The 56,246-nt window shown below is 73.8% G+C and carries 50 protein-coding genes (1 of these 50 running past the window's edge); 27 read left to right on the top strand and 23 right to left on the bottom strand.

Annotation, left to right across the window (positions count from 1 at the left end; all coding sequences use genetic code 11):
• From ABT048_RS15920 to ABT048_RS15910, 3 genes are all read right to left on the bottom strand, one after another.
• Positions 1-1,564 carry the 5' portion of an MDR family MFS transporter gene (locus ABT048_RS15920; RefSeq protein ID WP_350521972.1) on the bottom strand. It extends 116 nt beyond the left edge of the window, so the window shows 1,564 of its 1,680 coding nt (coding positions 1-1,564); the start codon lies at positions 1,562-1,564; its stop codon lies off the left edge, out of view.
• Between the two features lie 193 nt (positions 1,565-1,757).
• Positions 1,758-2,351, bottom strand: a complete 594-nt coding sequence (locus tag ABT048_RS15915; protein ID WP_350521971.1) for a TetR/AcrR family transcriptional regulator — start codon at positions 2,349-2,351, stop codon at positions 1,758-1,760.
• A 113-nt stretch (positions 2,352-2,464) separates the two neighbouring features.
• The gene (locus ABT048_RS15910; protein ID WP_350521970.1) at positions 2,465-3,067 is read right to left on the bottom strand and encodes a flavin reductase family protein; all 603 of its coding nucleotides are present in this window, start codon (positions 3,065-3,067) and stop codon (positions 2,465-2,467) included.
• 259 nt (positions 3,068-3,326) lie between these two features.
• Here ABT048_RS15910 and ABT048_RS15905 point away from each other — a divergent pair, with 259 nt between their 5' ends.
• Positions 3,327-4,091, top strand: coding sequence for an SDR family NAD(P)-dependent oxidoreductase (locus ABT048_RS15905; protein WP_350521969.1), 765 nt, complete (start codon positions 3,327-3,329; stop codon positions 4,089-4,091).
• Positions 4,092-4,181: 90 nt separating this feature from the next.
• On the opposite strand, the gene ABT048_RS15900 is transcribed toward ABT048_RS15905, so the two are convergent.
• On the bottom strand, positions 4,182-4,916 hold the full coding sequence (locus ABT048_RS15900) for an SDR family oxidoreductase (protein WP_350521968.1): 735 nt from the start codon (positions 4,914-4,916) through the stop codon (positions 4,182-4,184).
• Between the two features lie 60 nt (positions 4,917-4,976).
• Entirely contained in the window at positions 4,977-5,180 is a 204-nt protein-coding gene (locus ABT048_RS15895) for a hypothetical protein (RefSeq protein ID WP_350521967.1), read from the bottom strand.
• Between the two features lie 45 nt (positions 5,181-5,225).
• Here ABT048_RS15895 and ABT048_RS15890 point away from each other — a divergent pair, with 45 nt between their 5' ends.
• On the top strand, positions 5,226-6,851 hold the full coding sequence (locus ABT048_RS15890; RefSeq protein ID WP_350521966.1) for an FAD-dependent monooxygenase: 1,626 nt from the start codon (positions 5,226-5,228) through the stop codon (positions 6,849-6,851).
• Positions 6,852-6,923: 72 nt separating this feature from the next.
• Here the strand turns inward: ABT048_RS15890 and ABT048_RS15885 are convergent, their stop codons facing one another.
• The gene (locus ABT048_RS15885; RefSeq protein WP_350521965.1) at positions 6,924-7,955 is read right to left on the bottom strand and encodes a ketoacyl-ACP synthase III family protein; all 1,032 of its coding nucleotides are present in this window, start codon (positions 7,953-7,955) and stop codon (positions 6,924-6,926) included.
• A 395-nt stretch (positions 7,956-8,350) separates the two neighbouring features.
• Between ABT048_RS15885 and ABT048_RS15880 the strand changes: the two genes are divergently transcribed.
• A complete protein-coding gene (locus ABT048_RS15880) occupies positions 8,351-9,457 on the top strand; it encodes an acyltransferase domain-containing protein (protein ID WP_350521964.1) in 1,107 nt (368 codons plus the stop codon).
• Between the two features lie 142 nt (positions 9,458-9,599).
• Here ABT048_RS15880 and ABT048_RS15875 read toward each other — a convergent pair whose 3' ends face one another.
• On the bottom strand, positions 9,600-10,811 hold the full coding sequence (locus tag ABT048_RS15875) for a nucleotide disphospho-sugar-binding domain-containing protein (protein WP_350521963.1): 1,212 nt from the start codon (positions 10,809-10,811) through the stop codon (positions 9,600-9,602).
• A 179-nt stretch (positions 10,812-10,990) separates the two neighbouring features.
• Here ABT048_RS15875 and ABT048_RS15870 point away from each other — a divergent pair, with 179 nt between their 5' ends.
• Positions 10,991-12,652 (top strand): class I adenylate-forming enzyme family protein, encoded by a 1,662-nt coding sequence (locus ABT048_RS15870; RefSeq protein ID WP_350521962.1) that lies wholly within the window; start codon positions 10,991-10,993, stop codon positions 12,650-12,652.
• Positions 12,653-12,771: 119 nt separating this feature from the next.
• Here the strand turns inward: ABT048_RS15870 and ABT048_RS15865 are convergent, their stop codons facing one another.
• The gene (locus ABT048_RS15865) at positions 12,772-13,452 is read right to left on the bottom strand and encodes a response regulator (RefSeq protein WP_350521961.1); all 681 of its coding nucleotides are present in this window, start codon (positions 13,450-13,452) and stop codon (positions 12,772-12,774) included.
• 304 nt (positions 13,453-13,756) lie between these two features.
• A complete protein-coding gene (locus ABT048_RS15860) occupies positions 13,757-14,197 on the bottom strand; it encodes a nuclear transport factor 2 family protein (protein ID WP_350521960.1) in 441 nt (146 codons plus the stop codon).
• 238 nt (positions 14,198-14,435) lie between these two features.
• Here ABT048_RS15860 and ABT048_RS15855 point away from each other — a divergent pair, with 238 nt between their 5' ends.
• The 5 genes from ABT048_RS15855 to ABT048_RS15835 all read left to right on the top strand — a co-directional run bounded on the left by ABT048_RS15855 (position 14,436) and on the right by ABT048_RS15835 (position 19,291).
• Positions 14,436-15,221 carry an SDR family NAD(P)-dependent oxidoreductase gene (locus tag ABT048_RS15855; protein ID WP_350521959.1) on the top strand — a complete coding sequence of 262 codons (786 nt, stop codon included), beginning with the start codon at positions 14,436-14,438 and terminating at the stop codon, positions 15,219-15,221.
• A 100-nt stretch (positions 15,222-15,321) separates the two neighbouring features.
• Positions 15,322-16,281: an aromatase/cyclase gene (locus ABT048_RS15850; protein ID WP_350521958.1), complete on the top strand. Its 960-nt coding sequence runs from the start codon at positions 15,322-15,324 to the stop codon at positions 16,279-16,281.
• Positions 16,278-17,516, top strand: a complete 1,239-nt coding sequence (locus ABT048_RS15845) for an FAD-dependent monooxygenase (RefSeq protein WP_350521957.1) — start codon at positions 16,278-16,280, stop codon at positions 17,514-17,516. Before ABT048_RS15850 ends, ABT048_RS15845 begins: the two co-directional genes overlap by 4 nt.
• The gene (locus ABT048_RS15840; protein WP_350521956.1) at positions 17,516-18,295 is read left to right on the top strand and encodes a cyclase family protein; all 780 of its coding nucleotides are present in this window, start codon (positions 17,516-17,518) and stop codon (positions 18,293-18,295) included. Before ABT048_RS15845 ends, ABT048_RS15840 begins: the two co-directional genes overlap by 1 nt.
• A 3-nt stretch (positions 18,296-18,298) precedes the next feature.
• Complete coding sequence (locus ABT048_RS15835; protein WP_350521955.1) at positions 18,299-19,291, top strand: aldo/keto reductase; 993 nt, start codon at positions 18,299-18,301, stop codon at positions 19,289-19,291.
• 64 nt (positions 19,292-19,355) lie between these two features.
• On the opposite strand, the gene ABT048_RS15830 is transcribed toward ABT048_RS15835, so the two are convergent.
• The 4 genes from ABT048_RS15830 to ABT048_RS15815 all read right to left on the bottom strand — a co-directional run bounded on the left by ABT048_RS15830 (position 19,356) and on the right by ABT048_RS15815 (position 24,294).
• Complete coding sequence (locus tag ABT048_RS15830; RefSeq protein WP_350521954.1) at positions 19,356-20,387, bottom strand: methyltransferase; 1,032 nt, start codon at positions 20,385-20,387, stop codon at positions 19,356-19,358.
• Between the two features lie 112 nt (positions 20,388-20,499).
• On the bottom strand, positions 20,500-20,796 hold the full coding sequence (locus tag ABT048_RS15825; protein WP_350521953.1) for an antibiotic biosynthesis monooxygenase family protein: 297 nt from the start codon (positions 20,794-20,796) through the stop codon (positions 20,500-20,502).
• 107 nt (positions 20,797-20,903) lie between these two features.
• Positions 20,904-22,550 carry an NAD(P)/FAD-dependent oxidoreductase gene (locus ABT048_RS15820; RefSeq protein ID WP_350521952.1) on the bottom strand — a complete coding sequence of 549 codons (1,647 nt, stop codon included), beginning with the start codon at positions 22,548-22,550 and terminating at the stop codon, positions 20,904-20,906.
• A gap of 103 nt (positions 22,551-22,653) precedes the next feature.
• Positions 22,654-24,294, bottom strand: coding sequence for an FAD-dependent oxidoreductase (locus ABT048_RS15815; RefSeq protein ID WP_350521951.1), 1,641 nt, complete (start codon positions 24,292-24,294; stop codon positions 22,654-22,656).
• A gap of 213 nt (positions 24,295-24,507) precedes the next feature.
• Between ABT048_RS15815 and ABT048_RS15810 the strand changes: the two genes are divergently transcribed.
• From ABT048_RS15810 to ABT048_RS15795, 4 genes are all read left to right on the top strand, one after another.
• Positions 24,508-25,791 carry a beta-ketoacyl-[acyl-carrier-protein] synthase family protein gene (locus ABT048_RS15810; protein ID WP_350521950.1) on the top strand — a complete coding sequence of 428 codons (1,284 nt, stop codon included), beginning with the start codon at positions 24,508-24,510 and terminating at the stop codon, positions 25,789-25,791.
• Positions 25,788-27,071: a ketosynthase chain-length factor gene (locus tag ABT048_RS15805; RefSeq protein WP_350521949.1), complete on the top strand. Its 1,284-nt coding sequence runs from the start codon at positions 25,788-25,790 to the stop codon at positions 27,069-27,071. Before ABT048_RS15810 ends, ABT048_RS15805 begins: the two co-directional genes overlap by 4 nt.
• Before the next feature lie 91 nt (positions 27,072-27,162).
• On the top strand, positions 27,163-27,384 hold the full coding sequence (locus tag ABT048_RS15800; RefSeq protein WP_396552715.1) for an acyl carrier protein: 222 nt from the start codon (positions 27,163-27,165) through the stop codon (positions 27,382-27,384).
• A gap of 122 nt (positions 27,385-27,506) precedes the next feature.
• The gene (locus tag ABT048_RS15795; protein WP_350521947.1) at positions 27,507-28,820 is read left to right on the top strand and encodes a cation:proton antiporter; all 1,314 of its coding nucleotides are present in this window, start codon (positions 27,507-27,509) and stop codon (positions 28,818-28,820) included.
• Between the two features lie 71 nt (positions 28,821-28,891).
• Here the strand turns inward: ABT048_RS15795 and ABT048_RS15790 are convergent, their stop codons facing one another.
• Genes ABT048_RS15790 through ABT048_RS15780 form a run of 3 tightly spaced genes read right to left on the bottom strand, consistent with a single transcriptional unit; the run spans position 28,892 to position 31,774 of the window.
• Positions 28,892-29,296, bottom strand: a complete 405-nt coding sequence (locus tag ABT048_RS15790; protein ID WP_350521946.1) for a PPOX class F420-dependent oxidoreductase — start codon at positions 29,294-29,296, stop codon at positions 28,892-28,894.
• A gap of 40 nt (positions 29,297-29,336) precedes the next feature.
• Positions 29,337-30,728, bottom strand: coding sequence for an NDP-hexose 2,3-dehydratase family protein (locus ABT048_RS15785; protein WP_350521945.1), 1,392 nt, complete (start codon positions 30,726-30,728; stop codon positions 29,337-29,339).
• Positions 30,725-31,774, bottom strand: coding sequence for a glucose-1-phosphate thymidylyltransferase (locus tag ABT048_RS15780; RefSeq protein WP_350521944.1), 1,050 nt, complete (start codon positions 31,772-31,774; stop codon positions 30,725-30,727). The genes ABT048_RS15785 and ABT048_RS15780 overlap by 4 nt, the downstream gene beginning before the upstream one ends.
• 315 nt (positions 31,775-32,089) lie before the next feature.
• Between ABT048_RS15780 and ABT048_RS15775 the strand changes: the two genes are divergently transcribed.
• From ABT048_RS15775 to ABT048_RS15765, 3 genes are all read left to right on the top strand, one after another.
• Positions 32,090-33,088 (top strand): Gfo/Idh/MocA family protein, encoded by a 999-nt coding sequence (locus tag ABT048_RS15775; protein ID WP_350521943.1) that lies wholly within the window; start codon positions 32,090-32,092, stop codon positions 33,086-33,088.
• A gap of 99 nt (positions 33,089-33,187) precedes the next feature.
• The gene (rfbH, locus tag ABT048_RS15770; protein ID WP_350521942.1) at positions 33,188-34,537 is read left to right on the top strand and encodes a lipopolysaccharide biosynthesis protein RfbH; all 1,350 of its coding nucleotides are present in this window, start codon (positions 33,188-33,190) and stop codon (positions 34,535-34,537) included.
• A gap of 63 nt (positions 34,538-34,600) precedes the next feature.
• Complete coding sequence (locus ABT048_RS15765; protein ID WP_350521941.1) at positions 34,601-35,791, top strand: nucleotide disphospho-sugar-binding domain-containing protein; 1,191 nt, start codon at positions 34,601-34,603, stop codon at positions 35,789-35,791.
• An 81-nt stretch (positions 35,792-35,872) separates the two neighbouring features.
• Here the strand turns inward: ABT048_RS15765 and ABT048_RS15760 are convergent, their stop codons facing one another.
• The 4 genes from ABT048_RS15760 to ABT048_RS15745 all read right to left on the bottom strand — a co-directional run bounded on the left by ABT048_RS15760 (position 35,873) and on the right by ABT048_RS15745 (position 40,812).
• Positions 35,873-36,910, bottom strand: a complete 1,038-nt coding sequence (locus ABT048_RS15760; RefSeq protein ID WP_350521940.1) for a ketoacyl-ACP synthase III family protein — start codon at positions 36,908-36,910, stop codon at positions 35,873-35,875.
• 257 nt (positions 36,911-37,167) lie between these two features.
• Positions 37,168-38,877, bottom strand: coding sequence for an urease subunit alpha (locus ABT048_RS15755; protein ID WP_350521939.1), 1,710 nt, complete (start codon positions 38,875-38,877; stop codon positions 37,168-37,170).
• Positions 38,874-39,581, bottom strand: coding sequence for an urease subunit gamma (gene ureA / locus ABT048_RS15750; protein WP_350521938.1), 708 nt, complete (start codon positions 39,579-39,581; stop codon positions 38,874-38,876). Before ureA ends, ABT048_RS15755 begins: the two co-directional genes overlap by 4 nt.
• Before the next feature lie 31 nt (positions 39,582-39,612).
• On the bottom strand, positions 39,613-40,812 hold the full coding sequence (locus tag ABT048_RS15745) for an agmatine deiminase family protein (RefSeq protein ID WP_350521937.1): 1,200 nt from the start codon (positions 40,810-40,812) through the stop codon (positions 39,613-39,615).
• Positions 40,813-41,073: 261 nt separating this feature from the next.
• Here ABT048_RS15745 and tatA point away from each other — a divergent pair, with 261 nt between their 5' ends.
• Positions 41,074-41,382, top strand: a complete 309-nt coding sequence (gene tatA, locus ABT048_RS15740; protein WP_350521936.1) for a Sec-independent protein translocase subunit TatA — start codon at positions 41,074-41,076, stop codon at positions 41,380-41,382.
• A gap of 78 nt (positions 41,383-41,460) precedes the next feature.
• Here the strand turns inward: tatA and ABT048_RS15735 are convergent, their stop codons facing one another.
• Positions 41,461-43,245 (bottom strand): serine/threonine-protein kinase, encoded by a 1,785-nt coding sequence (locus ABT048_RS15735; RefSeq protein WP_350521935.1) that lies wholly within the window; start codon positions 43,243-43,245, stop codon positions 41,461-41,463.
• A 108-nt stretch (positions 43,246-43,353) separates the two neighbouring features.
• Positions 43,354-43,968 carry a TetR/AcrR family transcriptional regulator gene (locus tag ABT048_RS15730; RefSeq protein ID WP_350521934.1) on the bottom strand — a complete coding sequence of 205 codons (615 nt, stop codon included), beginning with the start codon at positions 43,966-43,968 and terminating at the stop codon, positions 43,354-43,356.
• A 157-nt stretch (positions 43,969-44,125) separates the two neighbouring features.
• Between ABT048_RS15730 and ABT048_RS15725 the strand changes: the two genes are divergently transcribed.
• The 9 genes from ABT048_RS15725 (at position 44,126) to ABT048_RS15685 (ending at position 54,097) form a co-directional block, all read left to right on the top strand.
• Positions 44,126-45,313, top strand: a complete 1,188-nt coding sequence (locus ABT048_RS15725; RefSeq protein WP_350521933.1) for an agmatine deiminase family protein — start codon at positions 44,126-44,128, stop codon at positions 45,311-45,313.
• A 131-nt stretch (positions 45,314-45,444) separates the two neighbouring features.
• Positions 45,445-46,470 carry an agmatine deiminase family protein gene (locus ABT048_RS15720; RefSeq protein ID WP_350521932.1) on the top strand — a complete coding sequence of 342 codons (1,026 nt, stop codon included), beginning with the start codon at positions 45,445-45,447 and terminating at the stop codon, positions 46,468-46,470.
• Between the two features lie 29 nt (positions 46,471-46,499).
• Positions 46,500-48,149 (top strand): ABC transporter substrate-binding protein, encoded by a 1,650-nt coding sequence (locus ABT048_RS15715; protein ID WP_350521931.1) that lies wholly within the window; start codon positions 46,500-46,502, stop codon positions 48,147-48,149.
• Positions 48,146-49,105 (top strand): ABC transporter permease, encoded by a 960-nt coding sequence (locus ABT048_RS15710; protein ID WP_350521930.1) that lies wholly within the window; start codon positions 48,146-48,148, stop codon positions 49,103-49,105. Before ABT048_RS15715 ends, ABT048_RS15710 begins: the two co-directional genes overlap by 4 nt.
• On the top strand, positions 49,102-49,956 hold the full coding sequence (locus ABT048_RS15705; protein ID WP_350521929.1) for an ABC transporter permease: 855 nt from the start codon (positions 49,102-49,104) through the stop codon (positions 49,954-49,956). Before ABT048_RS15710 ends, ABT048_RS15705 begins: the two co-directional genes overlap by 4 nt.
• A 13-nt stretch (positions 49,957-49,969) precedes the next feature.
• Positions 49,970-50,926, top strand: coding sequence for an ABC transporter ATP-binding protein (locus ABT048_RS15700; protein WP_350521928.1), 957 nt, complete (start codon positions 49,970-49,972; stop codon positions 50,924-50,926).
• Positions 50,919-51,716 carry an ABC transporter ATP-binding protein gene (locus tag ABT048_RS15695; protein ID WP_350521927.1) on the top strand — a complete coding sequence of 266 codons (798 nt, stop codon included), beginning with the start codon at positions 50,919-50,921 and terminating at the stop codon, positions 51,714-51,716. The genes ABT048_RS15700 and ABT048_RS15695 overlap by 8 nt, the downstream gene beginning before the upstream one ends.
• 318 nt (positions 51,717-52,034) lie before the next feature.
• Entirely contained in the window at positions 52,035-53,210 is a 1,176-nt protein-coding gene (locus ABT048_RS15690; RefSeq protein WP_350521926.1) for an agmatine deiminase family protein, read from the top strand.
• An 11-nt stretch (positions 53,211-53,221) separates the two neighbouring features.
• Positions 53,222-54,097 (top strand): DUF8686 domain-containing protein, encoded by an 876-nt coding sequence (locus tag ABT048_RS15685; protein ID WP_350521925.1) that lies wholly within the window; start codon positions 53,222-53,224, stop codon positions 54,095-54,097.
• A gap of 19 nt (positions 54,098-54,116) precedes the next feature.
• Here ABT048_RS15685 and ABT048_RS15680 read toward each other — a convergent pair whose 3' ends face one another.
• On the bottom strand, positions 54,117-54,755 hold the full coding sequence (locus ABT048_RS15680) for a TetR/AcrR family transcriptional regulator (protein WP_350521924.1): 639 nt from the start codon (positions 54,753-54,755) through the stop codon (positions 54,117-54,119).
• Positions 54,756-54,897: 142 nt separating this feature from the next.
• Here ABT048_RS15680 and ABT048_RS15675 point away from each other — a divergent pair, with 142 nt between their 5' ends.
• Entirely contained in the window at positions 54,898-56,070 is a 1,173-nt protein-coding gene (locus tag ABT048_RS15675; RefSeq protein ID WP_350521923.1) for an agmatine deiminase family protein, read from the top strand.
• The last annotated feature ends 176 nt before the right edge of the window (positions 56,071-56,246 follow it).

Raw genomic sequence — 56,246 nt, 5'->3', positions numbered from 1 at the left:
CGCCCTCGTCGTCCTCGTCGAGGTCCAGGTGGGCGAACTCGCCCAGCGGGACGCTCTGGTCGAGGTGCACGTTCTTGAGGAAGGCGGAGATGACCAGCACCCCCACCATCACCGGGGTGAGCCAGAAGAAGACGTCGGTCAGGGCGTCGCTGAAGGCCAGCCGCAGGCCGTCCCGGATCGCCGGCGGCAGGGCTTCGACCACGGTCGGCGACACCGAGCCGTCGGACGGCACGGCCGCGACCTGCGCGGCCGTCAGGTGCTTGGCGAGGCCGTGTTCGTACTGGTGGGCGAAGAGCGCACCGAGTGCGGCGAGGCCGATCGAACCGCCGATGCGCTGGGAGAACGCCGCCGTCGCGGTGCCGACGCCGAGGTCGCGGCGCTCGACGGTGACCTGCACGGCGATCACCAGGGGCTGCATCATCAGGCCGAGGCCGGCGCCGAGGATGGTGACGTAGACGGCGAGCAGCCACCAGCCGGTGTGCTCGTTCATCGTGGAGAGCAGGAACATGGTGAGCGCGCCGATCACCGCACCCACCATGGGCGACCACTTGTAGCGCTCGGTCTTGGTGATCAGGTTGCCGCCGACGACGGAGGAGAACATCAGGCCGACCATCAGCGGCAGGGTGAGCAGCCCGGTGTTGGTGGCGGTGATGCCCGTGACCAGCTGCAGGAACATCGGGATGAAGGTGGCCAGGCCGTTGACGCAGGTAAAGACGAGCATGCTGGCCAGGCAGGCGAGCACCACCGTGCGGACGGTGAACAGCCGCAGCGGGATCAGCGGATCGGGGGCGTAGCGCTCGGCCACGACGAAGGCGGCGATGAAGACCGCCATGCCCGCGAAGAGTCCGAGGATGGTGGTGGAGGACCAGGCGTACTTGGTGCCGCCCCACGAGGTGGCCAGCACCAGGCAGGTGAGCGCGCCGGCCAGCATCAGGAACCCGGCGTAGTCGATCTTCCCGCCGCGGGTGCGCGCCGGCAGCTTGAGCGCGGTGCCGGCCACGGCGAGTGCGACCAGGCCGAGCGGCAGGTTGATGTAGAAGACCCAGCGCCACGTGGTGTGGTCGACGAAGTAGCCGCCGATCAGCGGGCCGGCCACCGAGGACAGGCCGAGGACGGCGCCGTACAGGCCCATGTACTTGCCGCGTTCACGGGTGGGCACGATGTCGGCGATGATCGTCAGGGTCAGCACCATGAGGCCGCCGGCGCCCACGCCCTGGATCGCCCGGAAGGCGATGAGCTGGAAGATCGACTGGGCGGCGCCCGCGAGGGCCGAGCCGGTGAGGAACGCGACCAGGGCGAACAGGTAGAGCTTGCGCCGCCCGTAGAGGTCGGCCAGCTTCCCGTACATGGGGGTCGAGATGCCCGAGGCGAGGATGTAGGCGGTGAACAGCCACGAGGTGTACTTGAGGCCGTGCAGATCCCCGACGATCGCGGGCAGCGCGGTGGCGACCACGGTCTGGTCCAGCGCGCCGAGGGACATGGACAGTAGCAGGGCCGACATGACGACGGCCAGTTGGCGGCGGCTCAGGGGGCTCCGGGCGGCGTCGCCAGCTGTTGGTGGCACGGGTGGCTCCTTGGTGCGGCTGGTCACGAGGACGGTGGTCTGGGGTGGTGCCGACAAGCAGTGGGGAGCGGTGCAGCTGCGGTGGGGCGCGGATCGTGCGGGGTGTGCGGGTCGTGCAGGGGGCGCGGGTCGTGCGGGTCGTGCTGTTCCGGCGGGTCCGACCGGCCGTGCGGGGCCGGTGGATCCGGCGGACTCAGAGGCCGCGTTCGAGTAGGTCGAAGGCCTCGTCGATGAGGTTGGCGGATGTCCGGTCGTCCTCGTTGATCCAGGAGAAGCGGACCGCCCACTGGATCACCGAGAACGCCGAGGTGACCACGACGCTCGGGTAGCTGTCCTTCATCGGGTCGGTGCCCGTCCGCTCGGCGACCGCCAGGATGAGGCTCCGGAAGATCTCCTCCTCGCCCTCCGAGCTGCGCTTGGCCAGGAGTTCGGGGTGCCGGCGCCACAGTTCGCGCCAGAGCTCGGACTCCTCGCGCGCCGGGACGAACGAATCGGCGATCTCCTGGGCCACCACGCGCATCGAGCGGAACACCGGCTCGTCGGCGGGGCGGTCCTGGAAGAGCGCCGTCAGCGACACGGCCGACCAGGACGGCCGCATCTGGAGCGCCTCGTCCTTGCTGGAGAAGTAGTTGAAGAACGTTCGGGGGCTGATGTCGGCGGCCTCGCTGATGGCCTCGACGGTCATCGCGTCGAGGCCCTTGTCGAGGACCAGTCGGACGGCCGTGAGCGTGATCGCATGTCTCTTGGCCGCCTTCTGGCGTTCTCTGCGTTGATCGGATGCACTCATCACCACTGCACTCTATGCAATCTTGGCGCGGCCTGCAAGAAGTGCAGAGCTTGCACTTCCATCGGATTATGCAAATTTTGCACTGAGTGCAACGCGGCGTGGTCCGTGCCGGCTCAGCCCTCCGCGGCCAGGGTGATCGCGGCGGACGCCTCGTCCGGCTGGGCGGGCCACGTCCCGTACTGGCTGCGCCAGTACATGAGCGGGGTGGACAGCCCCTGGTGCGCGGTGCCGTCCACGACCGCGCCCACCAGCACCGTGTGGTCGCCGGCCCGGACGGCGCCCGCCAGCCGGCACTCCGCGTGCGCGATCGCGTGCCGCTCGATCCACGGCAGGCCGGTCACCGGGCTCGCCCGCCACGGCGTCACGCCGAAGCGGTCTCCGGTCCGGGAGGCGAACAGGTTGGAGACCCCCTCGCCGCGCTCGCGCAGCACGTTGACCACGAAGGCGCCGCGCGCCAGGACCGCCGTCAGCACCGTGCTGCGGTTGTCCAGGCAGGCCAGCAGCAGCGGCGGACGGGCGGAGACGCTGCACACCGCACTGCAGGTCAGGCCCTTGGGGCGGTCCTCCTCGTCGAGCGTGGTGATGACGGTCACCCCGGTGGGCAGCGTGGCCATGATCGAGCGGAACACGCTGTCGTCCACGTGCGGTCCGCTGTCGTCGTAGTCGATCCGCAGCACCCCGCCGTCGGTGTGCCGGTTCCCGGTCTCGGTGCTCATGCTTCCTCCCAGTCCTCGGGTACGCCCCGCGACCGGCCGTCGCGGCCGCGCGGATGGCGGCGAGGCTGGCAGAGCCGTTTCGACCCGGGTTCGAACTCCGGCCGACGTGCCGGCTCGGCCGATGCCCTTGCGGGGGGCCGGAGTCGGCCGGCGGAGGCGGTCTCGAACCGCCCTCCAGACGGCCCGGGCAGGCTCGCGACGGGATCCGCTCGATCCCCCGGGAGCCGGCCCGCCCGACACCGGGCCGCAAGGAGGCAGCGTGGAACTCGCAGTCGCGGACCGGGTGGTCCTGGTGACCGGTGCGACCGGAGGGATCGGGCGGGAGATCGCGCGAGCCTTCGCCGCCGAGGACGCCAGGGTCCTGATCGGCTACCACAGCAAGGAACGCGAGGCGGCCGAACTCGCCGACGAACTGGGCGCCGCCAAGGGCCGGGCGCGGGCCGTGCGCTACGCGCTCACCGAGCCCGAGCGCACGCTCGCCGAGCTCGCCGCCGCCGGCGACGGCTGGGCGGACATCGACGTCCTGGTCACCAGCGCCGTCCGGATGATGGGCAGCCGCCGGGCCCCCGGGGTGCACTTCGAGGACGTCGCCGTCGAGGACTGGGAACCGGTGGTGCAGCAGAACCTCGCGCCGACGCTGCGGCTCGCCCAGCTGGTCGTGCCCGGCATGCGGCGCCGCGGCTGGGGCCGGATCGCCCTGCTCTCCTCGCACGTGGCGGTCGACGGCCACCGGGGCCAGGAGTTCTACGGCGCGGCCAAGTCCGGACTGCACGGCTTCGCCCGCAGCCTGGCCTGGGACACCGGGGCGGACGGCATCCTGGTCAACGTGGTCTGCCCCGGGCTCACCCTGACCGAGCGGGCCCTCACCGGCCTGCCCGCCGCGGTGCGCGAGCAGGAGACCGCGCGGACCGCGAGCGGCCGGCTGAGCGCGCCCGCCGACGTCGCCAACGCCGTGCTGTTCGTCTGCTCCGGGGCCAACGGCAACATCACCGGAGAGGTGCTGACCGTCGCGGGCGGCCGCTGAGCGCCCCGGCGGCCGCCCGGCGCCCGGGGACCCCGGGCGCGCGGACGGGGCGGCCGGTTCGACCCGGCCGCCCCGCACGTCGCCGCTGCCTCAGCCCAGTTGCTCCCGCGTGGAGAGCACCGTCAGCTCGGTCAGGTGCACCCCCGCCGGGGCGTGCAGCACGTGCAGCACCTGCTCCGCCACCTCCGCCGGATCCAGCCCGACCGCCTCCTGCACCTTGGCCAGCACCCCGCGCAGCGCCTCGTCCCGGATCCGCTCGCTGCCCCCGGTGCGGACGGCGCCGGGCGACACCAGGGTGACCCGGACGCCGTCCCCGGCGAGCTCGATCCGCAGCCCGTCGCTGATCGCCACCAGCGCGTGCTTGGTCGCCGCGTACACGCCCTGGATCGCGTGCGCCACCGAACGCCCGGCCGTGGAGCCGATGTTGACGATCTGCGGGTGATCGCCGGAGAGCAGGGCCGGGATCGCGGCCCGGGTGACCGCCAGCAGCCCGAGGACGTTCAGGTCGACCATCGCCCGCCAGTCCGCCGGATCGCCGTCCCGGACGAGGCCCAGCGGGAACACCCCCGCGTTGTTGACCAGGACGTCCAGCCCGCCGAGCTCCGCGCAGGCCGTGCCCACCGCGGCCCCGGCCGCGTCCGGGTCGGCCAGGTCGACGCCCACCGCCACCGCGCCGAGTTCGGCCGCCAGGCCGTCCAACTCGGCCGAGGGGCGGGCGAGCAGGGCGAGCCGACCGCCGTCGGCGGCCACCGCCCGGGCGATCGCCGCCCCGATCCCGCGTGAAGCTCCCGTCACCAGCACCCGTCGCCCGTTCGATCGTGTCATCCTCGGTTCCCTTCCCGATGTCCCCGGCTTCCCCGGGGTCCTTCCCCGTTCCCCGACCGCTCAGCAGTAGCGGGCGCGGTTGGAGAACGGCTGGAAGGAGGCGCCCGCCGGAGCCTGCGAACCCGCCCTGGCCGCAGGGCTGTCGGCGGCCGGAACCAACCGGTCGGGCGGCCGGGCGGGCGGGAGCCGGGGCGCGCAGCCGTTCTCCAGCACCGTTCGAGGCGGACCGGCCAGGGTGAGGGGGCGCGGGCGCGCGAGCGGCACCGACGTCCGCGCCCAGCCATGGACACGGTCGGACGAGGGAGAGTCATGGACGACGAAGAAGTTTCGGTGCTCGTGGTCGGCGGTGGCCTCGTCGGGCTGTCGGCGGCCGCCTTCCTGCGCGGCCACGGCGTCACCACGACGGTGGTCGAGCGGCACCCGGGCACCTCGGTGCTGCCCCGCGGCCGGGTGATGAACTCCCGCTCCATGGAGCTCTACCGCGCCTGCGGACTGGAACCGGTGATCCGGGCGGCGCCGCCGTCGGTGTTCGAGCGCTACCCGGAACTGGCCCGGGTCGAGACACTGGCCGGTCCGGAGGTCTACCGGGTCCGGCGCGAGGAGCCCGGCTCGGTGGCGCACCTCAGCCCGTGCGAACCCGCCTTCGTGGACCAGCAGGTGCTGGAGCCGCTCGTCCTGGAGCACGGCCGCAAACTCGGCGCCGACATCCGCTTCTCCACCCGGATGCTGGAGTTCGAGCAGGACCCGGACGGCGTCACCGCGCTGGTCGAGTCCACCGCCACCGGCCGCCGCCACCGGATCCGCGCCCGCTACCTGATAGGCGCCGACGGACACCGCTCGCCGGTCCGCCGGGAGCTCGGCATCGCGACCCACGGGCCCGGCGTGCTCCACCACGTCGCCAACATCGTCTTCGAGGCCGACCTCACCGCCCTGCTGCGCGGCCGGCTGATCTCGGTCTGCTACATCGACCGGCCCGAGGCCGGCACCCTGCTGGCCATGTTCGAACGCCAGGACCGCTGGCTGCTGATGGTGCCCTACCACCCCGAACACGGCGAGCACCTGGACGACTTCACCCCCGAGCGGTGCCTGGAACTGGTCCGCACGGCCACCGGCGACCCGACGCTCGACGCGCGGATCGTCCCCACCCTGGACGGCGCCGACCGGCCGGTCCAGGGCTGGGAACTGGCCGCCCGGGTGGCCGACCGGTTCCGGGACGGGCGGGTCTTCCTGGCCGGGGACGCCGCCCACGTGGTCTCGCCCGCCGGCGGCTTCGGCGCCAACACCGGCGTCCAGGACGCGCACAACCTGGCCTGGAAGCTCGCCGCCGTGCTGAACGGCTGGGCCGGGCCCGGCCTGCTGGACTCCTACGAGCCGGAACGGCAGCCGGTCGCCGAGACCACCTGCGCCTTCTCCGCCGCCAAGCAGCACGAGCGCAGCCGGGCCGACGGCGCCGGAGGCGGCTTCTCGCCGCTCGCCCTGACCTTCGGCTACCACTACCGCTCGACGGCGGTGATCGGCGGGCCGCCGGCGGGCACCGACCCGTGCGAGCCCGCGGACCTGGCCGGGCTCGCCGGCACCCGCGCCCCGCACGTACGGCTGGAGCGCGAGGGCGCGACCCTCTCCGCGCTGGACCTCTTCGGCGAGCGCTTCGTGCTGCTCACCGGCCGCGACGGCACCCCCTGGGCCGAGGCCGGCACCCGCGCCGCCGACCGGCTGGGGGCGCCGTTCGCCGCCCACCGGATCGGCACCGACCTCGTGGACCCGGACGGCGACTGGGGCGCCCGCTACCACCTGGGCCACACGGGGGCCGCCCTCGTCCGGCCGGACGGCTTCGTCGCCTGGCGCTCGGTCGACCACGGCGGGCGGGGCGGCGCCGCACTGGAGGGCGAACTGGCCCATGTTCTGGGCCGGTTGCTGGCCCGTACCGGGCCCTGACGGGGCTGCGCACCGCAGCGGCCGACCCGGGGACCGGGCCGGCCGCTGCGGTGCGTTCGGCGGATGCGGTGGTCAGCGGTCGGCGGCGGGCGCCAGGACCTCCAGGACGGCGCCGGACCAGGTGAAGCCGGCGCCCACGCCCAGCAGCAGCACCCGCTGCCCCGGCGCGAGCCGGCCGTCCTGCCACAGCCGGGCCAACCCGGCGAACTGGTCGGCGGGCCCCAGGTGCCCGACCGTCCGGCCCCACTCCCAGGTGGAGCGCTCCACGGGGATCCCGTAGCGGCGGAAGTAGCCGGAGTCCAGGCGGTGCAGGCCCAGGTTGGGGAGCACGAAGTGGTCGATGTCGGCGAGGTCCGTCCCGGCCTCGGCGAGCACCGTCTCCAGGGAGGTCCGTCCGCCGCGGGAGACCCGTGCGGCCGTGTACGGCATGCCGTGCCGGGCGATGAAGGCCTTCTGCCAGACGCCCATGTCGATCGGCCGGCGGTGGGTGAACGGGGCGTCCGCGAACAGGTCGTCACCCCGGTGCATGCCCTCCAGTCCGGGCTCGGAGTGCGACACCAGCGCGACGATCCGGGCGAAGCCGGGCCTGCGGGTGACCACCACGGCGGCCGCGCCGTCCGCGTAGAACGTCCCCGGATCGGTGCGCCAGCGGTCGAAGCCGGGCGGGCTGAAGCGGTCCCCGGCGGTCAGCAGCGCGGCCCGGTCCTCGGGGGCGCCGTCCAGGTAGTGGCAGGCGAGGTCCAGCGCGGCCATGCCGCCGTTGGACATCTGCCGCACCTCCATCGCCGGGCAGTGGCTCGACCCGGCGACCTCCCGCTGGACGAAGGAGGGGGCCGGCCACTCGTCCAGCCCCTGGTAGTACGCGGTGGCGTGCAGCAGCAGCGCGAGGTCGGCGGGATCGCGCCCGGCCGACCGCAGCGCGGCGCGCGCCGCCCGTACGGTCATCTCGGGCGCCGAGAGGGTGTCGGAGACCCGCACCGACACCATCCGGGTGGACGACTCCAGCTCCGGCTCGCACCAGCCCGCGCGGACGGCGTCGCGCACGGCCACGGGCGGCGGCAGATGGAGGGCGGCGCCGGCGATGAACAGGCCCTCGAACCTCATCCTCACTCCGATGTCGACGGGTTGACGTGTCTGCGGGTCGCCGCTTCGCTTCGCTTCGTCGCGGCGGGGTGCCGGACCGGGGGTGGGCGCTGTCGGCCCCGCCGGTCCGGCACCGTGCCGTGGTGGTCGGCCAGGACGACGCCGGCCGGCGGCTTGTGGCGCACGCCCGGGGGTCGTCCTCCGTCGACCGTCCCGCGGGTTCCGCGTGGGTCGGTCGGGACTCATCCTGGGCCGGGGGCTTCGACCTCGCGTGGAGCGTCGTTCGAGGCCGGGCCGGGCCGGTCGGACGGCCGTCGTCCGCCGGTCGAACGCCGGTCGAACGCCGGTCGAGACGGTCTCGACCCGGGGCGGGGAGCATCGGCGCCACTGACCCGCCCCTGGAAGGACGGACCGTGATGACGACACTCCCCGGCCGGACCACCGCCACCACCGCCCCCGCCGCCACCGCAGCGACCACCGCGACCCCGGCGACCGCCGGCGGTGACGACGGCCCCGGCACCGGACCGCGTCCGGTGGTGCTGCTGCTGCCCGGCCAGGGCGCGCAGTACGAGGGGATGGCGGTGGGCCTGTACGACGCCGAGCCGGTGTTCACCGCCGCGATGGACGAGGTCTTCGAGCTGATGGGCCCCGAGGGCCGCCGGGTGCGCGCGGACTGGCTGAGCGACCGTCCGGCGGTGCCGCTGGACGACGTGACCCGCGCCCAGGCCCTGCTGTTCGCCGTGGACCACGCGCTGGCGCGGCTCGTGCTGTCCTGGGGGGTCCGGCCCGCGGCGGTGCTCGGGCACAGCGTCGGCGAGGTGGTCGGCGCGGTCCTGACCGGGGTGCTGGACCTCCCGGACGCGGTCCGGCTGCAGATGGACCGGATCTCCCGGATCAGCGCCGCCCCGCCCGGCGGGATGCTCGCGGTGGCCGCCCGGCGCGAGGAACTGGCGCCGTACCTGAGCGAGCAGGTGGTGGTGGGCGTGGTCAACGGTGCCAGGCAGTGCGTGCTGGCCGGACCGGAGGCCGAACTCGCCCCGGTGGAGGCCGGGTTGCGGGCGGACGGGTTCCTCTGCCGGCGCACCCGGGCGGTCCAGGGTTTCCACAGCCCCAGCCTCGCGGCCGCCGCCGCGCAGTCGCTGCCGACGGTGGCCGCCCTGCGGCTGTCGCCGCCGAGCCCGACCCTGTTCTCCGGCTACACGGCCGGGCCGCTCTCGCCCGAACAGGCCACCGACCCGGCGTTCTGGGCCGGGCAGCCGGCCGCACCGGTGCTGTTCGGACCGGCCCTCGGCCGCCTGCTGGACACCGGCCGGTACGTGCTCGTCGAGGCCGGCCCGGGGCAGGGCCTCACGGCGCTGGCACGGCGTCGGCCGGCCGTCTCCTCCGGGCGCAGCGCGGCGGTCCCCACCCTGCCGGCCCGGCGCGGCGCGCCCGCCGACGACCGGCGGACGGTGCTGGCGGCGGCCGCGTTCCTGCGGGCGGAGGGGCACGGGTCGGTACCCGCCGAGCCCGCCCCGGCCTGACGCCGGCGCGCGGTGACGGCCGACGCGCGGTGACCGTCGGCGGATGACGACGGCCGGCGGAGGACGACGCCGACGCGCGGCCCGGAACGCGCCGGGCCCGGCCCGCGGCTCGCGGACCGGGCCCGGCGCGGTGGCGCCCGGGTCAGGGCCGGACGACCAACTCGCTGCCGACGACCCCGCCCTCGGCCACCGCGCGCTCCAGGAGGCCCACCAGGCGGGCCGGCGCCGGCATGGCCGCGTTCTCGTCCCGCAGCCGGCCGGCGCTCTCCCGGTGGCCGGGCACGGTGAGCAGCGCGGTGACGGCCTCCGCGACGGCGTCGACGTCCGGGCCGTCCGGGACGTCCAGGGTCAGGCCGGCGCCGACCTCGGTGATCCGCTCCGCCCAGTGGTCCTGGATCGCGGTGTGCGGGACGACCAGCTGGGGCAGCCCGGTGACCGCGCTGATCATGCCGGTGCCGACCCCGCCGTGGTGGACCACCGCGTCACAGGTCGGCAGCAGCGTGCTCATCGGGAAGGCGCTCAACAGCCGGACGCCGTCCGGCAGATCGGCCGCGGAGACGTCGTGGTGGCCGGCGACCGTGACGACCGCCTCGGCCCCGGCCCGCCGCACGCCCTCGGCCAGCCGCCCCACCAGGCCGGTCAGGGCGGTGGTGGTCACCCCGCCGGTGACGCAGACCCGCGGCCGCTCCGGCCGGTCCAGCAGCCACTCGGGCAGCACCAGCGGCCCGTTGTACGGCACCAGCCGCATCGGCGCCCACGGCACCGGGTGCGGCGAGCGCAGGGTCTGCGGGCAGGGGTCGATCCAGGCCTCCGGCGCGAACCGGGGCTCGACGCCGAAGCGTTCGAAGAGCCGGGCGAAGGGCGCCCGGAGGTCCTCGTCCCGTTCGAAGTCGAAGCCGAAGGAGAACCCCCAGGTGTGGCCGAAGGCCGGGACCTTCACCGCCGCCGCGGTGACCAGTCCGGCCAGCGCGACGGTGTCGTACACGACCACGTCGGGCCGCCAGGCGCGGGCGAGGGCGACCAGGTCGTCGGTCATCGCGTCGGCGGAGGTGATCTGCCGGGTGCCGAGCAGCCGCCGGGCCTCCCGGTCGAGCCGTTCGGGGTTGCTGACCCAGCCGGAGGCCAGGTGGCGGGGGCCGCCCGTGGAGGCGAGGCCCCGGTGGGCGGACTGCGCCGTACGGATGGCGTCCTCGTCGCCGACCGGGGCGACGGTGAGCCCGGCCGCGGTGAGGAACCCGGTCGCGGCCGGACGGGAGGCCACCAGCACCTCGTGGCCGGCGACTTGGCAGGCCCAGCTGAGCGGGGTGATCCACGGCAGGTGCGCCCCTGCGGTGGCCACGAACAACACGCGCATCCGCTACTCCCATCGGTCGGTTCTGCTCGGACGTGCGCCGGTCAGCCTGGACCGGTCCGCTCGCGGTCCGTTCGAGGGGCGCGTCCCCTCGAACGGCTCTCAACCCGTGCCCCAAGGAGGCCTGGCACCGTCCCGGTACCCGGGTGCGGGTCGCACCCACCGGACGGAGGAGAAGACCTGTGACCACGTCCAGCCCACCTGCCCGTCGTGGCAGCGCCACGGCCGGCGCTCCGCTGGCGGCGATCGCGGACCGGCTCGGCGGCCCCCGGGTGGACCACCTGCTGAGCCGCGCGGCGGCCCTGGCCCCGGACCGCGCCGCGCTGCGCACCCCCGACGGGTCGGTGCTGACCTTCGGCCGGCTCGACGGGCAGGTCGACGCCTTCGCGGCCGCCCTGCACGCCCTGACGCCCGGTCCGGAGGCGGTGGTGGCGGTCGCGGCCGAGCTGTCCCCGGCGTTCCCGGTCGCGTACTACGGGACCGCGCGGGCCGGCCGGGTCGCCGCGCTCGTCAACCCGCTGCTGCGGGAGGACGCCCTGGTGCACGTGCTGGCCACCTCGGGTGCGCGCACGGCGGTGCTGACGCCCGAGGTGTACCGGCGGGTGCGTACCGTCCGCGACCGCCTGCCGCGGCTGGAGACGGTGCTGCTGACCTCCGGCGCGGCGGAGGACGAGGGCGTGCCGCTCCTGGCCGAGGTGCTGGCCGCCGCGGCCGGGCGCCCGCTCCCGGAGGCCGCGGCGGATCCCGGGGCGGTGGCCAACCTGCTGTTCACCAGCGGCACCACCGGCGCGCCCAAGGCGGTCGAGCTGACCCACCTCAACCTGACCGTCAACGCGGCGCAGACGGCCCACGCCCACGGCCTGGACGCCGCGTCGGTGGTCTTCAACTACCTGCCGACCTACCACCTGATGCACCTCAACGCCGCGGTGCAGGCCGGCGCCACCCAGCTGCTGTGGACCGACCCGGACGTGCCGGGCTCGCTCGCCGCCGCCCGGGAGGGCGCCGTCACGCACTACTACAGCCTGCCGATGCGGCTGTCCCGCCTCGCGGCCGATCCCGCGGCGGACGGGGCGGTCCCGACGCTGCGGGCGATCCTCTCCGGCGGCTCGGCCCTGCCGCCGGAGGCGACGCGCGGCCTGACCGCCCGCTTCGCGGTGCCGGTGGTGCAGGGCTACGGGCTGGCCGAGGCGTCCCCGCAGACGCACTTCGACCGGCTGGACGACCCGCGCGCCGGCTCCTGCGGGCCGCCGTCGGCCGGCACCGAGTCGCGGATCGTCCACGTCGACACCCGGGCGGAGCTGCCGGTGGGGGAGCGGGGCGAGATCCAGGTCCGCGGGCCGCAGCTGATGAAGGGGTACCTGGGCGCCGAGCCCGGCGCGCACCTGGACGCCGGGGGGTGGTTCTCGACCGGCGACATCGGCTACACGGACGAGGACGGCTGCCTGTTCGTCGTCGACCGGATCAAGGACGTCTTCAAGTGCGACAACTGGCTGGTGTCGCCGACCGAGGTCGAGGGGGTGCTCCGGCAGCGGCCCGAGGTCGCGGACAGCGTGGTGGTCGACCGCCCGGACCGCTTCAGCGGCTCGGTGGCGTACGCGCTGGTGGTGCTCGCGAAGCCGTACGCGGACGAGGAGGGGGCGGCGCTGGCGGCCGTGCGGGGCGCGAACGCGCGGATGCCGTACTACCAGCACCTGCGGTACGTGGAGGTGGTGGAGGTCATCCCGCGCTCGCAGAACGGCAAGGTCCAGCGGCGGGAGATCCGGGACGCGGTCCACGGCCGGGACCTGCCGGAGCCCTCCGCGGAGGGGCCGCTGGAGGTGACCCGGGCCGCCAGCCGGGGGTGAGCGCGGACACGGGACCGGCCCGGCGACCACCGTTGGTCGCCGGGCCGGTCCCGCGCCCCCCGGCCGTTCGCAACCGGCTGCCCCGGCAGCGCGTCGGCCGTCGTCGGTGCCGGGAGCGGTCAGGGTTGTCGGCCGGCCGTCAGCGGGGTTCCCCGGGTGCGGGTGGGGACCGGGATCAGTGACGCGGCGACGGCCTTGTTCACCGCGTCGATCCGGGACACCGCGCCCAACTTGCCGAAGACGTTGCGCAGATGACGCTTGACGGTGCCCTCGGCGATGCCGAGCCGGGAGCCGATCTGGAAGTTCGTCAGCGCCTGGGCGGCGAGCACGAGGACTTCGAGTTCCCGGTCCGACAGTGTGACCGCGGCCTGTCGGCTGAGCTGGGCGAGGCTGTGCTGGGAGACGGCGAGGGTCGACTGGTCGCGGCTGTAGACCCCGCGGATGGCCGCGAGCAGTTCGTACCGGCTCACGCTCTTGAGCATGAAGCCGCGCACGCCGAGGTCCAGCAGGTCGCGGACGTCGGCGGGCCGGTCGCTCATGCTCAGGACGATGACCCGGGCGTCGGGGGAGACCGTGGCGATCCGCCGGACCGCCTCGGCGACCTCCGAGTCGAGCAGTTCGCCGCCCAGCAGGACGACGTCGGGCGCGGTGGCGGCGACGAGGGTGACGGCTTCGTCGATGTCGCCGGTGTCGCCGACCACCGCGAGGTCGGGTTCGGCGGAGAGGACCTGCCGCAGCGACTGCCGTAGCAGGGTGTGGTCGTCGATGAGCAGTACCCGGGCGGGCTCAACCGGTTTCATTTCGACACCGTTCTGCCGTTGGGACGGACCGGGTTACTGACGATCTTTCCAGCAGGTCGGCCGGGAGCGCTTCGAATACCGGCGGGTAGTGATCCGCTTCGTTGGTGAAGAGAAGCCTCCGCGCATTCTGTGGTCGACATGACGGTTCTTCTCCCCCGTTCTGGGGCTCTGGGTCGATAGGTCGATCGTGCGTGGATCTTGTTGCTTGACCCTGCCACGGAGGAGTATTACCTGACAATACGAAGACTGTCTGATTGTCTGCCTGCTCAGCGAATACTCAGGGAAAAACCGACCGGCCGGCCGTTCAGGCGAGGTCGTCCCGGGTGACCCTGCGGTCCGTCACGACCCAGGAGTCACCGACCGGCTCCAGCAGGTCCACGCAGACCGTCGAGCGGTGCACCGTCGCCTCGCCGCCGCGCGGCACCTCCAGGACCAGCGCGTAGCAGGTCGCCCGGAGCCGGCCCGACTCCGCCGGCTCGGTGGTCAGCATGCCCACCCAGTGGCGGTGCACCACGCCCGCCTCGGCGAGCCGCCGGGAGGCCTCCTTCGCCGCGGCCGCGATGTTGCCGCGGCCGCGCACCGGCGCGGGCAGGCCGTTGGCGGCGAACACCCCGTCCTCGGCGAAGGTGGCCGCCCACGCGTCGGTGGCGCCGGTGTCGAGCAGCCGCATCTGGCGGGCGTAGAAGTGCTGGACGCGCAGGTAGGTGTCGGTGTCGGCGAGCGGGGCGACCTCGTGGGCTGTCATCGGGCTTCCTCTCGGGACGGCGGGCGGTGCCTGCGGGTGAGGGGGGCGAACGCTGACCGACCCTCGCAGGGCGGCCTGGAGATCTCTTGGAGCTGCGGTCCAGCCCGGCGGCCGACGGCCCGCCGTTCCGCCCCGCCTTGAGGGTGTCTTGAACCGGTCCCGGGAGAGTCCGCCGGAGTGTGACGACGCACAGCCCCGCGCGCGACCGCGGCGGGGACACCGGCGGGAAGGCGGAGACATGGCGGAACAGAAGGAGCGGGTCGCGCTGGTCACCGGCGGCACGAGCGGGATCGGGCTCGCGGTGGCCGAGGAGCTGGGACGGCGCGGCGACCGGGTGTTCGTCTGCGCGCGCACCGGGGACGACGTGGCGGCCACGGTCGAGCGGCTCCGGGAACAGGGGATGGAGGTGGACGGCGTCGGCTGCGACGTCCGCTCCACCGAGCAGATCGCCGTCGCCGTCGCCGCGGCGGTGGAGCGCTTCGGGCCGATCGGGATCCTCGTGAACAACGCCGGCCGGGGCGGCGGCGGGATTACGGCCGAGATTCCGGACGAGACCTGGTGCGACGTGATCGAGGTGAATCTCAACGGCGTATTCCGAATGACCCGCGAGGTGCTCGCCCGCGGCGGCATGCGGGACGGGAGCTGGGGGCGAATCATCAATATCGCGTCGACCGGCGGAAAACAGGGCGTGGTGCTAGGAGCTCCCTATTCCGCTTCCAAGCACGGTGTCGTCGGATTTACCAAAGCTTTGGGGCTGGAACTGGCCAAAACCGGGATCACCGTGAACGCGGTGTGTCCCGGTTACGTGGAGACGCCGATGGCCGACCGGGTCCGGCAGGGCTACGCCGCCCACTGGGGCGTGACCGAGGCCGAGGTGCTGGAGAGGTTCGAGGCGAAGATCCCGCTCGGCCGCTACAGCACGCCGCAGGAGGTCGCCGCGATGGTCGGCTACCTCACCACCGAGGCCGCCGACCCGGTCACCGCCCAGGCGATCAACGTCTGCGGCGGGCTCGGCAACTACTGATCCCGGCACCCGGCACCCGGCACCCGGCACCCGGCACCCGGGCCACCCGGGCCGCCGGGCCGCCCGGGACCCCGTCGGACCCCACGGAAGGAGGGCCACCGTGCCCGCGCAGGACATCCGCCACACCGACCACCGCATCCTCGTCTCCGCGCCCGCCGAGACGCTCTACCGGCTCGTCGCCGACGTCGGCGGCTGGCCGCACCTGTTCACGCCCACCGTCCACGCCGAGCGGGTGGACGGCGACGACCGCCGGGAGCGGATCCGGATCTGGGCCTTCGCCAACGGCGAGGTGCGGACCTGGACCTCGCTGCGCGAACTCGACCCGGCCGCCCGGCGGGTGGAGTTCCGCCAGGAGGTCTCGCAGGCGCCGGTGGCGTCGATGACCGGCAGCTGGGCGATGAACCCCGCGGCCGACGGCCGGACCGAGGTGGTGCTCGGCCACACCTTCGCCGCCGTCGGGGACGGCGCGTCGGACCTCGACTGGATCGACCGGGCCGTGGACCGCAACTCCCGCTCGGAGCTGGACTGCCTGCGGGAGATCGCCGAGCGCGACCCCGGACTCGACGAACTGCTGCTCTCCTTCGACGACACCGTGCTCGTCCGGGGCCCGCGCGCGGAGGCCTACGAGTTCATCCGCCGCTGCGACCTCTGGCCCGATCGGCTGCCGCACGTGGCCCGGCTGGAACTGACCGAACCGGAGGACGGCATCCAGCGGATGGTGATGGACACCCGCGCGCCGGACGGGACGACGCACACCACCGAGTCGGTCCGGGTCTGCCTGCCGGACCGGATCGTCTACAAGCAGACCGTCCTGCCCCCGATCATGGCGGCGCACACCGGCGCGTGGACCTTCGAGGAGACCGCCGAGGGCGTCGCCGCGACCTCCCACCACACCGTGGTCCTGCGGGCCGAGGCGGTGCCCGCCCTGCTCGGCCCCGACGCCACCCTGGAGCAGGCCCGCACCGCGGTGCGCGCCGCCCTCGGGGCCAACAGCCGCACCACGCTGGAGCACGCCCGGGCGCTGGTCGAGCGCGGGGCGAGCACCGGGCCGGGCCGGTGACCGACCTGGAGGCCGAGGTCTGCGTCGTCGGCGCGGGCCCGGCCGGCCTCACCCTCGCCCTGCTGCTCGCCCGCTCCGGCGTGGACGTCGTCCTGGTCGAACGCTCGCGCTCGTTCGAGCGGCAGTTCCGCGGCGAGATCCTCCAGCCCGGCGGGATGACCCTGCTCGACCGGCTGGGCGTGCTGGCCGGCGCGCGCGAGCGCGGCAGCCACGAGCACGACCGGTTCGTGCTGACGGAACGCGGCCGGACACTGATCGACGGCGACTACCGGCGGCTGCCCGGCCCGTTCAACTGCCTGCTGAGCATCCCCCAGCGGCACGTGCTGGAGGAACTGCTCGACCGCTGCCGGGAGTTGTCCGGATTCCGCTACCTGGAGGGCGCCAAGGTCGGCGCCCTGCACACCGAGGACGGCCGGGTCCGCGGCGTGGTCGCCTCCGGCCGCGGCGGCGAACAGACGGTCCGGGCCCGCTGGACGGTCGGCGCCGACGGCCGCTACTCCAAGGTGCGCCGACTGGCCGGGATCGACGCCGGCCGGCTGGACGTCTTCGACCAGGACGTCCTCTGGTTCAAACTGCCCGCCGACGCAAGGCCGTTGAACGAGGTCCGGATCTTCCGGGCCGGCGGGAACCCGGTCCTCGCGTACACCGCCGTGCCGGACGCGATCCAGGTCGGCTGGACCCTCCCGCACGGCGGCTACCGCCCGCTCGCGGCCCAGGGTGCCGAAGCCGTACGGGAGTTGATCTGCGCCGCGATGCCGATGTACGCCGACCAGGTCCGCGAACGGATCACCGCACTCGGCGACCTGACGCTGCTGGACGTCTTCTCGGGCGTCGCCCGGGAGTGGGTGCGGGAGGGGCTGGTGCTGATCGGCGACGCCGCCCACACCCACAGCCCGATCGGCGCCCAGGGGATCAACCTCGCCGTCCAGGACGCGGTGGCCCTCCACCCCGCGCTGCTCGCCTCCCTGGCGGCCGGCGGGGAGAGCGGCCCGGTCCGCAGGTACGCCGCCGCCCGGCACCGCGACATCGCGCGGATCATGCGCATCCAGCGCCTGCAGAGCCGCGGCATGCTCTCCTCCGGCCGCGCGGCCGGAGCGCTGCGGCCCCTCCTCGCGCCGCTGCTCTCCCGCTCGCCGCTCTACCGCGCGGTGCTGGCCGAACTGGCCTTCGGCAACCGCGCCATCGACGTGGCACCCGCCGCCGCCGTCCACAACTCCCAGACCCAGGAGCAGTGATGCAGCTGATCGACCTCTCCTCACCGGTGGACGCGACGTTCTGGGAGCCGGACCCGGTCACCCACGTCACCATGTCGCCGCGCGAGGGCGCCCTGCACATGGCCGAATCGATGCGGGAGCACTTCGGCGTCGACTTCGACGTGGACGACCTCCCGGACGGCGAGTTCCTCAACAACGACACCTTCACCCTCACCGTCCACACCGGCACCCACATCGACGCGCCCGCCCACTACGGCACCCGCGCCTCCTACCGGGACGGCGGCCCCCGCACGATCGACCGGCTCCCGCTCGACTGGTTCCACCGGCCCGCCTTCGTCCTCGACCTCACCAAGGCCGGAACCGGGGCCGTCGGCGCCGACCTGCTCGCCGAGGAGCTCGACCGGATCGGCTACACGCCGGCCCCGATGGACATCGCCCTGCTCAACACCGGCGCGGACCGCCACCTCGGCACCCCCGCCTACTTCTCCGACTTCGCCGGCCTCGACGGCCCCGCCGTGCACTTCCTGCTGGACCTCGGCGTCCGGGTGATCGGCACCGACGCCTTCAGCCTGGACGCGCCGTTCCCGTACATCCTGAACACCTACCGGGAGACCGGCGACCGCTCGGTGCTCTGGCCGGCCCACTTCGCCGGCCGCGACCGCGAGTACTGCCAGATCGAACGGCTCGCCAACCTCGACACGCTGCCCCGCCCGTACGGCTTCACCGTCTCCTGCTTCCCGGTCAAGCTGGCGCGGGCCGGCGCCGGCTGGTCCCGCGCCGTCGCGCTGCTGGAGGACTGAACCGTGCGGACCACCTCCCTGGGCCGGTCCGGGCCGGCCGTCTCGGCGCTCGGCCTCGGCGGGCTCCCGCTGGCCGGCGCCTACGGCCCGGCGGACGACCCCGCCGCGATCGTCCGGCACGCCCTCGACCTCGGCGTGACCCTCTTCGACACCGCCGACTACTACGGCCGCGGGGCCGGCGAGGAGATCCTCGGCCGCGCCCTCGGCCGCCGGGGCACCGCCGGCCGTGGCAGCGGCGTCGTCCTCGCCACCAAGACCGGCATCCTCCACCGCGACGGCGGCCCGCCCGGCCTCGACGGCAGCCCCGAACACCTGCGCCGGGCCTGCGAGGCCTCGCTGCGCCGCCTGGGCACCGACCGGATCGACCTCTACCACCTCGCCAGGATCGACCCGCAGGTGCCGGTGGAGGAGTCCATGGGCGCGCTGGCGGAGCTGGTCGCGGCCGGCAAGGTCGGCCGGGTGGGCCTGTGCGAGGCCGCGCCCGCCACGCTGCGCCGGGCGCACGCCGTCCACCCGGTCAGCGTGCTGCAGACCGAGTACTCGCTCTGGGAACGGCACGTGGAGGCGGAGATCCTGCCCGCCTGCCGGGAGTTGGGCGTCACCCTGGTCGCCTACCGGCCGCTCGGTTCGGGCCTGCTGGCCGGCCGCCGGACCGACCCGCGGACGCTGCCCCCCGGCGACTTCCGCCACCGCGACCCCCGGTTCGCCCCCGGCAACCTGGGCCCCAACCTGGCGCTGGCCGACGCGCTCACCGCACTGGCCCGGCAGGCCGGCACCGGCCCGGCCGAACTCGCCCTCGCCTGGCTGCTCTCGCACGACGGCGTCCTGCCGATCCCCGGCACCCTGGACCGCGCCCACCTGGAAGCCGACCTCGGGGCCGCGGAGCTGCGGCTGGACGAGGCCGTCGCCGAGGCCCTGGACGGCCTGCTGCCCCCGCACGGCCCGGCCGGCGAGCGCTACCCGCCGGGCCTGCTGGCCACGGTCGACCGCGGCTGACCGACCGTCAAGAGCGAGGGCCCGAGCCGTTGTCCACGGCTCGGGCCCTCGCTCCGTCGGTGGCTCAGGACGCCGGCACGGTGCTCTCGAAGCAGTGCAGGTACGGGCCGATCTGCCGCACCCCGCCGAGCTCCAGCCCGGCGTCGGCGATCAGGGCGGACAGGCCGGCCCGGGTGTGCTTCTTGCCGCCCACGTTGAGCAGGAGCAGCAGGTCCATCGCGGTGGTGAACCGCATCTCCGGGCTGCCGTCCACCAGGTTCTCGATCACCACGACCCGGGCGCCGGCCGGCGCCGCGGCCCGGACGTTGCGCAGGGTGGTCACGGTGCTCTCGTCGTCCCACTCCAGGATGTTCTTCAGGAGGTAGAAGTCGGCCTTCACCGGGATGCTGTCGCGGCAGTCGCCCGGCAGCAGCGTCGCCCGGTCCGCGAGGGCGCCGCCGGGGCGCAGCCGCCCGTCCGCGCCGGCGACCACGTCGGGCAGGTCGAGCAGGGTGCCCCGCAGCTGCGGGTGGCGCTCCAGCAGCGTGGCCAGGACCAGGCCCTGACCGCCCGCGATGTCCGCGAACGTGGCGGCCCCGCCGAGGTCGAGGACGTCCGCCACCGTCCTGGCGGACAGCCGGCTGGACTCCGTCATGGCGCGGTCGAAGATCTCGGCGGACGCGGGGGCGTCCTCGTGGAGGTAGGTGAAGAACTCCTTGCCGAACACGTCCTGGAAGACGCCCTTGCCGGTGCGCACCGACTCGTCGAGCAGGCCCCACACCGCCCAGGTCCACGGTTCGGTGGCCCACAGGACCATGTTGCGCAGGCTGCGCGGGGCGTCCTCGCGCAGCAGCCGGGACGCCTCGGTGTGGGCGAAGCCGTCCGGGCCCTCGGTGAGGACGCCGTGGGCGACCAGCGCCCGCAGCAGCCGCAGCAGCGTCCCGGGTTCGGCGCCGACGGCGGCCGCGAGCTCCTCGGCGGTGGTCGGGTGCTCGCCGATGCCGTCCGCGACGCGCAGCCGGGCCGCCGCCCGGACGGTCGCCGCGTACGCGCCGCTCATGGCCAGTTCGCGAAGTCGCATCACGGCGGTGAAGCCGGAGGCCTCGGTGTCGTTCATCTGTGCTGCCTCTCCTCAACTCGGGCGGGATCCCGGACGGGTCCGGGCGGCTCGGACGTACGGAGCGGCGGCCGGGAACGCGGGCTCCCGGCCGCCGCGGTGCGGTCGTCGGCTACTGGCCGGCGGGGAACGCGGGGATTTCGAGGCAGGGCTCGAACTCGGCGGTGGCGTGCTTCATCAGCAGGCCCACCCGGTCGCGGAACCCGGCGCCCTGGAGGGCCGCCGCGTGGGCCTCGCGGCTCTCCCAGGTGCCGGTCTCGATCAGGACGTTCTCGTCCTTCAGCGACTTGTACAGGGTGTGCGACACGAAGCCGGGACGGCTCTTCATGTAGCCGGTGATCTCGCCCAGCAGCCGCTCGAACTCGGCCCGGTCACCGGTGACGGTCAGCTTGTTGACGATGGTCAGCATGGTTCCTCCTGAAGGGGTTCGGTACGGACGGGCGGTGCGCCGTCCCGGTGCGGACGGCGCGTCGTGCCGTCCCGGTACGGGTGTCGCGTTGGTGCGCGGCGCCGGGGTCAGTCGAGCTCCCGGTGGCCGATCGCGAGGTACTCCCGCAGTTCCTTGCCGGGGTGGTTGCGGGCCCATTCGCCGACCTCGCGCATCTTCGCCGGGGTCGGGTCGATGAAGCGGGTGGCGGGGTCGGTGAAGCCGAGCGCGGGGAGCATCCAGTCGGACTCCCGGATCCGCGCCTGCATCCGCTGCGCGGCCTCCTCGCTGGCGAGTTCGCCGGCCTCGACCTGCTCGCAGACCTCGACCAGTTCGGTGAACAGCTCGTGGTAGAAGTCGGTCGGGCACCACAGGCCGGGGTAGCGGTCGTCGTCGAGGGCGCGGCAGTGCGCGTCGTCGCCGGTGGCGACGGTGCGGGCGATCGCGGTGGCCAGCCGGCGGCCGCCGAGGATGCTGGCGCTGCCCCAGAGCCGGAACACGCAGTCCCACAGCCGGTGGTCGGCGAAGGCGATGAACGAGGAGTTGACCAGTTTGTCGTTGTAGTCGAGCAGGCCCTGCTCCAGGCGCTCGACGTACTCGAAGCGCTCGGGGGCGAAGTCGTCCTCGCGCAGCGCGTCCATGAGCCGCCAGGACAGGGTGTTGATGATCTCGCAGGTGTTGGCCAGGCCGCGGGAGAACAGCGGGTCGAGGAAGCCGGCCGCGTGCGACATCAGGCACCAGCGGTCGCCGACGGTGCGGCTGGAGGAGTACTGCATCCGTCCGGTGCGCACCCACTCGCGCACCGGGCGGGCGCCGGCCAGGTGGCGCTCGACCGCGGGGAAGCGCCGCACGTGCAGCCAGAACTCCTCCTCCGGGGTGAGGTCGGAGCGCTCGGGGTAGGTGCGCGGGTCGATCTGGATGCCCACGCTGCACAGCGGGTTGGTGGCGTTCTCGTGGTTGTCGAAGGGGATGACCCACATCCAGCCGCGGTCGAAGATGTGGTGCATCGTCCCGTCGTTCCAGCGCTCCGGGGGGCGCTGGCCGGCGGGCACGTCGATGTGGTCGTCGTACGGCTGGACGCCGACGAAGTGGGTGAAGATGGACCGGGCCTGGTGCTTGAGCCGGGTCGGCACCTCGCGCAGGTCCTCCTGGTGGGCCAGCGGGGAGCGGAAGCCGCTCGCGTCCACGAGGTAGCGGCCCTCGTACACCGTGCCGTCGGCGCCGGCGACCGAGACGCCGTCCTTGCGCAGGTCCAGGCGCTCGACCCGGAAGTTCTGCCGGGCGTCGCAGCCGTAGCGGACGGCGGTGTGGAACATGTAGGCGTCGGTGTCCTGGCGGAAGTAGTGCGCGGCGTAGCCGATGACCTCGGGGATCCGCAGCTGGTTGCTCTGGGCCGGGTCCGGCTCCGCGCCCTCCTGGTGGATCTGGAAGCCGAAGTTGGTCTTCTGGCCGTGGGAGCTGCTGACGTGCTTGATGGTGTCCGGGAAGCTCGCCAGGTAGCCGATCTCCGGGACGTCGTAGCGCTGGGCGATCAGCCGCAGCAGCGCCAGGGTCTGGCCGATCGTCGACTCGCCGATGGCGAAGCGCGGGTGCTGGGCGCCGTCGAGCAGCAGGGTGCGGAATCCGTGCCGCGCGAGGATCGAGCCCAGCATCGTGCCGGACAGCCCGGTGCCGACGATGATCACGTCGTACGGTTCGGCGGTTCCGGCGGTTCCGGCGGGGTCGGCGGGTTTCACGGGCGACTCCAGTCTCGTGGTCGGTTCCCGACATCGGGTGCGGGGACGGGCGGCGGTGGGGGCGGGTCCGGGCGTGGGGGCGGTCAGGGTCGGTCGGCCGGGGTCAGTCGGGCAGGGTGAGGCCGGCCCGGCGGGCGGCCTCGTCGAGCACGTCCTCGTCGAGCCGCTCGCCGCGGGCGGCCACGTACGCGTCCGGCCGGACGAGGATCCAGCCGCCCGGCCGGCCGCCGAGCGCGGCCGTCAGCCGGGGGTCGTGGGGCAGCGGGGCCGGGTGGCCCGCGCCGTCCTCCGCCGCGGTGCGGACGGTGCGGACGGACAGCCAGTCCTTGTGCCGGTCGGCCAGGGCGGCGGCCGGTTCGCCGGTGTGCGCCGCGCCCGGGCCGGAGAAGACCAGCAGGGTCCAGCCGGGGTCGCGCAGCTCGGCGAGCAGCGCCTGCCAGCCGGGCGTCGCGGAGTGCCGCTCGTCGACCTGGGTGATCCGCTCGCCGGGCGCCGGCCCGGAGCGGGCGCCGGCGGGGGACGGCACGGTCAGCGGGCTGAGGCCGTAGTGCAGGTTGAGGCCGGAGATGCCGCCCAGGAAGCCGCGCTGCACCCGGGCGCGCAGCGGGTGGACGGTGCGCAGGACCCCGAAGAGCAGCGGGAGCAGCCGGTCGGCGACCGGGTTCTTCAGCTGGATCATCCGGGTGGCCCGCTTGGTGGTGGCGAGCAGTGCGGCGCCCACCGGCACCCGCTCCGCGGTGTAGCTGTCCAGCAGGCCCTCCGCGGCCTGGCCGTGCACCACCATGGCGAGCTTCCAGGCCAGGTTGTAGGCCTCCTGGATGCCGGTGTTCATGCCCTGGCCGGAGGCCGGGCTGTGCACGTGGGCGGCGTCGCCGACCAGCAGGCAGCGCCCGACCCGCATCCGGTGGACCATGCGCTGCTGGAAGGTGAAGACCGAGACCCACCGGGGCGGGCCGACCCGGAAGGGCACCCCGGTGCCGGCCGAGAGCATCCGGGTCAGCCGGTCGGCGACGGTGTGCGGGTCGGTGCTGCGGTCGCGCGGCGAGGTGTCCAGCATCCGCCAGCGGCCGGGCTCGGTGAGCGGCACCGCCATCAGCGTCACCCCGCCGGTGCGCACCCAGTAGATGCTGTCGGCGGGCAGCGCGGTCTCCACCCGGGCGTCGGCGAGCATCCAGGTCTCGGCGCTCTCGCCCTCCAGGGGGACGCCGAGGGTCTTGCGGACCAGGCTGTGGCCGCCGTCGCACCCCAGCAGCCACGGCGTGCCGATGTGCTCCCGGGCCCCGCCCGGCAGCTCCAGCCTGGCCCGGACGAAGCCGTCCTCCTGGGCGAGTTCGGTCAGCCGGGTGCCCCACTCCACCTCGACCCCGAGCCGGGCCAGGGCGCCGCGCAGGACCCGCTCGGTGTCGGCCTGGTCGACCGCGAGGGTGAACGGGAAGCGGGTGGGGGTGGCCGAGTAGTCGGCGTCGAGCCGGGCCATCCGCCGGCCCCGCTGGTAGAGCGTGAAGGCGGTGATCCGGCGGCCCGCGGCCAGCATCTCGTCCACGATGCCCATGTGGTCGTAGACCTCAAGGGTGCGCGGGTGCGTGGCGATGGCGCGGCTGGTCGTGGGCGGCTCGTCGCGGGCGTCCACGATCCGCACGCGCAGCCCGCGGCGGGTCAGTTCATGGGCCGCCGCCAGGCCGACCGGTCCCGCGCCCACCACGAGCAGCGGGGCGTGCGGCCGACTGGTCGGATCCGTCGTCATACGGCTCACCTCCTCGGCAACGTTCGCGTTCCGGCCGATGCTGGCGACGGCCGTTCGAGGGACGGACGAGGCCGGATGGGCGTCGGCCGGAGCGGGTGCCGCCGCGGGCCCTCCACCACCGCTCGATCGCGGGTTGAGCTCGGCCGTCCATCGTCCGGAAGCACAGATCCGACGGGGACTCGGGGCGGTTCGCACCGGACGCGGGTCACTGCCATGAGGAGGTTGCCGGTGGACCGGCTCGTCGCGATTACCGGAATCGGCGTGGTGGCGCCGGGAGATCCAGGCACGAAGGCGTTCTGGGACCTCGTCGTCTCGGGGCGCACGGCGACCCGGACGATCTCGGGGTTCGACCCGTCGCCCTACCGCTCCAGGATCGCCGCCCAGTGCGTGTTCGACCCGCTGCAGGCGGGCCTCGGCCTCCAGGAGGTCCGCCGGCTGGACCGCGCCGCGCAGCTCGCCGTGGTCGGCACCCGTGAGGCGGTGGCCGACAGCGGGCTCGAACTGGGCCAGGAGCGGCCCGAGCGGATCGCGGTCTGCCTCGGCAGCGCCGTGGGCTGCACCATGAGTCTGGAGGCCGAGTACGCGGTGGTCAGCGACAGCGGCCGCCGCTGGGAGGTGGACCACGCGTACGCGCTGCCGCACCTGCCGGACTACTTCGTGCCCAGCTCGCTGGCGGCCGAGGTGGCCTGGACGGCCGGGGCGGAAGGCCCGGTCAACATGGTGTCGGCGGGCTGCACCTCGGGCCTGGACGCGGTCGGCTACGCCTGCGACCTGATCCGGGAGGGCAGCGCCGACGTGGTGATCACCGGCGGGACGGACGCCCCGATCTCGCCCATCACGGTCGCCTGCTTCGACGCGATCAAGGCGACCTCGACCTACAACGACGACCCCGAGCACGCGATGCGGCCGTTCGACCGCACCCGCAACGGCTTCGTGCTCGCCGAGGGCGCGGCCGTCCTGGTCCTGGAGGAGGCCGAGCGGGCCCGCCGGCGCGGGGCCAAGATCTACGCGCTGATCTCGGGCTTCGCGGCCCGCAGCAACGCGTACCACATGACCGGACTGCGCTCCGACGGACGGGAGATGGCCGCGGCGATCGACGCCGCCCTGGCCGAGGCCCGGCTCGCCCCGGAGGCGATCGACTACGTCAACGCCCACGGCACCGGCACCCGGCAGAACGACCGGCACGAGACCAACGCGTTCAAGCGCGCCCTCGGCGACCACGCCTACCGGACCCCGGTCAGCTCGATCAAGTCGATGATCGGGCACTCGCTGGGCGCGATCGGCTCGATCGAGATCGCCGCCTGCGCGCTGGCCATCGAGCACGGCACCGTCCCGCCGACCGCCAACCTGACCGAGCCGGACCCGGAGCTGGACCTCGACTACGTGCCGCTGACCGCCCGGGAGCGCGAACTGGACGCCGTCCTCACCGTCGGCAGCGGGTTCGGCGGCTTCCAGAGCGCCATGGTGCTCACCCGGCCCGGGGCGGTGCGGGCATGAGCGAGCGACGGGGGCACCCGGGCCCGGAGGCCGGCGGAGTGCGGACGGTCACCGGGGGCGCGTCGGCGAGTACACCCGCCGTCGTCACCGGCATCGGCATCGCCGCCCCCAACGGCCTGGGCACCGAGGAGTGTTGGCGCAGCACGCTGGCGGGCACCAGCGGGATCGGCCCGATCTCGCGGTTCGACGCCTCCGGCTACCCGGTCCGGCTGGCCGGTGAGGTCCCGGGGTTCGAGGTGGCCGCGCACGTGCCGAGCCGACTCGTCCCGCAGACCGACCGGATGACCCAACTCGCCCTGGCCGCCGCCGACTGGGCACTCGCGGACGCCGGGGTCGACCCGCAGCGGTTCGACGACTTCGAGATGGGCGTGGTGACGGCCAACTCCTCGGGCGGATTCGAGTTCGGCCAGAAGGAGTTGGAACAGCTCTGGGCGAACGGCCCGCAGTACGTCAGCGCCTACCAGTCCTTCGCCTGGTTCTACGCCGTCAACACCGGCCAGCTGTCGATCCGGCACGGGATGTGCGGGCCGAGCGGCGTCACCGTCGCGGAGCAGGCCGGCGGCCTGGACGCGCTCGGCCAGGCCCGGCGGCAGCTCTCCAAGGGCATCCGCCTGGTGCTCACCGGCGGGATGGACGCCTCGCTCTGCCCCTGGGGCCTGGTCGCCCAGCTGCCCTCCGGCCTGCTCAGCGAACAACCGGACCCGCAGCGGGCGTTCCTGCCCTTCGACACCGCGGCGAGCGGCCAGGTGCTGGGGGAGGGCGGCGCGATCCTGGTCATGGAGCCGGCGGCGGCCGCGCGCGAGCGCGGCGCCCCGCACCTCTACGGCGAGATCGCCGGCTACTGCGCCACCTTCGACCCGCGCCCGGGGTCGGGCCGGCCCTCCCGGCTCCTCGGGGCGATGCGCGGCGCGCTGGACGCGGCCGGGCTGACCGCCGAGGAGGTCGACGTGGTGTTCGCCGACGCCTCCGGGGTGCCCGAATCGGACCGGGCCGAGGCCGAGGCGGTCACCGCGCTGTTCGGCCCGCGCGGGGTGCCGGTGACCGCACCGAAGACCATGTTCGGCCGGCTCAGCTCCGGCGGTGCGCCGGTCGACGTCGCGCTGGCGCTGCTGGCGCTGCGGGACGGGGTGATCCCGCCCTCCGTCAACATCACGGCGCCGGTCGAGGAGTACCGCCTGGACCTGGTCACCGAGGCCCGTCCGGCCCGGCTGCGCACCGCCCTGGTCGTGGCGCGCGGCGCCGGCGGCTTCAACACCGCCCTGGTGGTGCGGGCGATCTGACGGAACGTCACCCGGAAGTCATGGATCTGGAACTGCGACGAGAGGATTCACCACCGTGAGCGCGTTCACCATCGAGGACCTCAAGCGGATCATGCGCGACTGTGCCGGGGAGGAGGAGTCCGTCGACCTGGACGGCGAGATCCTGGACCTCCGCTTCGAGGAGCTCGGCTACGACTCCCTGGCCCTGATCGAGACCACCAGCCGGATCTCGCGCGAGTTCGGCGTGCAGCTCCCCGAGGAGGAGCTCGGCGAGATCGGCACCGTGCGCGAGCTGCTGGAGCTGATCAACCAGCGGCTGTCCGTCCGCTCCTGACCCGTCCGCCCGGACCCACGCCGTACGGCGAACCCCGGGGGCCGGTGGCCCGGCACCTGCCGGGCCACCGGCCCCCGGCGCTCCGTCGCGCCCCCAACCCCCTACCCAGCAAGGGAGTCACCGTGCACCTGGCCGCCGGACCGGTCGCGCCGCTCGCCGCCCACGACCTGATGGTCTTCCTCCTCCAAGTGGGCCTGCTGCTCGGGCTCGCCGTCGCGCTCGGACGCCTCTTCACCAGGCTCGGGCTCTCCGCCGTCGTCGGCGAACTGTTCGTCGGCGTGCTGCTCGGGCCGTCGCTGCTCGGCCACCTGGCCCCCGGCTTCGCCGAGTGGCTGCTGCCGCACGACCCCGCGAGGTTCCACCTCCTGGACGCCTTCGGGCAGGTCGGCGTCGTCCTGATGGTCGGTGTGACCGGCCTGCAGATGGACCTCGGACTCGTCCGCAGGCGGGGAGCCACCGCCGTACGGGTGAGCGTCCCCGGGATCCTGGTGCCGCTCGGCCTGGGCATCGGGCTGGCGTACCTGCTGCCCGGCTCGCTGCTCGGCAGCGTCTCCGACCGGGGCACCTTCGCGCTGTTCGTGGGGGTCGCGATGGGCGTCAGCGCCATTCCGGTGATCGCCAAGACCCTGATCGAACTGGGCCTGCTGCACCGCAACATCGGCCAGCTGATCCTCTGCGCCGTCACCGTCGACGACATCGTCGGCTGGCTGCTGCTCTCCGTCGTCTCGGCGATGGCCACCGTCGGCGTCTCCGGCGGCCGGGTCCTGCACTCGATCGCCAACCTCGTGGTCGTGGTGGTGCTCGCCCTGGTGCTGCGCCGCGTCGTCACCGCGGCCGGGCGCCGGATCGCGGCCGGCCCGTCCGTTCCGGCCGTGCTGGTCGGCGCGCTGGTGCTCGCCGCCGCCGGCACCCAGGCGCTCGGCCTGGAGGCCGTCTTCGGCGCCTTCCTGTGCGGACTCGCCCTGAGCGGCACCCCGCTGGCCGACCCGGAGAGGCTCGCCCCCGTGCGCACCGTCGTGGTCTCGGTGCTCGCCCCGGTGTTCTTCGCGACCGCCGGACTGCGGATGGACCTGACCGCCCTCGGCCGGCCCGCGGTCCTGGCCGCCGGTCTCGCGGTGCTCGCGGTCGCGATCGCCGGCAAGTTCGGCGGCGCCTACCTGGGCTCGCGGCTCAGCCGGATGAGCCACTGGGAGGGCCTGGCGCTCGGCGCGGGGATGAACGCCCGGGGCGTGATCGAGGTGGTGGTCGCCATGGTCGGTCTCAAACTCGGTGTGCTCAGCCAGGAGATGTACACCGTGGTGATCCTGGTCGCCATCGTCACCTCGCTGATGGCGCCGCCGCTGCTGCGCCGGTTCATGGCGCGGATCGAGGAGACGGCGGAGGAGCGGCTGCGCGAGCAGGCGCTGACCCCGGGGTCGGTCGCCGTCCACCTCTGAGCGCGGACACCCACGAGCCGGGCCCGGCCACCCTCCGTGACGGACGGGGCCGGGCCCGGTGGTTTCGCCGCTCAGCCGACGTCGCGGCCGTTGGTGCCCTCCTGCCAGGAGGCGTCGACGCCCCAGGCGACGATCCGCTCCGGGGTGATCCGGATCAACTCCTCGGCGAGGTTCGGGTTGTGCGCCCGCCCGCCGGTGGCGAGCGCGGCGGCCCGGCCGCGGATCTCGACCCCGCGCGCCACCCACGGGTCCGTACCGGCGATGTCGTCGACGACGAAGGACACCGCGGGCTGCTCGGCCACGTCCCGGTACTTGCGGCTGCGGCCGAGGTCGCGGCCGGTGATGTCGATGGTGCCGTCGTCGTTCAGCCGGAATCCGACCGGGACGTTGTGCGGGCGGCCGTCGGCGCCGACCGTGGCCAGCCGGCCGATGCGCCGGGACCGCAGGTAGGCGGTCTCCTTCTCGGTGAACGGCATGGGTCTCCTCCTCGTGGGCGGGTGGGGGTGCGGGCGGGGCTCAGAGCGTCGCGAGCAGGGCCGCGATGAGGGTCCGGGCCTGGACGTTGAGGTACCCGTCGTAGCGCAGCAGCGTCATCGCCTGGTGGACGCTGATCCAGGCGAAGTCCGGGGGGACGTCCAGCGGGAAGTCCTCGGGCACCTCGACGATCCGGTAGCGGGAGCGGGCCTCGAAGAAGCGTCCGCCCTCCTCGGACAGCACGGTGTCGTAGCGCACCAGGCTCCCGGTGGTGGTCAACGCCTCGGTGAGGAAGCGCGGTTGTCGCTCGGGAGGCAGGCCCGCGTAGTTGTCCGGGCAGCACTGCACGGTCGGCGCGATCTCCGCGACGTTGGCCAGACCCGCCTCCACCCGGGCGTGCGCGAGCAGGTGCAGCACCCCCTCGACCGGCCGCACCAGGAAGGCGGTGACACCCAGCCCGATCGGCTCGAACAGCGGCTGGGTCCAGCTGGACACCTCGCGGTTGGCGGCGCTCACCGACGCGGCGATCACCTGGAAGTAGCGCCCCTGCTCGTGCCCGATCCGGTCGGCGGTCCGCCGCCAGCTCTCGATCCGGTCCAACGGCCGGTAGCTCTGGGCCAGTTCGCTGGTCGCCCGGATCCGGGTGAGCCAGCTCAGCACGTCGGTCAGCGACTGGTACGCGCCCTGGTCCTCCACCCGGGGGCCGAGCGGGATGGACGACAGCACGGTGCGGGCGTCCATGTTGACCACGTCGTCGAAGCCCATCAGCCGGTGGATCTGGCCGAGCGTCAGCCACCGGAACTCCGGCGCCTCGGGCGGCTCCTCGTCGATCTCCACCACGATGTTGCGGTTGCGCTTGCGCAGGAACCACGCCCCCTGCTCGGACTGCAGCGAGTCGAGCAGCACCTTCCCGCCGGTGGGCGGTACGAAGTGCTCCAGGAAGGTGATCGGCCGGCCCCGGTGCACCCCGGTGTAGTTGCTGCGGGTGGCCTGCACGGTGGGGGACAGCTGCACCGAGTTGATGTTCCCCGGCTCCATCTTGGCCTGCATCAGGAAGTGCAGGACGCCGTCGAACTCCTTGGCGACGAAGCCGAGGATGCCGATCTCCGGCTGGTTGATGATGGGCTGCATCCAGTGGGCCGTGTCCGTCCGGATGTCGAGCCCCTGGATGGTGAAGAACCGCCCGCTCTCGTGCCCGAGGTCGCCGGTGGCGGCGTCGAAGCCCCAGCCGGCCAGATCGGCGAACGGGATGCGGGTGACCTCGTGGCGGAAGATCCGCCGGTTCTCCTCCAGCCAGGCGAGGATCGCGCGGTTGGGCGTCACCGGGCTGTCGGTGGCGGCCGCCGAGCGGGTGAAGCGGCGGATCAGCTCGGTGCGGTCGGCGACGTCGGAGCCGTGCCGCAGGGCGGTGGCGGTCAGCGGGGCGGGAGTCATCGCGCCACCCGCACCCGGGTCAGGTCGCCGACGATCAACTGCTGCCGGGCCGCGGCCGGTTCGGCGTGCAGTTCGGCCCGGCGGCCGATCAGCGAGCCGTCCAGTCCGCGCACCCCGGTGATCGTGGTGCCCTCCAGCACGATCGAGTTCTCGATGCCGGTGGCGTCCAGCATGCAGCCCGGCCCGACCGAGGTGTACGGGCCGAGCCGGCTGTCCCGGACCACGGTGCCCGCGGCGACGGTGACCGGGCCGGTCAGCTGCGAGCGGACCACCTCGGCGCCCTCCGCCAGCACCACGTCACCGGTGAGCACCGAATGCCGGTCGACGCTGCCGCGGACGTCCCGCCGCAGGGTGTCCAGGACCGCGCGGTTGCAGTCCAGCAGCCCCTCGACGGTCCCGCTGTCGCGCCAGAACCCGGCGTACTCCAGGGCCCGGACGTCACCCCCCTCGGCGATCAACTCGCCGATGGCGTCGGTGATCTCCAGCTCTCCGCGGAGGCTGGGGCGAAGGTCGCGCACGGCCCGGTGGACCGCCGGGGTGAAGAAGTAGACCCCGATCAGCGCCAGGTCGCTCGGCGGCCGCTCGGGCTTCTCCACCACGGCGTCCACCCGGCCGTCCGCGCCGAGCGAGGCGACGCCGTACGCGGACGGGTTGGCCACCTTGGTCACCAGGACCTGGGCGTCCGGCCGGGTCTCCCGGAACACCGCGGCGGCCTCGGCCACCCCCTCGGTCAGCAGGTTGTCGCCGAGGTACATCAGGAAGTCCTCGTCGCCGAGGAAGTCCGCCGCGATCGCGACGCAGTGCGCCAGGCCCAGCGGCCGCTCCTGATGCAGGTAGGTGAGCCGCAGGCCCAGCGCGGAGCCGTCGCCGAACACGGCCGCGATCTGCTCGGCGTGCGGACCGACGATGACGCCGACCTCCTCGATCCCGCAGTCGCGGATGTTCTCCAGGCAGTGTCCGAGCACGGGCTTGTTCCCCACCGGGACGAGCTGCTTCGGTATCGAGTACGTGAGCGGGCGCAGGCGGGTGCCTGTCCCTCCGGACAACAACAGAGCCCTCAAGGTGCCTTCTCCTCACCGCCGCGGCACCGGAGGCCGGGCAGGCTCCGGAGCGGTTCGCCCCGGCCGGATACGGAAAGCGTGGGTCCGTCGCGGTGTGCACCCGGCACGGGACCGGCCCGCGCCGGGAGCACACACCGGCCCCAGGCGGGACGATGCTTGGGGCTCGCGTTCGAGGGGCGTTCAAGCCACTCTCTGCCACCTCCCCCGACCGGCCCTCGCGCGGCCCGGCTGGACGGGGCCTCCAGCGGGCGGCGACAGGCTGGCCGCACGACACCGACCGGCCGTACAGCGGAGGCGACGATGGACCAGACCCGAACCGAGCCGCCCGTCCTCAGGACGGGCGTGCTCGGCTGCTCCGACATCGCGTGGCGCCGGGCCCTGCCCGCGCTGGTCGCGGACCCCGCGGTGGAGCTGGTCGCGGTGGCCAGCCGGGACGAGGCCAAGGCCCGCCGCTTCGCCGGGCACTTCGGCTGCGAGGCGGTCACCGGCTACCGCGCCCTGGTGGAGCGCGCCGACGTCGACGCCCTCTACGTCCCGGTGCCGGCCGCCCTGCACGAGCCGTGGGTGGAGACGGCGCTGCGGGCGGGCAAGCACGTGCTCTGCGAGAAGCCGCTGACCGTCGACGCGGTGGCCACCCGACGGCTGGTCGAGCTCGCCGCCGCCCGCGGGCTGGTGCTGCTGGAGAACTTCATGTTCCAGTTCCACGCCCAGCACCGGGCCGTCCGGGACCTGCTCGACCAGGGCGCGATCGGTGAACTGCGGTCACTGAGCGCGGTGTTCACCATCCCGGCGCTGCACCCCGACGACATCCGCTACCGGCCCGAACTCGGCGGCGGCTGCCTGCTCGACGTCGGCGGCTACCCGATCCGCACCGCCCAGCTCTTCCTGGGCCCGGAGCTGCGGGTGGCCGGCGCGGTGGCCGTCCGCGACCCCGGCTCCGGCGTGGACGTCGCGGGCGCCGCGCTGCTGGTCTCCCCGGAGGGCGTCAGCGCCCAGCTCACGTACGGGATGGCGCACGGCTACCGCTCGGCCTACGAGCTGGCCGGCAGCGAGGGGCGGATCGTCCTGGACCGGGCGTACACCCCGCCGGCGGACCACCGGCCGGTGCTCCGGGTGGAGACCAAGGGCGGCACCGAGGAGATCGTGCTGCCCGCCGACGACCAGTGGGCCAACCTGGTGCGGGCGTTCGCCGCGGCCGTGCGCGGGGAACGGCACCTGGACCGCTACACCGAGGCGACGCTGCGGCACGCCGTCCTGACCGGGGAGATCCAGCGGGCCGCGGCCGCCGGCCCCCGGTGACTCCAACGGGCTTCGACCGAACATCCGCACCATCGACCGCGAACGGGCCCCGCGAGGCGGGCGAGCCCGCGGCCGCGCCTACTGCCGGGAGGAACGAAGGTGAACGACCGCCGCGATCTACTGATCGAACAGGTCCGGGAGTACCATCGCGAGATCAGCGTGGAGCAGGAGTTCGTACCGGGCGTCACGCCGCTGCTGCCGGCCGGTGCCGTGCTGGCGGAGGAGGACCGCGTCGCGCTGGTCGAGGCCGCCCTCGACCTGCGGATGACGTCCGGCGAGATCTCGGTGCGCTTCGAGCGGAAGCTGGCCCGCCACCTCGGCCTGCGCAAGGCCCACATGGTCAACTCCGGCTCCTCGGCGAACCTGCTCGCCCTGTCGGCGCTCACCGCGCACGAACTCGGCGACCGCCGGCTCTGCCCCGGCGACGAGGTGATCACGGTGGCGGCGGGCTTCCCGACCACGGTGAACCCGATCATCCAGAACGGCCTGGTGCCGGTCTTCGTCGACATCGAACTGGGCACGTACAACACCACCCCGGAGCGGGTCGCCGCGGCGATCGGACCGCGCACCCGGGCCATCATGATCGCCCACCCGCTGGGAAACCCCTACCAGGCCGAGGAGTTGGCCGACCTCGCGCGCGAGCACGGGCTGCACTTCGTCGAGGACAACTGCGACGCGCTCGGCTCCACCTACCGCGGCCGGCTGACCGGCACCTTCGGCGACCTCAGCACCGTCAGCTTCTACCCGGCGCACCACATCACCACCGGCGAGGGCGGCTGCGTGCTGACCCGCAGCGTCAGCCTGGCCCGGCTGGTGGAGTCCTACCGGGACTGGGGCCGGGACTGCTGGTGCGCCCCCGGAAAGGACAACACCTGCCTGAAGCGCTTCGACCACCAGCTGGGGACGCTGCCGCACGGCTACGACCACAAGTACATCTTCTCCCACATCGGGTACAACCTGAAGTCGACTGACCTCCAAGCGGCGCTGGGCGAAGCCCAGTTGACCAAGCTGGACGAGTTCGGCCGGCTGCGGCGGCGCAACTGGGCCCGGCTGCGCGAGGCGCTGGACGGGCTGCCCGGCCTGCTGCTGCCCAGCCCCACCCCCGGCAGCGACCCGAGCTGGTTCGGCTTCGTGCTCACGGTGCTGCCGGACGCCCCGTACACCCGGGCCGAACTGGTGGCCTTCCTGGAGGCGCGGGCGATCGGCACCCGGCGGTTCTTCGCCGGCAACCTCACCCGCCAGCCGGCCTACACCCACGCCCACTACCGGGTCGCGGGCTCGCTGGAGAACAGCGACACCGTCACCGAGCACACCTTCTGGATCGGCGTCCACCCCCGGCTCACCCCGGAGATGGTGGACTACCTCGCCGACTCCGTCCGGGAGTTCGTGACCTCCCGGCGCAGCCCGGTGCTGGCCGTCCCGGACGGCCTCGGGCAGGCGGGCGCCTGACGGCCGGGGCCCGGGTGCCGGGCCCGGGGGGAGACCAATGACCGTACCGATCGAGGAGCTGCTGTGCGTGTGATCGTGAATGCCCTGGTGCTCACCCATCTGATGCCGATGGTGCCGGTCGCCTGGGGGCTGCGGCTGGCCGGCCACGACGTGCTGGTGGTCGGTGACGCGGAGGTGGCCAGAGCGGCGGGCCGGGCCGGCCTGCCGAGCCGCCGGGTCGGCCCGGCGGACGGCGGCGCCGAGCGCTGGAGCCGGCCGTTGGTGGCCAAGTCCCCGTTCGCCGTGGCCGGTTCGGGCAGCAACCGGCCGAGCGAGGAGCCCCCGTGGGCGCAGATGGGGCAGCGCTGGCTGGCCCGGCTGGACACCTACATCGACGAGTACCTGGAGCTGGCCCGGGTCTGGCAGCCGGACCTGATCATCACCGACCCGCTGGAGTGGGGCGGGCTGGTGCTCGGCGGCGTGCTCGGCGTGCCGGTGGTGCTGCACCGCTGGGGCCTGGACAACATGAGTTCCTCGCTGCTGAAGCCCGGCAAGCTGGCGCTGCACGAGCTGTGCGCACGGCTGGGCGCGCCGGACGGCCTGCCCGACCCGGTGCTGGTCCTGGACCCGTGCCCGCCCAGCGTGCAGTCCCCGAACGTGACCCCGGGCGAGCCGGTGCGCTTCGTGCCGTACAACGGGACGGCGTCGCTGCCGGACTGGGTGCTCGGCCCGCGTCCGGCGCGCCGGGTGTTCGTCAGCCTGGGCGCCTGGGGGACGGGGCGGCTGGCCGAACAGGGCAAGCTGGACTCGATCGTGGACAGCATCGCGGCCGCGGTCCACGAGGTCGACGAGGTCGAGGCGGTGCTCTTCCTGGAGGAACGCTTCCGGGAGACGCTCGGGCCGCTGCCCGGGACGGTCCGGGTCGCCGACCCGCTGCCGGTCAACCTCTGCCTCCCGTACGGCGACGCGATCATCCACCACGGCGGCTCCGGCACGGCGCTCACCGCGTTCTGCTACGGCGTGCCGCAGCTGGTGCTCGCCCAGGACGGGCCGCTGCTCGTGCCGAACGCCGAGCGGGTGGAGGCCAGCGGCGGCGGGCGGGGCATCGTCGACGAGCGGGAGCGGGACGACCCGGCGGCGATCGGCAAGGCCCTCGGCGAGATCCTCACCGAGGAGCGCTTCCGGGAGGGGGCCGACCGGATCCGCCGGGAGATGGCGGCCATGCCCTCGCCCGGCCTGCTGGGCGACCTCCTGGAGGGGATCGCACTGGGCTGACCGGCGCCGACGACGCGCAGCGCCGCCCGTCCCGGATCCCGGGCGGGCGGCGCTGCGCGTCGTGACGGTGCGGCCGGCCGCTCAGGCGGACCACGGCGGGGCCGAGAGGTACTCCAGCACCGCGGTGCCGAACTGGAGCCCGGGGCCGACCCCGGCCATCAGGTAGGTCTCGCCCGGCTTGATCAGCTGCTGCTCGATCAGCCGGTCGAAGCAGATGACCTGGTCGCCGGTGCCGACGTGGCCGAGGTCGCGGCCGAGCCGGTAGGTGGAGCGCTCCTCGGTGAAGCCGAACAGCGGCAGCAGCCGCTCGGCGACCACGGCGCGGCTGGCGTTGATGTGCCCGATCCAGGAGATCTCGGACATCGAGCCCAGCCCGGCGTCGGCCACCGTCCGGTCGTTCAGCTCCTGCTGTCCGTTGACCAGCAGGTCCTTCAACTCCTTGGCGAGCGGGGAGTGTTCGACGAAGTGGACGCTGCGGGCCCGCAGGTCCATGGTCTGGGCCGAGAGGTCCGTCGGCGGCCAGATCGGCACCCCGGAGCGGTGCAGTTCCTCCAGCTGCGGAACGGCCTGCACGCCCACCGACCGCAGCCGGGCGAACCCGGGCCGCTTGGACAGCAGCACGGCGACCGCGGCGTCCCCCAGGACCATCCCGTTGAGGTGCGACCAGCGGTCGACCAGGGGCCCGGAGAAGTTGTCCGAGCCCACCACCAGGACGGAGGCGTTCTCCGGTGCGGCCCGCAGCTGTCCGACGGCGAGCTGCATGGCGCTGAACAGGCCGGTGCAGTGGCCGCGCAGCTCGACCGCCGGCGCCGAGCCGCCGATGGTGTTCCGCTGGATGTACGAGGCCGGGCTCCAGCCGTTGGGGCCCTGGTGGAACCCGGTCGCATAGAGGACGAAGGAGACGTCCGCCGGGTCCGCCCCGGAGCGGTCGAACGCGTGCCGCACGGCGTGCACCGCCATGTCCACCGGGGCCATGTCCCCGGCTATCGGCACCTCGTCGATCTCGTTCGCGGCGAAGTCCTCGGCCGAGTAGACGCCCTCGTCGACCGCCGTGGCCGCGTTCTTCTTCTCCGGCAGGTAGATCCCGATTCCCTCGATGAAGACATCGCCAACCCGCATCTGGCCCCCTCCTCAGTGATCACTCGTCGGCATGCGCCGCCAGCCTCCCGGCGGCGGCTGGAGGGTCCGTCCAGCACCGCTGGAGGGCCGCCCGGCCGTGTCGATCGCCAAGGATGCCGTCGAACCCGTCGGGGCTCAAGTGTTCGTGGAGAAAGCCGAGTTGGGCCGAGTGTCAGGTGTGCACCGGGCCGCCCGCGGCCGCCGGGACGGTGCGTGTGCGGCCGCCCGGGCCGGTGCGGTCGGGCGGCCGCCGGGCCTCACAGGAAGTAGAGGCGGTTGAGCGGGACGCTGTCGGCGGGCTCCGAGCGCAGCGGGGTGCCGTCCAGGGTGACCAGGCCGTTGCGCGGGTCGACCAGGACGTCGCCGAGGCGGGTGTTGCGGACCATGTCGCGCGGCCCGATGCCGCGGGTGCCCCGGACGGCGACGCGGCGGCGGCGGGTCGTCATGGCGTCGTAGGGGCGGTCGTGGGTGCCGGACTCGGCGGCGGCCCGGCTGGTGAAGGCGACCGACAGATCGGCCGGGGTGGCGCCGTGGGCGCCGAACAGGGGCCCCAGGACGAGGGGTTGGCAGGTGTCGGTGGAGCCGTTCGGATCGCCGGTGACGCCGTACGCGGGGAAGCCGGCCTTGAGCACCATCTGCGGTTTGGCACCGAAGGAGGCGGGGCGCCAGAGCACGATGTCGGCGAGCTTGCCGATCTCGATCGAGCCGACCTCGTGCGAAAGTCCGTGTGCGATGGCCGGGTTGACGGTGAGCTTGGCGATGTAGCGCAGCACCCGCTCGTTGTCGTCGTCCGGGCCGTCGCCCTCCATCGGGCCGAGTTCGGCCTTCATCTTGCCGGCCACGGCGAAGGTGCGGCGCACCGTCTCGCCGGCCCGGCCCATGCCCTGCGCGTCGGAGGAGGTGATGCCGATGGCCCCGAGGTCGTGCAGCACGTCCTCGGCGCCCATCGTGCCGGCCCGGATGCGGTCGCGCGCCATGGCCTCGTCGCCGGGCAGGTCGGTCTTCAGGCCGTGGACGGAGACGATCATGCCGTAGTGCTCGGCGACCGCGTCCCGGCCGAAGGGGAGGGTGGGGTTGGTGGAGGAGCCGATGACGTTCGGCACGCCCGCCATCTTCAGCACGTTGGGGACGTGTCCGCCGCCGCAGCCCTCGATGTGGAAGGCGTGGATGGTCCGGCCGTCGAGGACGCGCAGGGTGTCCTCGACCGACAGGCACTCGTTCAACCCGTCGGTGTGCAGCGCCACTTGGACGTCATGGACTTCGGCGACACCCAGCGCGGTGTCCAGTGCGCGGGTGTGCGCGCCCATGTCCTCGTGCACCTTGAACCCGCAGGCGCCGCCCTCGGCCAGCGCCTCCACGAGCGGGGCCGGGTGCGAGGACGAACCGCGGCCCAGGAAGCCGATGTTGACCGGCCAGGCGTCGAAGGCGTTGAACGCGTGGCGCAGCGCCCAGGGCGAGTTGACGCCGACGCCCCATGCGGGGCCGACCTCCTGGCCGATGATCGTGGTGACGCCGGAGGCCAGCGAGGCCTCCATGATCCGCGGGGACATCAGGTGGACGTGGGTGTCGATGGCGCCCGCGGTGGCGATCAGTCCTTCGCCGGAGACGATGGTGGTCCCGGTTCCGACGACGACGTCCACGCCGTCCAGGGTGTCCGGGTTGCCGGCCCGCCCGATGGAGGCGATCCGCCCCTCGCGGATGCCGATCGAGGTCTTGCGGATGCCCTGGACGGCGTCGATGACCAGCACGTTGCTGATCACGACGTCGCAGGTGTCTCGGACGGCGGCGGCCTTGAGGTGCAGGCCGTCCCGGGCGGTCTTGCCGAAGCCGACCAGGAACTCCTCGCCCGGCGCCTGGGAGTCGGACTCCACCCGGACGACCAGGCCGCTGTCGCCGAGCCGGACCCGGTCCCCGGCGCGCGGGCCGTGCACGGCCGCGTACTCGGACGCTTCGATGCTGCTGCTCACGATTGCTGCTCCTGTCCGTCGTCGACCGCTCCGAGGTAGCCCTGCTCGGCCGCGCGGCGCAGGGCTTCGCGCCGTACCCGCGGCGAGTCCAGCGGCCCGTCGACCAGCCCGGCGAAGCCGATCGCGACCCGCTCGCCGCCGATCGGCACCAGGCCGACCTCGACGGTGGCGCCCGGGTCGAAGCGCACCGAGGAGCCGGCCGGGACGGCGAGGTGCAGGCCGTAGGCGGCGGCGCGGTCGAAGGCCAGGCGCGGGTTGGCCTCGAAGAAGTGGAAGTGCGAGGTGACCGAGACCGGCACGTCGGAGGTGTTGCGCACGGCGAGCGTGCGGACCGGCTCCGGGCCGGTCGCGGCGGCCCCGTCGGGGAGGACGGCGCCGGGTGCGGCCCCGCCGAGGGTGCCGCCGCCGAACGGGTCGGCGATGACGACGAGCCGGGTGCCGTCCTCGAACACCGCCTCGACGTGGATCTCGGTGACCAGGTCCGGCACGCCGGGCAGGACGTCGGCGGGGGAGAGGACGGAGCTGCCGAGCGCGACGGCCTCGGCCAGCCGCAGGCCGTCGCGGGCGGCCTCGCAGACGGTGTCTGAGATGAGCGCGGTGGCCTCGGGGACGTTGAGCCGCAGGCCGCGGGCGCGGCGGGAGCGGGCGAGTTCGGCGGCGGTGAAGATCAGCAGCCGGTCGCGTTCGGTGGGGGTCAGCTGCACGGGGGTTCCCTTCTGCCTCGGTGCGGGGCGGTCAGCCGGCGGGCTGGTCGTGGGTGGAGCAGTGGATGCCACCGCCGCCGGAGGCGATGGTGTCGATCTGCAGCGGGACGATCTCGCGGTCCGGGAAGTGGTCCCGGAAGATCGCCTGGGCCTGCCCGTCGGCCTTGGCGTCGCCGAACAGCGGCAGGTAGACGCCCTTGTCGCCGATGTAGAAGTTCATGTACGAGGAGACGAAGGCGTCGCCGCGCCCGGTGATCCGGTCCGGGTCGGGCTGACCGATCTCGATCACCTTGAGCTTCCTGCCGGTCGCGTCGGTGGCCTCGGCGAGGACGGCGCGGGCCTGGTCGGCGGAGCGGGACCAGACGTCCGGCGGGGTGCCGGGGAAGGCGCGGTCCAGGAAGACGACGCCGGGGGCGGCGAAGCGGGCGAGGCAGTCGACGTGGGCGTCGGTGATGTCCTTGCCCTTGACGCCGGCGAGCCAGATCACCTTCGTGACGCCCAGGGCCTTCTTGAGCTCCGCCTCGACCGAGTCACGGCTGCGGCCGAGGTTGCGGTTGTCGTTGACGACCGAGCTCTCGGTGATCATCAGGGTGCCCTGGCCGTCGGTCTCGAAGGAGCCGCCCTCGGCGGTGATCGGCGTCTCCAGCCGCTCGATCCCGTACTTCTCCAGGACCGCGCGGGCGATCCTGGCGTCGTTGGCGTGCTCCTGCTTGCCGCCCCAGCCGCTGAAGTTGAAGTCGACGCCCTTGACCTTGCCGCCCTCCTCGACGAACACCGGCACGGTGTCGCGGGCCCAGAGGTCGTCCACCGGGACGGAGAGCAGCTCGACGTCGGAGCCGCAGGCGTTGCGGGCCGAGGTCTCCTGGCCGGGGCGGACCAGCAGGACCACCGGTTCGCGTTCGCCGATGGCCCGGGCCACCGTGGCGATGTCCTTGCGGACGGCCCCGAGCTGCTCGCCCCAGACGTTCTCGGACGCGGGCCAGGCCATGAAGGTCCGCTCGTGCTTCTCCCACTCGCCGCCGAGCCGGCGCCCCTGGGCGGGGGCGGGCGCCGGCGCCGGGGGCTGTGCGGGCGCCCCGGTGGCCGACTGGCCGGGGGCTGCGGAGCTGGGGCCCGCGGGCTCGGCGGCGTCGTCGTCGGAGGCGGCGCAGGCGCTCGCGCCGAGGGCGATCACACCGGCTCCGGCGAGGGAGCGCAGCACCGTGCGGCGGGCGAGGGGGGACTGGGACACGCTGAACTCCGGTGGGGCTGGGGGTGGATCCGGTCCGGCGGGGCGGGCGGGGCTCCGGGGGAGCGGCCGCGGGGGGCCGGTGGCGGCGGACGAAGGGACCGTCCCGGTGGACGAGGTCGTCCGGCATCGCCGGAACTGAACTCTCGCATTGACTGAAAAATCAGTCAAGCTTTACGGTGAAGGTACCCAAACCACCCCGAGACGACCCGGCCGCCGAGCGCGCGGCCCGGTCACGACGATGAAAGGCCGGGTGAGGCGGCGATGCTGCGCAATGGTCTGGAACCCTGGCACGTACTGGTGATGGTGGCCGTCCTGGTGCTGCTGTTCGGCTCCAAGAAGCTGCCCGAGATGGCGCGCGGACTGGGGAAGTCGATGCGGATCCTGAAGTCCGAGACGGCGGCCATGCGGGAGGAGTCGGCGCCGGGCGGGGCACCGGCGGAACCGCCCGCGGGCCCGGCGGTACAGTCACCGGCCGCCCCGTCACCCGCCGGTCAGTCACCCGCGGGTCAGACGCCCTCCGCCCAGTCACCCGCGGGCCCGGCGGCCCAGCCGGTGAAGCGCCCGGTCTGACCGGGAGGGCCGCGGGAGCGCCCGCGGCCGGAGCCGAGAGCCGTCGTTCCCCCACCGCCCGGCGGGGGGCGGCGGCTCTCAGCCGTTGCGGCGGTAGTGGTCCAGCGACACCCTGACCGGCCCGTCCGTGCCCGCGGTCGACAGCACCCGGACGACGGCGAGGTCCTGGCCGTCCGCGGACCGGACGCAGAAGGCCCCGCGCGGCCCGACGGCGGCGAACGGGATCCGGCCGGCCGGACGGCTGCCGAGGCCCTTGAGGCACTCGGCCACCCCGAGGCCGGCGTCCCGGCCGATGAAGGAGTCCGAGGTCTCCGGGACGAGGAACTCGGCGTCACCGCGGCTCAGGTACCAGGAGACGCTGTCGGTCGGGACGACGGTGCCGGTGGCGAGGTCGAACTCGTAGCCGGCGTCCGCCGAGGTCAGCTCGACCGAGCGGTAGACCGGCGCGTACTCGGCGGCGGGCCCGGGCGGCGCGGTGGCGGTGGGGGAGGCGCCGGCGGTGCGGGTGGGGGTCGGGCTGGCGGTGGCCGTCGGCGTGGCCGGCGCCGGGCTGCCCGGCACGGCGGAGGCGGACGCCGGGGCCTCGTCGGCCACGGCCTCCCCGGAGTCCGGGTCGTCGAGCAGGAAGACCGCCGTCGCGGCGCCGACGGTCAGAGCGACGGCGGCGGTCAGCGCGGTGCGGCCCAGGGCGCGTCTGCGGCCGGTCCCGCTCCGGCGGCCCCGGCCCCGGCCCCGGCGCTCCGCCGTGACGTCCTCGCCCGGAGCCGTCCGGGAGGCCGTCGACGCGCCGGAGGCCGACGGCACGGCGGAGGCCGCCGCCGACGCGGAGACCGGCGCGGACACCGGGGCGAGCACCGTCGGCGTCCGTGCGGCCCCCGGGGCGAGGACCGTCTGCGCCGAGTCCCAGCCCGGGCGCGCGGCGGCCTCGGCGGGCACCTGCGGCAGCTCGGCGTGCCGGGTGATCTGGCTGGTCAGCGGGTGCGGCAGCCAGTCCTCGCCGAACCGGAGGTGGCCGCCCACCGCCGGGTGGCTGCGGGCGGCGGCGATCACCTCGGCGGTGGTCGGACGGTCCTCCGGCTGCTTGGCGAGGCAGTGCAGCAGCAGCGCGCGCAGGCTCTCCGGCACCCGGTCGAGGTCCGGCTCCTCGTGGACGGTGCGGTAGAGCGCCGCCGGGTCGGGGCCGTCCCCGAAGGGCGGGGTGCCGCCGGCGACGTGGACGGCGAGGGCGCCGAGGGCGTACACGTCGGTGGCCGGGGTGGCGGCCCGGCCCATGGCCTGTTCGGGGGCCATGTAGGCGGGGGAGCCGATGCGCAGTCCGGTGCCGGTCAGCGCGCTGGCGTCGGCGGCGCGGGCGATGCCGAAGTCGATCACCCGGGGGCCGTCGGAGGCGATCAGCACGTTGCCGGGCTTGAGGTCGCGGTGGACCACCCCGGTCGCGTGGATCGCCTGCAGGGCCTCGGCGATGCCGGCCACGAGCAGCAGGACGGTCCGCTCCGGGAGCGGACCGAACCGCTGGACGACCTGCTGGAGCGAGGGCCCCGGCACGTAGGTGGTGGCCAGCCACGGGGTGGCGGCGTCCACGCCGGCGTCGACCACCTGCGCGGTGAACAGGCCGTGGATGCGCCGGGCGCTGGCCACCTCCTGGGCGAAGCGGGCCCGAAACTCCGGGTCCTCGGCCAGTTCGGGCCGCACCACCTTGAGGGCCACCGGCCGGCCGCCGGGGGTGTAGGAGAGGTAGACGCGCCCCATGCCGCCGGCGCCGAGCCGGGCGTACAGCAGGTGGCCGCCGACCTCGCGAGGGTCGTCCGCGGTCAGCTCCTGGAAGACCGGCTGGAGGGCGAAGGGGGATCGGTCGGCGGACATGCGGTGGCCTCTCTCGGCGGACAAGGAGGGTGCGGGAGCCGGAGCGGCGTCCCGGGGCGGCCACGGCGCTGGTCGGCGCAGACGGCATCGCGAAGTTTAGAGGTAGGGTCAGGGTAGCTGTGACCGGCCCGGTCGGGCGCCGACGGCCGGCCGGCCGGGGTGCAGCTCGGTGTCGAGGGCGCTGCGCAGCAGCCGGCGCGCGTGGTCCAGGGGCAGCGAGCCGCTCAGCCACCGTACGCTGAGCCCCTCGACGAGGGTGGTGAGCCGCTCGGCGGAGGCCGCGTGCGCGGGTGCGGTGCCGGTCGGGTCGGCCCGGGCGAGCAGCTCGGCGATGTCGTGCACCCAGGTGTGGGTGGTCCTCGCCAGGTCCTCGCGCAGGCTCGGTTCGAAGACCGCGCTGGCCCGCAGCTCGCCCCAGGCGGTGCTGTTCTCCCGCACCTCGGTGCTGTCCTGGAGCTCCCTGAGCAGGACCCGCTCCAGGTCGGCCCGCGGGTCCTCGGTCCGGGGTTCGGGCTCGTCGTCGGCGGTGTAGTGGTCGGCGCGGTCGCTGATGAACTCCAGGGTCCGGCGCAGGATGCCCGCGCGGTCGGTGAAGTGGTAGTAGATCAGCGAGGTGGAGACCCCGGCCTCGGCCGCCAGTTCGCCCACGCGCAGTCCGCGTACGCCACGGCGGGCGATCACCCTGGTCGCGGCTTTGAGTATTTCCGTCCGACGGTCCGACATGGTCGTCCACTCTACCGGGCTTCCTGACTGGTCAGACAGGTTCCTGATGATCCTTTCAGTGAGTTGCGTCAGCTTTGAGCCGAAAGCTTGACTGAATTTTCAGTACGGTAGAGGATGCGGGGCAACCCCCACCCCTCCCACTCGAACAGGGAGCGACATGCACACCCCCACGCCCTCAAGACGCGGCCTGCTCCGGCTCGGCGCCGCCGCCGTACCCCTGATCGCACTCGGTACCGTCCTGCCGGCGACCGCCCGGGCCGCGACCCCGGCGGTGACCGACCCGAGCGCCGCAGCGGGCGCCACCACGAAGCTGCGGATGCCTGCCGAGAGCGACCGGCACGACCGCACCTTCATGGCCTGGCCGGCCCTGCCGTCGATCTGGCGGACCCAGCTCTCGGCGGTGCGCGACGACATCGCCCGCGTCGCCCACGAGATCTCCCGCTACGAGCCGGTCGTCGTGGTCGCCCGCCCCGGCCAGGCCGCCGACGCGCAGTACTACTGCGGCCCCGGCGCCTACCACGCCATCACCGTGGTCGAGATCTCCAACGACGACCTGTGGATCCGCGACTTCGGCCCGACCTTCGTGGTCGCGCCGGGCGCCGTCGCCGGCGTCGACACCAACTTCAACGGCTGGGGCAAGAGCGGCACCCCGTACTACCAGCGCTACACCGAGGACGCCGCGGTCGCGGCCGCCCTGCTGGCGCAGTACGGCGTCGACCGGATCCGGGCCCCCTTCGTCGGCGAGGGCGGCGCCCTGGAGACGGACGGCCAGGGCACGCTGCTGGCCACCGTCAGCTCGCTGGTGAACTCCAACCGCAACCCCGGGATGTCCCGGGACCAGGTCGAGCAGGCCCTGAAGTCGACGCTCGGGATGGACAAGGTGATCTGGCTGGCCGGGCTGGCGGGCCAGGACATCACCGACGACCACATCGACTGCCTGGCGCGCTTCACCTCGCCCGGCCGCGTCATCCTCGACCAGCCCGGCCCCGGCACCGACCGGATCTGGATCGACGTCTACGAGCAGGCCAGGCAGGTCCTGCGGACCGCCACCGACGCCCGGGGACGCCCGCTGACCGTCGTGGAACTCCCCGGCCCCGACCGCACGCTGATCCGCGGCAGCGGCAAGGACTTCCTGTCCAGCTACACCAACTTCTACGTCGCCAACGGGGCCGTCTTCGTCCCCCAGTTCGGCGACTCCTCGGCCGATGCCCAGGCCTACGCGATCCTCCAGGCCGAGTTCCCCGGCCGGGACGTCGTCCAGCTGAACATCGACAACATCGCCTCCGGCGGTGGCGGCATCCACTGCGCCACCCAGTCCCAGCCGGCCGTCCCGCCGGCGCTCTGAGACTCCCCGGCGGCCCGTCCGGATCCCCCCACGGAGACGGGCCGCCGGGGCCTCCCGCTCCACCACCCTCCCCCCGACCGCCGCGCGCCCAGCGCGCCGGACCGGCCGGGGCCGAACAGAAGAGGTATCCCGTGACGTACCGCATGCCCGCGGAGTGGACCGAGCACGACGGCTGCCTGATGGCCTGGCCCGTCCGCCCCGACCTGTGGGGCGACACCCTCGACGAGGTGAAGCGCGAGTACGCGGCGGTCGCCCGCGCCATCGCGGAGTTCGAGCCGGTCACCATGGTGGCGCCGCCCGGCCACGGCGACGAGGCGCGCGCCCTGTGCGGCGAGGGCGCCGGCGAGGGCGGCGAGGGCATCACCGTCGTCGAGCTGCCGACGGACGACTCCTGGTTCCGCGACTCCGCGCCGATCTTCGTCCTCGACGGCAACGGCGCCCGGGCCGGCGTGGACTTCCGCTTCAACGCCTGGGGCCGCAAGCACAGCCCCTGGGACGCCGACGACCGGATCAGCGGCCTGCTGCTGGAGCACCTCGGCACCCCCGCGATCCGCTCCGAGATGATCCTCGAAGGCGGCGCGATCACCGTCGACGGCGAGGGCACGCTGATCACCACCGAGCAGTGCCTGCTGCACCCCAACCGCAACCCGGACCTGACCCGGGAGGAGATCGAGGCCGAGCTGAAGGCCCGCCTCGGCGTCACCAAGGTGATCTGGCTGCCGTACGGCGGCGCCCTGGACACCGAGACCGACGGCCACGTGGACGGCGTCTGCGCCTTCGTCGCCCCCGGCAAGGTCGTGCTGCAGCTCCCCGCCGACCCGGAGCACCCGGACTACGTGCGGATGCGCGCCAACCGCACCGTGCTGGAGCACTCCACGGACGCCCAGGGCCGGCCCTTCGAGATCGTCGACCTGTCGCAGGCCGCCTTCGTCGAGGTCGACGGCCGCGAGGTCGAGGTGGGGTACCTGAACTTCTACCTGGCCAACGGCGGTGTCGTCGTGCCGGTCGCCGACCACCCCGAGGACGAGGGCGCGCTGGCCGTGCTCGCCGCCGCCTACCCGGACCGGAAGGTCGTCGGTGTGCGGGCCAGGGTGATCGCCTACGGCGGCGGCGGCGTCCACTGCATCACCCAGCAGATCCCGGCCGCCCGCGCCTGACCCCTCGCCAGCGAACGGAGAGAACCCTCATGACTCCCACCGCGCCCGCGAGACGCGCCACCGCCCGCGGCCGGCTCGTCCTCGCCACCGCGCTGCTCTCGGCGGCGGCCCTGGTCGCCGCCTGCTCCGGCCCGCCGCACTCCGGATCCGACCAGGCCTCGGTGCAGCTGTCGGCCGACACCCCGCCGGCCAAGGGCGAGCTCGACTCCTTCACCTGGGCCACCTACGCCGAGCCGCCCACGCTCGACTACCTCCAGGCGTTCGACTACCCGCAGAACACCGTCCTCGCGAACGTCTGCGAGAGCCTGATGCGCTGGACGCCCCAGCTCACCCTGGCTCCCGGCCTGGCCGAGAAGGCCTCGAACCCCGATCCCACCACCTGGGTCTACGACCTGCGCTCCGGCGTGCACTTCCACGACGGCACGGTGATGACCTCCGACGACGTGGTGTACAGCCTCGGCCGGCAGATGAACCCGGACAACGCGGCCGCCTGGAACCAGGTGTTCCAGAACGTCGACACCGTCACCGCGACCGGCCCGCTGCAGGTCACCGTCAAGCTCAAGCAGCCCGACTCCCAGTTCCCGCAGTACATGGCCACCGCCGCGGGCGTCGTCGCCGCCAAGGCGGGGGTGGAGGCCGCGGGCAAGGACTACGGCACCAGCGGCGGCCTCGACTGCACCGGGCCCTTCAAGCTGGGCGCCTGGGCCAAGGGCCAGTCGATCGAGCTGCAGCGCTTCGACGACTACTGGGGCACCAAGGCCAAGTCCAGGAAGGTCGTGTTCAGCTTCCTCACCGACGCGTCCGCCCGCACCAACGCGATGCTCACCGGCGACGTCGACGGCGGCTACCTCATCCCCACCGAGAGCTACGACCGGCTGAAGAAGAACGGCCCCGGCACGCTCTACTTCGGCGAGGGCCTGAGCACCGTCAACGTCAACGTCACCAACATGCAGGGCCCGCTCGGCGACCTGCGCGTCCGCCAGGCGCTGTCCCTGGCCCTGGACCGCTCCGGCTTCGTCAGGACCGGCCTCGCCGGCGCCGGCACCGTCACCGGCTCCCTCACCACCAAGGCCGCCTGGGGCACCGCCCCCGACGACGTCCGCAAGGCCGCCTTCGACGGCCTCACCCCCACCGCGCAGGACATCGACAAGGCCAAGGCCCTCGTCAAGGAGGCCGGCGCGAGCGGCAAGACGCTCGTCATGGCCACCAGCACCATCGGCCAGGACGTCTCGCTGCTCGCCACCGCCGTCCAGGCCGCCGGGACGAAGATCGGGCTCGACATCCAGCTGAAGACGATCGCCCCGAACGCCTTCACCGCGCTGTTCACCGACGCCAAGGCACGCGAGGGCATCGACCTGTTCCCGGAGACGTACTACGACTCCGTCACCGACCCGCTCGACCTGCTCGTCAACTTCAAGACCGGCGCCTACCAGAACTTCGCCGGCTACAGCGACAAGACCTACGACGACCTCGTCGACCAGGCCACCGCCGAGTACGACCCGGCCAAGCGCGGGGCGATCGAGGCCAAGCTCCAGCAGACCGCCTCCCAGCAGCTGCTGTGGATCCCGGTCGCCGAGTGGCCCACCGCCGTCTTCCTCAACAAGCGCATCACCGGCGCCCCCACCACGATCTCCTACATGTACTACCCGTGGGCGGCCGACGTGGGGGCCGCCCGGTGAACTTCCTGAGATTCGCCGCCCGGCGACTGGTGGAGATGGCCGCCACCCTGCTCGGCGCGTCCTTCGTGGTCTTCGGCGCGATGTACCTGGCGCCGGGCAACCCGGCGAGTTTCCTCCTGTCGGGCCGGTCGGCCTCGCCGGCCGCCCTGCAGGCGATCAACGACCAGTACCACCTCGACGACCCGTTCCTGGTCCGGTACTTCCGCTGGCTGGGCCAGGTGCTGCAGGGCGACTTCGGGCGCTCCATCACCTACCGCACCGACGTGTCCAAGCTGCTCGCCGACCGGCTGCCCGCGACCCTGACGCTGGTCGCCATGGCGCTGCTCGTGGTCGTCGTCATCGGCCTGGTGCTCGGCTGGGTCGGCGCGGTGCGCGGCGGCGCGACGGACACCGCGATCCTGCTCTCCACCACGCTCGCCGTCGGCACCCCCTCCTTCGTCGCGGCGGTCCTGCTGCAGGGCCTGTTCGCGGTCAAGCTGGGCTGGTTCCCGACCAGCGGCACCGGCGACGGCTTCGGCGACCTCCTGTGGCACCTCACCCTGCCGGCGATCGCGCTCGCGCTGTACCTGATCGGGATGCTCGCCAGGGTGACCCGCTCGGCGATGCTGGAGGCCCTGGAGGGCGAGCACGTCGCCGTGGCCCGCAGCCGCGGCGTGCCGGAGCGCGAGGTGATCCGCCGCCACGTGTTCCGCAATTCGCTCGGCACCGTGCTGACCACCGGCGGCCTGATCGTCTCCACCCTGCTGGTCTGCACCATCCTGGTGGAGTCGGCCTTCAGTATCGGCGGCATCGGCCAGCTCCTCGAACTGTCCACCACCACCAAGGACTTCCCGACCGTCCAGGCGATCTCCCTGCTGATCGTCGCCCTGTTCATGGTGGTGAACCTGGTCGTCGACCTGCTCCACCCCCTGGTCGACCCCCGGGTCACCCTCGGCACGAGGAGGTCCGGCGCATGAGTGTCGCCCTCACCCGTCGGCCCGGACTCGGCCGGCTCAAGGCCGCCCGCGGCCCGCTCCACCTGGCCTGCCTCGGCATCGTCGTCCTGGTGGTGATCGCCGCCCTGCTCGCCTCCTGGATCGCGCCGCAGGACCCGAACGCCGTCGACCTCGGCAACGCCCTGGCCGGCCCCTCGCCCGACCACCTGCTCGGCGTCGACGCCGCCGGGCGCGACACCCTCTCCCGGCTCCTGCTCGGCGCCCGCACCTCCCTGCTCGGCCCGCTCGGCGTGGTCGTCTTCTCCACCGTCGCCGGCGTCGTCATCGGCCTCGCGGCCGGCTGGCGGGGCGGCTGGCTCGACTCCGTCCTCTCCCGCAGCACCGAACTGGTCTTCGCCTTCCCCGGCATGCTGCTCGCCATCCTGATCGTCTCGGTCTACGGGGAGGGCCTGCTCGCCCCCGTCATCGCCCTCGCGATCGCCTACCTGCCGTACGTCTCGCGGCTCACCCGCTCGCTCGTCCTCGCCGAACGATCCCGGCCGTACGTCTCCGCGTACCAGGTCCAGGGCCACTCCACCCTGCAGATCTGCCTGCGGCACGTCCTGCCCAACATCGCCCCGATCGTCCTGGCCCAGTCCACCATCAACTTCGGATACGCCCTCATGGACCTCGCCGGCCTCTCCTTCCTCGGCCTCGGCGTCCCCGCGCTCACCCCCGACTGGGGGCGGATGGTCTTCGACGGCCAGACCGCGATCCAGCACGGCTACCCGCTCTCCGCGATCCTGCCGTGCGTCCTCATCGTGCTCACCGTCGTCGCGTTCAACGTCGTCGGCGAGCGCTGGGCCGACCGCGTCGCCCGGAGGACCCCATGAATCGGAGCAGCACGTGAACGCCCTCGACATCCGGGGCCTGCGGCTCCGCCTGCCCGGCACCGCCCGGCCCGTCCTCGACGGGGTCGACCTCGCCGTGGGCCCCGGGGAGACCGTCGCCCTGGTCGGCGAGTCCGGCTCCGGCAAGAGCCTCACCTCCCGCAGCGCCCTCGGCCTGCTGCCGCCCGGCGCCACCGCCGAAGGCAGCGTCCTGGTCGACGGCGAGGACGTCCTGACCATGGGCCCCGACCGGCTGCGCGCCCTGCGCACCGGCCGGGCCGCCATGGTCTTCCAGGACCCCAGGGCGGCCATCAACCCGCTGCGCCGCGTCGGCGACTTCCTCACCGAGGGCGTGCGGTTCGGCGGACGGACGGGTGCGGCCGACGCCGAGCGGCGCGCGGTCGAACTCCTGGACGCCGTCGGCCTCGGCAAGGAACTGCTGCACCGCTACCCGGGGCAGCTGTCCGGCGGCATGCTCCAACGCGTCATGATCGCCGCCGCGCTGATGGGCGACCCGGTCCTGCTGCTCGCCGACGAGCCCACCACCGCGCTCGACGTCACCAGCCAGGCCGAGGTCATCGCGCTCCTCGGCCGGCTGCGCGAACGCTTCGGCACCGGCCTGCTGTTCGTCACCCACGACCTCGGGCTCGCCGCGGCCATCAGCGACCGCGTCTGCGTGATGTACGCCGGGCGGATCGTCGAGAGCGGCCCCGCCGGAGCGCTCTTCGAACGGCCCCGCCACCCCTACACCGCCGCGCTGCTGGCCTCCACCCCGAGGCTGGACTCCCGGAACGGCCGGCTCGCCGCCATCGACGGCCAACCGCCGGACCTGCGGCAGGAGTTGACCGGCTGCGCATTCGCCGCCCGGTGCCGGTACGCGACCGAGCTGTGCCGGGAGCAGACCCCCGAACCGCAGGGGGAGCACGCCGTCGCCTGTCACCACCCGCTCGAAGGGAGCCCCCTCGATGTCTGAGGCCGTACTGGAGGTCACCGGGCTGTGCCGGACCTTCGGCACCGTACGGGCGGTGGACGACGTCTCCTTCACCCTCGCCGCCGGCGGATCGCTCGGCATCGTGGGCGAGTCCGGCTCCGGGAAGACGACCACCGCCCGGATCATCGTCGGCCTCGAACAGGCCGACGAGGGGCGGGTCACCGTCCAGGGCCGGGCCCGCGGCGGCCGGGTGCGGGGGAGGGCCGAGCGGCTGGCCCGCGCCCGCGAGGTCCAGATGGTCTTCCAGGACCCGTACCTCTCCCTGGACCCGCGCACCAGCGTGGAGGCCGTGCTGCGGGAGACTCTGCGGCTGCACTTCCCCGGCACCGACCACGGGGCCCGGATCCGGGAACTCCTCGACCAGGTCGGCCTCGGCACCAGGGCGGCCGAGGCGCTGCCCCGGCAGCTCTCCGGCGGACAGCGCCAACGCGTCGCCATCGCCCGGGCGTTGGCCGTCCAGCCGGCCGTCCTGGTGCTGGACGAGGCGGTCGCCGCGCTGGACGTCTCGGTCCAGGCGCAGGTCCTCAACCTGCTCGCCGACATCCGCGAACAGACCGGCGTCGGCTACCTCTTCATCACCCACGACCTGGGTGTCGTCCGCTGCGTCACCGACGAGGTCATCGTGATGCGGCACGGCGCGGTCGTCGAGTCCGGGCCGACCGACCGGGTTCTCGACTCCCCGCAACACGCCTACACCCGGCTGCTGTTGGAGTCCGTCCCGCGGCCCGGCTGGGATCCCGACCGGATCGCCGCCGCGCGCCGCGCACTGTAAGACGGCCCCGGACCGGCAGGCCGAGGGACCTGCCGGCCCGGGGCGACCGAGCAAGACCGGCGGACGGCGCCGGCCGGCAGCGAACCTGCCCGGCCCGGCGCCGTGGGCGCCGGCCCGGGCCGTGCTCGGCGCCGCCGAGGTGCTCTACCGCACCGGTGCGGGATCCGCACCGAGCACCGGCTGCTCCGCGAACGGGAGGCCGCCACCGAAGGGCCGTGAGCGGTTTCCCCCGAACGGCGGATGCGTGCCGTGCCGGATCCTGACCGCCCTGTCAGTAGCCTGCGGAGCCGGACCCGACACCTACCGGAACGAGGCCCCATGGCTCACCCCCGGCCGTCCCGCCGTTCGCTCCTGCAGTCCGGGGCCGCGCTCGCCGCGCTGGCGCTGACCGGCTGCTCCTCCGGCGGCGGCGACGAGGAGCAGCCCGGCCCCGGCAGCACGGCGGAGGCCCCGTCGGGCAGCCCGGCCGCGGCCGGATGGGCGATGCCCGCGGAGTCGGGCCCGCACACCCGTACGTTCATGGCCTGGCCCGCGCTGGAGGAGGTGTGGGGCGACCAACTGCCCGGCGTCCGGCAGGACATCGCGACGCTGGCGCAGACGATCGCCGGCTTCGAGCCGGTGGTGCTGCTGGCGCGTCCGGACCAGGCCGACCAGGCCCGGCAGGCCTGCGGCTCCTCGGTCGGGGTACTGGAGCTGATGGTCGACGACCTGTGGGCCCGGGACACCGGCCCGACCTTCGTCACCGGCCCGCTGGGGATCGCCGGCGTCGACTTCAACTTCAACGGCTGGGGCAACAAGCAGACCCACGCCAACGACAGCCAGGTCGCCCGCAACCTCCTCGCCCACTACGGCATCACCCGCGTCCAGGCGCCGATCACCGGCGAGGGCGGCGGCATCGAGGTGGATGGCGAGGGCACCCTGATGGCCACCGAGAGCTCCTGGGTGAACGACAACCGCAACCCTGGCATTTCGCGCGACCGGATCGAGGCGGGCTTCAAGGACCTGCTCGGCGTCGAGAAGGTGATCTGGTTCAAGGGCGTGGCCGGGCAGGACATCACCGACTGCCACGTGGACGCCCTCGCCCGCTTCGCCGAGCCGGGCACCGTCGTGCTGCACCGCCCCGCCGCCGACACCCCGCCGGACGTCTGGACCACCGCCTCCGAACAGGCCGTCCAGGTCCTCGCCTCCGCGACCGACGCCAGGGGCCGCGCGCTCAAGGTGGTCGACCTGCCCGAGCCGGACTTCGACCTGATCCAGGGCGCCGGCAAGAACTTCCTCGCCACCTACATCAACTACTACGTCTGCAACGGCGGCGTCATCGTCCCGCGCTTCGGCGACCAGGCCGCCGACGACCACGCGGCCGGCATCATCGGCGACCTCCACCCGGGCCGCAGGGTCGCCCAGGTCTCCATCGACCACATCGCCTCGGGCGGCGGGGGCATCCACTGCGCCACCCAGCAGCAGCCCGTCGCCTCCGTGTCCAGCCGGACGTGACCGTCGCCCGGGTGCGCGACAACCGCTTCCTCGTCGCCCTGCTGATCGTGGCGGTGCTGTGCTCGGCGGGCGTCGCGCTGTACCTGAACGAGCGCAACACCCGGCAGCAGGCCCGTGAACTGGCCCTCCCGGAGAGCGGCGACTGGATCGAACTGGACGTCACCGCGCAGGACATCGACCCCGGGGCCGGGGACCTCACCCTCTTCGTCGTGCCGGTCCCGCACGGCGGCCTCGCCGCGGAGCCGGGCTCCGTCGCCTTCAGCCGGCAGGTCGTGATCACCGTCCAGTCGGCGACCCGCACCGAGCTGCGGGCGGCGGCGGGGGAGGCCGCGACGCCCCAACCGGTGCCGGCCGACTTCCACGCCGGCACCGTGACCGACTACCCCTTCGACCGCCACCGGTTCGCGGTCTCGTTCGCGGCCGCGGACACCGCGGGCAGCGTCCCCGTCGGCGTCGTCTTCGTGGACGCCGACCCGTTCTTCCTCGTCCACCCGACCAGCACCCCGAGCGCCTCCGGGGCGACCGTCCTGGCCGGTACGGTCACCCGGGCGCGCAGCACCTTCATCCTGGCCTGGTTCATGATCGCGGCGATGTGGGCGCTGGCGCTGGCGGTGATGGCCGGGGCCGAGGTGCTCTACCGGGGGCGGCAGGGGATGGTCTGGCCCTCGCTCGGGTGGATGGCCGCGACCCTCTTCGCGCTCATTGGGATGCGCAACGCCGCACCCGGTTCGCCGCCGATCGGTTCGCTCATCGACTACGTGGCCTTCTTCTGGGCGGAGGGCATCATCGCGGCGTGCCTCACGTTCACCGTCGTGGCCGGCACCCGCGTCGAGCGCCGCAAGCGGGCCGAGGCGGCTGCCGCGGCCGCCACCGGCGCGGACCCGTGACGAGGGGCCCGGCGACGGGTCAGGCCGCGGCGGACAGCGAGTCCAGCAGGGTCCGCAGCACCCGCTCGGCGTCCACCGTCCCGTCGAGCGAGCCGATGGCGGCGAGGCCGTCCACGGCGGCGGCGAAGGCCTCGCCGAGCGGAACGGGATCGGCGCCGTCGCCGCGCTCGTCCGCCAGACAGCGGAAAAGGGCGACGAAGGAGGACCGCCACCGCGCGTACTCGGCCTCCAGGCTCGCGCGGACCCGCTCGTCGTTCAGGGCGAGCCAGTGCAGGGCCGCGTGCAGGCGGGCCAGGTCGGGGCTCTCGGGTCGGGTGAGCAGGGCCAGGACCTGCTCGGCGCGCTCGGTGTAGCCGCCCGGGCCGGCCACCGCCTCCTCCAGCGGCGTGATCCACTCGGGCCGGATGTCCGCCACTACGGCGACGATCAGGTCGGTGCGGTCGGCGAAGTGGTAGTGGCACATCCCGTGCGAGACCCCGCACAGCGCGGCCACGTTGCGGGTGGTGAAGCGCCCGGCGCCGTCGCCCGCGAGCAGGGTGCGCGCCGCGGCGATCAGCCTGGCCCGGGTCTGCTCACCCTTGGCGGACGCGCGCGCCCGGCCGGTGCCGCCCGGTCCGGCGGCCGTCCGCGGAGCTGCGTCTGTCGCCCGTGTCGCCATGGCCGCCACTGTAACGACTGCGGGAGTGCGGCAGGGGCGCATCGGCACCGATACCTGCGCAAAGTATTGACCGAGCGCTTGGCCAGTTTTACCTTTTCGGTCAACTGCTGCACCAGCAGGGGAGTTTGACAAGGAGGCAGTGATGGAGGACAGCTCCAGACCCCACGCGGAGCTCCACGCACAGCTCGGCCGACGGCGGTTCCTGACGGCCGCTGGGATCGTCGTCGCCGGTACCGCGCTGACCGCCGCGACCGGCGGGCAGGCACTGGCGGCCCAGCGCCGCACCACCGCCGGCCCGGCCGTCGCCGGCTACCGGGTGCCGTTGGACACCGTCCGGCACACCAGGACCTGGATGGCCTGGCCGGACAGCACCACCATCTGGCGCAACAAGCTCAGCGGCGTCCAGTCGAACATCGCCCTCATCGCGAAGACCATCGCCAAGTACGAGCCGGTCACGATGTGCGCCAACCCGGCCTCCGTGGCCAAGGCGCGGTCGATGTGCGGCTCGACCGTCACCGTCATCGGGGACATCCCCGTCGACGACTGCTGGATGCGCGACACCGGCCCGGTCTTCCGCACCGACGGCGCGGGCGGCCTGGACACGATCGGCCTGAACTTCAACGGCTGGGGCAACCACCAGAACCCGCACGGCAACGACGCCCTGGTCGCCCGGCGGCTCGCCGCCTACCTCGGCCTGCCGTTCACCGCCGCCGGGCTGGTCGCCGAGGGCGGCGCCGTCGAGACCGACGGCGCCGGGACACTGATGGCCACCCGGAGCAGCATCATCAACGCCAACCGCAACCCCGGCATGTCACAGGCCGCGATCGAGGGCGCCATGTGCGCCGCGTACGGTGCCACCAAGGTGATCTGGTTCACCGGCATCGCCGGCCAGGACATCACCGACGACCACGTGGACGCCACGTCCCGCTTCCTCGGCGCGGGCACGGCCGCCGTCCAGATGCCACTGGCGAGCGACACCGACGTCTGGTCGAACGACGAACGCCAGCAGTACCAGACGCTCACCACGTCCACCAGCGCCCAGGGCACCCCGTTCACGGTCAGCCGGATCCAGGGGCCCGACTACAACCTGATCCGCTCGACCGACCCCAACTTCGTCGGCTCCTACGCCAACTACTACCTGTGCAACAACGCGGTGATCTCCGCCCAGTTCGGCGACACCAGAGCGGACAGCGCCGCCAGGTCCACCCTCGCCCGGCTGTTCCCGGGCCGCACCGTCGAGCAGCTCAACATCGACTACCTCGGCGCGGGCGGCGGCGGCATCCACTGCGTCACCCAGCAGCAGCCCGTCGCGTGAGCCCGACGGGGCCGGGTCCGGTCCGCCGACCGGACCCGGCCCCGTCGGAGGCCGGCCCCGGGGCCCGCCCCCGGCCCCCGGGCGGCCCCGCCCGGGGGGGGGGGGCGGGGGGGTGGGGGGGGGGGGCGGGGGTGCCCCCGCCCCCGGCCGCCGAGGGCGGGGTGTTGAGCGGGGCC

This window comes from Kitasatospora sp. NPDC096140 (genome assembly GCF_040303045.1).
Classification (GTDB): Bacteria; Actinomycetota; Actinomycetes; order Streptomycetales; family Streptomycetaceae; genus Kitasatospora.
Note: the sequence above shows the minus strand (reverse complement) of the source record. Positions and strands in the feature narration are given on the sequence as shown.

Excerpts from the sequence above, each read along its gene's own strand:
- ABT048_RS15915 (WP_350521971.1), bottom strand. The coding sequence starts at position 2,351 with ATGAGTGCATCCGATCAACGCAGAGAACGCCAGAAGGCGGCCAAGAGA.
- ABT048_RS15910 (WP_350521970.1), bottom strand. The coding sequence starts at position 3,067 with ATGAGCACCGAGACCGGGAACCGGCACACCGACGGCGGGGTGCTGCGG.
- ABT048_RS15900 (WP_350521968.1), bottom strand. The coding sequence starts at position 4,916 with ATGACACGATCGAACGGGCGACGGGTGCTGGTGACGGGAGCTTCACGC.
- ABT048_RS15890 (WP_350521966.1), top strand. The coding sequence starts at position 5,226 with ATGGACGACGAAGAAGTTTCGGTGCTCGTGGTCGGCGGTGGCCTCGTC.
- ABT048_RS15885 (WP_350521965.1), bottom strand. The coding sequence starts at position 7,955 with ATGAGGTTCGAGGGCCTGTTCATCGCCGGCGCCGCCCTCCATCTGCCG.
- ABT048_RS15880 (WP_350521964.1), top strand. The coding sequence starts at position 8,351 with ATGACGACACTCCCCGGCCGGACCACCGCCACCACCGCCCCCGCCGCC.
- ABT048_RS15875 (WP_350521963.1), bottom strand. The coding sequence starts at position 10,811 with ATGCGCGTGTTGTTCGTGGCCACCGCAGGGGCGCACCTGCCGTGGATC.
- ABT048_RS15865 (WP_350521961.1), bottom strand. The coding sequence starts at position 13,452 with ATGAAACCGGTTGAGCCCGCCCGGGTACTGCTCATCGACGACCACACC.
- ABT048_RS15860 (WP_350521960.1), bottom strand. The coding sequence starts at position 14,197 with ATGACAGCCCACGAGGTCGCCCCGCTCGCCGACACCGACACCTACCTG.
- ABT048_RS15855 (WP_350521959.1), top strand. The coding sequence starts at position 14,436 with ATGGCGGAACAGAAGGAGCGGGTCGCGCTGGTCACCGGCGGCACGAGC.
- ABT048_RS15840 (WP_350521956.1), top strand. The coding sequence starts at position 17,516 with ATGCAGCTGATCGACCTCTCCTCACCGGTGGACGCGACGTTCTGGGAG.
- ABT048_RS15830 (WP_350521954.1), bottom strand. The coding sequence starts at position 20,387 with ATGAACGACACCGAGGCCTCCGGCTTCACCGCCGTGATGCGACTTCGC.
- ABT048_RS15825 (WP_350521953.1), bottom strand. The coding sequence starts at position 20,796 with ATGCTGACCATCGTCAACAAGCTGACCGTCACCGGTGACCGGGCCGAG.
- ABT048_RS15815 (WP_350521951.1), bottom strand. The coding sequence starts at position 24,294 with ATGACGACGGATCCGACCAGTCGGCCGCACGCCCCGCTGCTCGTGGTG.
- ABT048_RS15810 (WP_350521950.1), top strand. The coding sequence starts at position 24,508 with ATGAGGAGGTTGCCGGTGGACCGGCTCGTCGCGATTACCGGAATCGGC.
- ABT048_RS15805 (WP_350521949.1), top strand. The coding sequence starts at position 25,788 with ATGAGCGAGCGACGGGGGCACCCGGGCCCGGAGGCCGGCGGAGTGCGG.
- ABT048_RS15800 (WP_396552715.1), top strand. The coding sequence starts at position 27,163 with ATGCGCGACTGTGCCGGGGAGGAGGAGTCCGTCGACCTGGACGGCGAG.
- ABT048_RS15790 (WP_350521946.1), bottom strand. The coding sequence starts at position 29,296 with ATGCCGTTCACCGAGAAGGAGACCGCCTACCTGCGGTCCCGGCGCATC.
- ABT048_RS15785 (WP_350521945.1), bottom strand. The coding sequence starts at position 30,728 with ATGACTCCCGCCCCGCTGACCGCCACCGCCCTGCGGCACGGCTCCGAC.
- ABT048_RS15775 (WP_350521943.1), top strand. The coding sequence starts at position 32,090 with ATGGACCAGACCCGAACCGAGCCGCCCGTCCTCAGGACGGGCGTGCTC.
- ABT048_RS15760 (WP_350521940.1), bottom strand. The coding sequence starts at position 36,910 with ATGCGGGTTGGCGATGTCTTCATCGAGGGAATCGGGATCTACCTGCCG.
- tatA (WP_350521936.1), top strand. The coding sequence starts at position 41,074 with ATGCTGCGCAATGGTCTGGAACCCTGGCACGTACTGGTGATGGTGGCC.
- ABT048_RS15735 (WP_350521935.1), bottom strand. The coding sequence starts at position 43,245 with ATGTCCGCCGACCGATCCCCCTTCGCCCTCCAGCCGGTCTTCCAGGAG.
- ABT048_RS15730 (WP_350521934.1), bottom strand. The coding sequence starts at position 43,968 with ATGTCGGACCGTCGGACGGAAATACTCAAAGCCGCGACCAGGGTGATC.
- ABT048_RS15725 (WP_350521933.1), top strand. The coding sequence starts at position 44,126 with ATGCACACCCCCACGCCCTCAAGACGCGGCCTGCTCCGGCTCGGCGCC.
- ABT048_RS15715 (WP_350521931.1), top strand. The coding sequence starts at position 46,500 with ATGACTCCCACCGCGCCCGCGAGACGCGCCACCGCCCGCGGCCGGCTC.
- ABT048_RS15705 (WP_350521929.1), top strand. The coding sequence starts at position 49,102 with ATGAGTGTCGCCCTCACCCGTCGGCCCGGACTCGGCCGGCTCAAGGCC.
- ABT048_RS15695 (WP_350521927.1), top strand. The coding sequence starts at position 50,919 with ATGTCTGAGGCCGTACTGGAGGTCACCGGGCTGTGCCGGACCTTCGGC.
- ABT048_RS15690 (WP_350521926.1), top strand. The coding sequence starts at position 52,035 with ATGGCTCACCCCCGGCCGTCCCGCCGTTCGCTCCTGCAGTCCGGGGCC.
- ABT048_RS15680 (WP_350521924.1), bottom strand. The coding sequence starts at position 54,755 with ATGGCGACACGGGCGACAGACGCAGCTCCGCGGACGGCCGCCGGACCG.
- ABT048_RS15675 (WP_350521923.1), top strand. The coding sequence starts at position 54,898 with ATGGAGGACAGCTCCAGACCCCACGCGGAGCTCCACGCACAGCTCGGC.